Raw genomic sequence first — 56,807 nt, 5'->3', positions numbered from 1 at the left:
TCCTGGCCCTGCGCTCAGCCCAGGACCGGCTCGACGCCGCCCCGCAGCTCCGCCGGACCCTGAAGAACGCGCCGGCCCTGGCTATCGCGTGACGGGTGGGCTTTCGGGATCAGCTGCCGCTGGCACCGCGGCCTGCGGGCCGGCCCATCCGCTGCTTGGCCGTATTGGTCCCGGCCCCGACCGGGACATGAGCCGTCGCCTTGGCCAGCCCAAACTCCGGCATCCCGTTGTAGACAACCTCGATCCCGCCGGCCGGCACCTGGTACGTCTCATGCCAGACGCCGACGTCCCCTGTCCCGGAGAGTTCCTTCATAAATCGTCGCCACGGTTCCAGGTGCGGGGACTCCCGGTCCGCGGCGAACTTCCGCAGGTGCTCGGGGCTCTCCCAGTAGCTGAGCAGGATGGTGGTGCGCCCGAACCACTGCTCACAGCCGAGCATTCCTGCCGTGGGGTCGGCGGCCAGGTGCTGGAGCATCCTCGGCATGGCGGCAGCCACCTTGCCGACAGTCCCGATCTTCCACCATCGGTTCGCCCGCATGCCGATCAGGAAGACGGTGACTGATTCGCGGCCCGGGTCAGCGGTGTACCGGCCCGGAAATACTTTCTGCGCCATGGGAACTCCTTCGGTTCGCGGTTTCATGACCTTGTTTCATAACAACGTTACGAAACAAGGTTATGAAACAATGGACTCCATGGCAAGACCCGTAGTGCATAACGATTCCCTCAGGCAGGGCCTGCTGGCCGTTACGGCCGACCTGGTGGACCGCGACGGTCCCGCACGCGTGAATCTGCGGGACGTGGCAGCGGCGGCCGGAACGTCCACAACGGCCGTCTACTCGCTGTTCGGCGGAAAATCCCAGCTCCTGACGGCCGTCGTGGACGACGGATTTCGGTCCTTCCGCGACTCACAGGTCGCCGCGGCCCCTGGCGGACTTCGGGGACTCGGCGCGGCCTACCGGACCTGGGCGCTGGAGCATCGGGCACTCTACCGGCTTATGTTCGGTGGCGCGCTGGCCGCCTACGTCGATTGCCAGCCAAGCCCCGATGCTGCCGCCGATGCCATGGAGCCTCTGATGGAAGCAGTGGCCTCCGCCCAGTCCGCGGGCACTATACTGCAGGCACCCGTGGAAATGGTCGCCGTCGCAATCTGGGGGCAGGTCCACGGCCTCGTGAGCCTGGAACTGGCCCAGGTGGGCCCGCCGGACGCAGACTGGGCTGCCGCATACAACGCAGCCCTCGACGCCGTCGCCCGCGGCTGGGCCGCCTGACCCCACTGCATTCGCGAGCGCCCGTGCGGACTTTCCCGACGCGCCGATCCGCCCGCGACGCGCAAATTATCTGACGCAGGTGGATTTCCCAGTACGCCAGATAATGTGCGAGTCGATATTCGGGTGCCGGGCTCAGGAGCCCTTACGCGTAGACCTTTTCGAGGAAGCCGCTCCAGGCCTCGGCGGTCGTTGAAGAGTCACCGCTGCCGCTGAAGTCGTGCACAGTCATACCCACCGGCGCGCCGAATGCGTTGCGGCCGAAGAACCGGTACATCGCATCCGACGTCCGCAGGCCCAGGAAGTGCTTGTTGGAGAAGTCCACTTCCCCGGACAGCCACCCCACGCCGTCGAGCTCCAGCTCAACAGCGGAACCCTGCGCCGCAGAATCCACACCCATAGCTTTCTTCAGGTGGTCGAAACCGTCCGAGGTCTGCGACGCTGCCGGAGACTGGATGTCCGTAAACACGACCGGCTTGCCGTCAAAGTGCTGCAGGTACTGGCCGAGCGTGTGCAGGTAGAACGCCGTGTGCTTGCTGGCGCCGTCGTACTGCTCGTCCCAGTTGTCGGCGAAGATCCCGCTGTGGACATAGTGCAGCCGGGCGCGGCCGCCGTCGAGCGGTTCCAGGATGTGCTCCAGCTGGTTGAACCAGCCATCCGGGCCGTCCATCCGGGAGACGAGATACGTGGGATGCTCCTGCACGGTCTTGACGTCCGGCCACTGGTCCGTGGGGAACATCCACGCCGGCGTTCCACTTGTCACGGCTTCCCAGACACGCTCGGGCGTGCCGGGCAGTTCGGTGTCGTACACGATCTCAAATTCACGGTTGTCAGTCATTGTCCTGCTCCTTCGCTGAGAGGGGTTTGATGGGGGTTTTGAGAACGGGGTGAAGAGCGACGACGAGCCGGTGCTTTCGTCCGCCCCCCGCCGAAGTGCCATTTGGGGGCGAGCCGCCCGCCGGGGTGCCGCCCGGGCCGACGGCCGCGCCGCCGTCGTGATATTTGTCCACCAGGCGGGTCACGGCGACGCCGAGTTCCTCGGCAAACGCGGCCCGGTCCGCGGCCGTCCGGAAGGTGATCTCGCCGTCGATCGCGAAGGTGGCCAGCTTCTGCCTCGCGGCCGCGGCTCCCGCGATCAGCTTCCCCACCTCCTGGACCATCCGGCCCGCGAGCGCCAGCAGCCAGAAGGCCGAGAACCGGCCCGAGAACCGGTGCGGATCCGGTGCCACCGATGCGAGGGCCACCGGAGAAATCAGGTAGGAGGCCGCCGTCGCCTGGAGGACACGCTCGGTGACGTTCCCCTTGCGCCGCTCCTCCACGAGTTCTACCAGCCCGTGCCGCTCGAGGGCCTTGAGGTGGTAGTTGACCTTCTGCCGCGGCAGGCCTACCTTGGCGGCAAGCTGCGTGGCCGACCCGGGCTCCGCGAGCTCCCGGAGGATGCGGGTCCGGATCGGGTCCAGCGACGCTTCCGCCGCGGCCGGGTCCTCGATCACTTCGATGTCCAACATGCTTCCATCCTGCCAACCGACAACTTTTATTGTCAAGAACTTTTTTTCCGTCGGTGCCGAGATCGCCGGAATCGTGCTCCGATTCGATGGTTCCCTGCCCAATCGATGGGTCCAACCATCGAGTGCGCAGGGAACCGTCTAAACGGGCGCGGGCTGGGGGGCGGGCGCGGGCTGGGGGGGGCGGGGCGAGGCGAGGCCAAAGGAACCGGCAAAGTAGAATGGACCGGTGATGCAATCCCCCCTCCCCGTGCGCGAAGGCGTCAACGCCACCCGCCTGCGCCTCCCGGACGAGGGGCCGTGGACCACCGCGATGGACTACATGATGCACCGCTGGGGCCACATCGATCCGCAGGGCATCGAGGACAGGTTCGACGCCGGCGAGATCGTCGGCGAGGGCGGCGTCGCCCTGGACAGGGCCACCAGGCTCGAGGACCACACCTTCATCTGGTACTACCGCTCATTGCCGCCGGAGACCCGTATCCCGGTGGAAATCAGCATCCTGCACCAGGACGACCACCTCCTCGTGGTGGACAAGCCGCACTTCCTGCCCACCACCCCCGGCGGCACCTACATCCAGGAATCGGCCCTCGTTCGGCTCCGGAACCAGCTCAGCCTGCCGGACCTGATCCCCATGCACCGCCTGGACCGGATGACCGCCGGCGTGCTGCTGCTGTCCACCAATCCCGAAACGCGCGGAAATTACCAAGTGCTCTTCGAGAAGCGGCAGGTGCAGAAGGAATACGAGTGCGTCTCCGCCGCGGAGCCCGCCGCCGGCCACGCTGCCGTCAAATTCCCCGTGGTGGTCCGGAACCGGATGACCAAATCCCGCAGCTACCTGCTGGCCGAAGTGATCGAGGGCGAGCCGAACGCGGAGACCCGGATCGAACGGCTGGAAACGTTCGACGGCGGCACTTCAGCAGGTGCCGCTGGCACCCGCGTGCCTGGCACCCCTGCCGCTGGCACCGGCGCCGAAACCAACCCAGCCCGCCTGGCGCGCTACCGGCTGGAGCCGCACTCCGGAAAAACGCACCAGCTGAGGGTGCACATGGCCTCGCTGGGCCTGGGCATCGTGAACGACGCTTTTTATCCGGACCTGCTGGACAAGGCCCCGGACGACTACTCCAAGCCACTGCAGCTCCTGGCACGCGGCATCCGCTTTGTGGACCCCATCAGCAAGAAGCCCGTGGAGTACCGCAGCGGGCTCCACCTGAGCGAGGCTACTCAAACACCGCGCTGATCAAACACGGTCTTGAAGGCCTGCTCCATCTCGGGGCTGAACAGCACAAACTCCGCCAACTCGAGCGCGCTGGACGGATGCGAGGCACCAAACCCTGTGACGGCGTCGTACGCGGCCTCCGCCACCTGGCGCCCGTCCCAGCCGTACACTCCCCCGCCCACCGCCGGGAATCCGATGGAAGCCGCGCCCAGCGAATCCGCCAGCCGCAGGCTTTCGCTGAAGCAGGAAACCAGCAGCGCCGGGTTGGTCTGGCCGGCATGCCGGTTGGGCCCTACGGTGTGGATGACCCAGCGTGCCGGCAGCCGGAATCCAGGCGTGGCGACGGCGGCTCCGGGCGCCAGCCCGTGCGGCAGGTCCGTTTCGCGCAGTTCGCGGCAGGCGGCCAGCAGTTCCGGCCCGGCGGCCCTGTGGATGGCCCCGTCCACACCGCCGCCGCCCAGCAACGCTGAGTTGGCCGCATTCACGATCGCGTCAACGGTGCGGGTGGTGATATCGCCTTGGAGGATGGTGATCCGCATGCCGCCAGTTTCCCACCTACGGGGTGCGGCTCATAGGCCCCGCATCACGGCAGCCGAGGCACGCAACCAGGCCTCGCGGGTGGACGGAGGCGCCCTGGATGAGGCCCTGCCCAGAACCATCGCGTACGGGCACGCCTGATCTCCAGTCATCCGGGCACGGACCAGGACCAGGACCAGGACCAGGAAATCGTGGAGACGGCCGGCGATGCCGAAGAAAGCATCGGGGCTGTGCAGCGTGGGCTGGATGTGCTGAATGCCTCAGAAAGCACTGCCAGCGCGTAGCCGGCAGTTTCCTGAGCGGGTGAGTTGATGCCGGCAGGCCCTTCTTGAATGACACCCGGCGCCATGCTGATTGACCAGTATGTGGACTTATTGCCGGTATATAAACCTCAAGAATCCCTGTTACTAAATTGACTTGACATGATGCGCCCCAGTGCCACGATGGTTATCTGGGGGTATCGCGTGTTGTGTTTGCCAGCCGATTGGAGGGCGAACTTGTTGTCCTGCCCTCAAGCCAGCTGAGCGAGCTCGTGTCCGCGTTCCATCCGCACTGATCAAGCATCCGCACTGAGCGAGGAATCATCATGGATACCCTCATCGAAATCCCCGGAGACCGCACGGCGGCCAAGTTCGCCTACGCGGCCGCCGGCGTGGGCGTCGTAGGCGTGGCATCACTGGGCGCCATGTACGCCATCGAAGTGCCAAAGAACGGACCCTACGTCTTCGGCACCATCAACGATGCCACCGGCGGCGTCTTCCAGTTGGTGATCATCCCGGTGATCGTCCAGGTTCACCGGCGCCTGCGCCGCACACCCGGCTCCGAGGCCGCCAAATGGCTGGTGATCGCGGCCAGCGGCGCAGGATCAGCAAGCTCGTTTCTCCTGGTCGCGAAGAAGCTCGATTTCACGGTGTCCACTGGCATCTCGGTGGGGGCAATGATGGTCCAGGCCGGCTGGTTCCTGCTGGCCCACCGGGCACTGCTCACGAGGGGCAGCTATCCCCGGGATCTCGCGAAGCTGGGACAGTTCATTGGCGGCGCCTTGGTGGTGGCGTTGCCCCTGGCGGCGCTGACCGCGGTGGAACAGGCGCCGGCCTGGATCCGCTGGGGCATCGGCGGGGCGGGAATAGCCTTTGGCGCCACAGCGTGGGTCGCCTGGCCGTACTGGTATTTCCTCGCGGCCCGGCACCTCAGCCACGTCCCCAGGGAAGTTCCCGGCGGAGCCCCACGTCCACGCCGCCGGAACATCGGCACCGGGTACTGAGGCACTCGCTGAACCCAACGCCCGGCGAGTCCGTGCCCCCGGCCGCCTCAGGCCGTGCTGCCGCGCAAAAGTGCGGTACTTTGTGGCCATGGACTTTGGGAACGCGGACAGCTGGGGGGCGGCGATCTACTTCTGGATCATCCCCGTGGTCCTCGGCGATGCCATCTTCCCGCCCATCCCCTCAGAGATGGTGGTGATCACCGGCGGCGCCCTCTCGGCCGACGGCCGGGCCAACGTCTTCCTGGTGGGGGCACTGTCCGCGGTGGCCTCCTGGGTCGGCGATATGGTGGTATTCCAGCTCTTCAAGCGCCGGCTCAGCCACGTCCTGGACCGCTGGCGCTGGGGCCGGAAAGTCCACCACGGCATCCATGCGGCCATCGCCAAGGCCGGCCGCTCCTCCACCTACGGAACCATCATCGGCGCCCGCTTCATCCCCGGCGGGCGGTTGGCGACGTCGGCGGCTTCGGGCATCGCCGACGTTTCGGCCCGGGGTTTCAGCCTGTGCGCCGGCCTCGGCGCGGTCCTCTGGGCCAGCTGGCTGGTGGGCCTGGGCTACTTCACGGGATCGGCAACCAAGCTGCCGTTCTGGGCGAGTTCGCTGATAGGCGTGGTGCTGGGCCTGGTGATCGGCGCCGTCGTCGGCATCATTGTCACCCGCCGGCGCGGCACGCGCTCACCGGTGGACGAGCCCGCACCCGGCGAGTGAGCTAGGGCGAGTGAGCTAGACAGGCGCCCAGCGGCCGCGGTTGCGGCGGAGCACCGTCAGTGCGCCGGTGAGCGCAACGCGTTCCACGGCGTCGCGCATCATCGCTGCCGATTCGCGCGCCTGCTGGTTCTCACCGCCGTATTCGGTCGCCTCCACAAGGAATCGGAGGTTCAGTTGGGGGACGCCGGCGGAAAGTTCGATCTGGTTGGATTCCACATGGTGACGGGTCTCCAATGCCTCGACCGCGGCGGCCATCACGGCTTCCGGCGGGTTGCCAGGTTTCAGTCCGGTGATTTTCAGGCGGGTCTGGAACGAAGGCATGCGTCAACCCTAATACGGGGTGTTCCTGGTCCCTTCCCTGTAGTGGGACAGCGGGACAGCGCCAGCGGCAGGCAAAGAACCTCAAGCAGCTGCCGAGGTCCGTCAGGAATCGCACCCCCATGGTTTTCCGAGCGGGACAGGACTAGTATGTGGCCTCGGTCTCATCGTCACACCTGACAATCATCAAGAAAGAAGACTGAACATGAGACGGACCACAATGCGAGTGATTGCGGCGGTATCGGCAGGCATGTTGGCATCAATGTTAGGGATCGGCGTCGCTTCCGCCGACAGCCGGAGTGACCTGGCCAAAGTGCGACAGGCCACAGCCCAATATCACGACGTTAGTGCGGCCATTGCCGCGGGCTACCAGCCCGTGGGTGAGTGCGTTCCAGGAATGGGCTTTCACTACGTCAACTTCAGCCAGTTCGGTCAGATGGATCCATTGGTCCCGGACGCACTGACGTATGCAGCGAACAAAACGGGCCAGCTCAGACTGGTCGCAGCGGAGTGGTTTAAGGTCGACGCCGACCAGGACCTGGCGACCGACACAGACCGGCCGAGCATGTTCGGCAAGGCATTCGACGGACCCATGCTCGGGCACGCTCCCGGCATGCCGATCCACTACGACCTCCATGCATACCTGTGGCAAGGTAATCCGGACGGCGTCCTGGCAACCTACAACCCGAATGTTCACTGCCCCGAACCGTAAGAGCGATCCGTTCCGAGAGGTCAGCGGGCCGCTGGCTGTGCAACATGGGTCCTAGCCCGTGTTGCGCAGGCCTGCCGCTACGCCGTTGACAGTGATCAGCATGGCCCGCTGGAGCCGTTCGTCGATCTCGGCACCGCTGATGCTCTCGCCTTCGGCGCCCTGGGTGGCCCGGATGCGGCGAAGCAGCTCCACCTGCAGGTAGCTGATGGGGTCCAGGTACTGGTCCCGGATCTCCAGCGAACGCTTGAGCGTCGGCTGGGCGTCCAGGAGCACGTTCTCGCCGGTCAGGTTCTGGATCTCGGTGACCGTGAGTTCGTACTCTTCGCGGATGGCCCGGAAAATGTGGTGCAGGTCCTCGGGAACCAGGGTGGCCACGTAGTACCCGGCGATGTCCATGTCCGTCTTGGCCAGCGTCATCTCCACATTGGAGACAACGGACCGGAAGAAGTGCCAGTTTTGCATCATCTCCACCAGCTGGGCGGAGTTTCCGGCCTCGCGGGCAGCCTTCAGGCCCGAGCCCACACCGAACCAGCCCGGGACGATCTGCCGGGACTGGGTCCAGCCGAACACCCAGGGGATGGCACGCAGGCCGCCAAGCCCTGCCCCGGAATCCGGGCGTTTGGACGGGCGGGAGCCGATGTTCAGCGAGCCCAGCTGCTCCACCGGAGTGGAGGCCAGGAAGTACGCGGGCAGGTCAGGATGGTCGATCAGGTTCCGGTACCGGTCGAAGGCGCCGTCGGAGATGATTTCCATAACGTGCCCGTACCGTTCGCGCTGGTCGTCCGACGTGCGCGGATCCCGGTGCAGGGCCGAGCCCTGAAGCACTGCCGCGAGGGACAGCTCCAGGTTTTCCCGGGCCAGCTCCGGCAGCGAGTATTTGTCCGAGATGACCTCGCCCTGCTCAGTGAACTTGATCTCGCCTTCCAGCACGCCGTTGGGCTGGGCCATGATGGCGTCGTAAGTGGGTCCGCCGCCACGGCCCACGGAACCGCCGCGGCCGTGGAACAACCGGACTCGGACGCCATGCTTGGCCGCCACGTCGCGCAGGTTGCGCTGGGTCTTGTGGATCTCCCACTGGCTGGTCATCACGCCGGATTCCTTGTTGGAGTCCGAGTAGCCCAGCATGATTTCCTGGACGTCGCCGCGCAGCCGGACCAGGTCGCGGTAGGACGGAACGGACAGCAGCTGGTCCACGATCTCCGCCGAGGCACGCAGTTCCTCAACGGTCTCCAGCAGGGGCGCGAACCCGATCTTGGCGTAGGGAGATTCACCGAACAGGTTGATCAGGCCTGCCTCGCGGGCCAGTACGGCCGCGGCCAGGACGTCGTCCGCGCCGCGGGTCATGGAAATGATGTAGGTCTCGATGACGTCCGGACCGTACGTGCGCAGGGCGCGGCGGATCTCGCGGAAGACGTCGTACGTGCCGTCAGCGACGCCGTCGAGCTTGATCGGGTGGCCGGAGAGCGGCCGGCGTGAGGCGAGCTCCGAGCCGAGCACCTCGAAGCGTTCCTCACGGCTCAGTTCGGCATAGCGGATGCCGGGGCCGCCCAGCCGGTCCATCAGCTGGCCGACGGCGTCGTGGTGGTGGTCGGCGTGTTCGCGGATGTCCAGGGTGGCCAGGTGCAGGCCGAAGGACGCGACGGCGCGGCGGACGCGGGCCAGCGCGCCGTCGGCAGCAAGCGACGCCGAGTGGTTGCGGAGGGACAGCTCCAGCAGTTCGAGGTCGTTGAGGAGTTCCTCGGTGGAGCTGTAGTCACGGCCGTGCTCGTGCGTGGAGTCCGCGGCCACCCGCTTGCCCGTGTTGATGAGCTTGGCTTTGATGCAGGTGAGCTTGAGGCGGTAGGGCTCCTGGGCGTTGAGCTCCAGGACGCGCCGGTCCAGGCCCGGCAGCTTCTTCAGGTCCGCGTCGATGGAGTCCAGCAGGGTCTGGTCCGCACCGGACAAGGCGGTGGAGTTGGACAGGATGGAGATCAGCTCGTCCATCATCGCGATGCTGATGCGGACGGCGTGCTGGTTCTGGATCTGCAGGATTTCCCGGGTGACCGCCGCCGTGACGTTGGGATTGCCGTCCCGGTCGCCGCCGATCCAGGACCCAAACCGGATGGGTGCGTCCTGGGACGAAAGGCTGACCCCGTGCTCACCGAGCAGTTCCGAGAAATCCGAGAGCATCTCGGGCATGGCGTCGGTCAGGATGCCGCCAAGGTAGTAGATCGCGTTGCGGGCCTCGTCCACCGGGGTGGGGCGTACCTGGCGCAGTTCATCGGTCTGCCACATCTGGTCGATGACCTCCGAAAGCTGGCGGTCCTGCCGGCGGCGCGCGGAGGTGCCTTCCTTCGTGGGCTCGGCCAGGACATCAGAGAGCTTGCGGATCTTGTCCAGCACGGAACGGCGCGAAGCCTCGGTGGGGTGGGCGGTGAAGATGGGGCGGACGTCCAGCCCGTTGACCACTTCCTGCAGGACTTCGGGCCCCGCCTTGGCGGCGATTTCGGTGACAGCCTTGGCCAGCCACCCGTCCTTCTCCTGCCGGGTCCGCAGGCCGCGGACCCGATGGACCTGCTCGGCCGCGTTGGCAAGGTGGAAGTAGAACGCGAACGCTCGCACCAGGTCGGTGGCCTGCTCGATCGGCAGGGAGCCGAGCAGTTCGCGGACCTGTTCGACGACGTCGTGCGCGCTCCATGGTCCGGTGGCATCGGCACCGCCGCGGGCGGCTTCCTTGGACTCCTTGGTGAGGAGGCGGACCTGCTCCACCAGAGCAAGGAGTTCGGGGCCGTGCTGGCGGACCAGGGACTCACCCAGCAGCGTGGAGACGCGCCGGACGTCGGCCCTCAGTTCAGAGGCGAGGTCGGTTGCGGAGTTCATTGCAGTGTTAGCCATGGAAACTGTCTTTCGAGGGTTCGGACTTGGCTCGTACACTGCGCTGGATACTGTGAGCCACGTTACTAGCTATCGATGCTACCTGCACGGGATGGCGAAGGCGGAATCCGTCTCAGATATTGCGCCGGTCTCCGCCCCTGCCGCGCCGGACGTCAGCGGACGATCTTGAAATTGAAATCCGGAGTCCCCAACGCCGACCACAGGCGCAGCCACACCGGGAGCATCATCTCCGCTCCGCGAGCGGTGGTGATGTCTCCGAGGTCAATAATATCGCGGTGGCCCAGCTCCTGGAGGAGCGCCGTCACGGAGTTCTTGGCACCGGCGTCGTCGCCGGAGACAAACACCGAGTGGTCCCCGCCGCCCAGCCGTCCTGGGTCAACCATCAGCCCTGCGTTCATGGTGTTCAGGGTTTTGACCACCCGCGCCTCCGGAAACGCGTGCTGGATCCGTTCGGCGTTGCTGTCCGTGTTGACCGGGCTCAGCACCGGCGGCATGCCCTGGGAGAAGTCGAGCGGGTTGGAAACGTCCACCACCACTTTCCCCGACAGGTTGGCCGAACGCGCGGCGCTGAGGGCACTGAGTGCGCCCGCTCCGTTCGTTGCATTGACTATCAGTTCCGCCGCGGCTGCGGCCTCCGCGAACGTTTCCAGGGCTATGTGCTGGTTCGCTGCGTGCCATTCGCTGAAGGGCGGCGCGCCCATGGCGTCCGGCGCGCTGCGGGCGAGAGTCTCCCCCGGGTCGCGGGTGCCCACCACCACGTCGTGCCCCAGCGCGGACAGCGCGCCCACGAGGGTCCGGCCCGCGAAACCCGCGCCCAGGACCGCGATTTTCATGGTTCCTCCGAGGTCAGCCGTTGGGAGTCCGGAAACGAGGTTCCGTCGCCTTCGACGTTACTCTCCGCCGCCTGCAAGACAAGGTCTGCGGCAGCAACGCGGCGCTAGGTCCGTGGTGCTCCGCGGCGGTCCGTGATGGAATGGACAGCGTCTGCGCCGGGTTGTAGGCCTTGAAGTTGTAGCCGGGGAATCAGAACCCTTTGGGAGGAACCATGGACACCACCGCAACCGCGCAGCGGGAACGCTGGCAGCGTTTCCGCACGAACCGGAACAAGGCCCTCGCCACCCGCCACGGCTGGCTGACGCTCACCTCCTTCCAGTGGCTGGAATCCCGGCCCGCCGGCGTCGAACTCGCCCCCGGCCTCTGGTCCACGGACGGCACGACGGCGACACTCACCGCTGCGGCGCAGGACGGCCTGACGCTGGTGGAAACCGGCGAGCCCGTGGACGGGACCATTACGGCCGCCCTCGCCAACGAGGAATCCCTGATGTGGGTGCAGTTCGGCGGCGCGGACGGGCAGCAGGTAGTGGTGGAACTCGCCATGCGCGCGGACCGGTACGCCATCCGGACCCGCGATTCCGGCTCGCCGGTGCTGACGGAGTTCGACGGCGTTCCCACGTTCGACTACAACCCGGACCTGGTGGTTGAGGCCGCCTTCGAGGCATACCCCGAACCGGTGGCCGTCCCGATCGGAACGGCCAATCCGCTGGTGGACGGCGTGCATTATTCGGTGGGCGAGGTGGTTTTTCGGCTGCCGGGGAACGACCATCAGTACCGGCTGCACGCCGAGGAGGAAAAACTGGGCGCGCTGACCATCACGTTCCATGACGGGACCAACGGCGAATCAACTGATGAGTGGCGGAAGGTCTCCACGACTCGGCCACGCATTGACGCGGCCGGGAAGGCCACGGTGGTCCTGGACTTCAACCGCGCCATCAATTACCCCAGCGCCTTCACCCCGTTCGGTACCTGCCCCATGCCCGTGAAGAACAACAGCCTCGACGCGAAGATCGAAGCCGGCGAAAAGCAACCTCTCCTCGCTGATTGAGCGCGAAAGGACACTTAAGCCCCAGCGGAACGGGGCCTCAAGTGTCCTTTCGCGCCAGATGGTGGGTCAGACGATCGCTGAGACGCCGGTGACCGCCCGGCCCACAATGAGCGTGTTGATTTCGAACGAGCCCTCGTAGGTGTAGATGGCCTCGGCGTCGGCGAAGATTTTGGCCATCCGGTAGTCGGTCACGATGCCGTTGCCGCCCAGGATGGACCGGCCCAGCGCCACTGTCTCGCGCATCCGGGCGCTGGTGTAGGACTTGGCGAGGGCCACCTGCGGCATATCCGCCACGCCGTCATCCTGCAGCTGGGCAATACGCACCATCATCGCCATGCTCGCTACGGCGTTGCCCAGCATGGTGACCAGCTGCTGCTGGATGAGCTGGAATTTCGCCAGCGGCCGGCCGAACTGGTGGCGTTCGACGGCGTACTGCCGGGCGACGTCGAACGCCGCCAGCTGCTGCCCCACCGCCTGCCACGCCACCATGATCCGCGAGCCGCGCAGGAGCTGGTTGGTGTCCTCGAAACTGCTGATGCCGGCGAACCGGTCGGCCTCGGCGACCTGGACATCCTTAAGCACAATGTCCGCGTTCTGCACGGTCCGGAGCGCAATCTTGTTCTCGATCCGGCTCCGGCTCACACCCGGCAAGGAAGCATCAACGATGAACCCTCGGACCGCGCCATGCCCGTTGGCAGCCACGGCCTCGTCCCTGGCCCACACGAGCATGTAGTCGCAGAACGTCCCATTCCCGATCCAGCGCTTGGCGCCGTTGAGCACCCACGCGTCGCCGTCGTCGTCGGGCTCTCCCGTGGCACTGGAGATGCGCCGGGCACTCGTTTCCATCCCGCCGGCAACGTCGGAACCGTGGCCGGGTTCGGTGAGGGCGAAGGCGCCCGTGATGCGCAGGCTTGAGGCGTCCGCGAGCAGCCGCTCTTTCTGGCCGGCCGAACCGAAACCGTAGAGCGACTCCACAAACAGATCGTGGTGTACCAGGAAAAATGTGGCGATCGAGGTGTCCACGCGCGTCATCTCGGCGATGACCAGGCCGGCGAAAAGGTTGCTGTAGCCGCGCTGCGCCGGCGTGCTCAGCTCCAGCGCGGCGAGCTTGGGCAGGATGTGCGCCGGGAACTCCGCCTTGTTCCACCAGTCCGACGCGTAGGGGGCGATCTCCGTCGCCAGGAACTCTCGCAGTTCGGCCAGCTTGGCCCGCTCCTTCGAGTTGAGGAGGGACTCAAACGCGAAAAAATCGGCGGTGGGCAGTTCGTCGATCGCCGGTTCGGAGGTGCCCGGCTCGGAGGTGCCCGGCTGGCTCATTTCGGGCCCATTCGGATGGCGCCGTCGAGCCGGATGGTTTCGCCGTTGATCATCGCGTTCTGCACAATGTGGGCCACCAGACTGGCATATTCGGCCGGCTTGCCCAGGCGGGACGGGTGCGGGACCTGCTGGCCCAGCGAATCCTGCGCGTCCTGCGGGAGGGTTGCCATCATGGGTGTTTCGAAGATGCCCGGGGCGATGGTCACCACGCGCACCAGCGATCGGGCCAGTTCCCGGGCCAGCGGCAGCGTCATCGCGGCGACGGCGCCCTTGGAAGCGGCGTAGGCCGGCTGGCCGATCTGCCCGTCGAAGGCAGCCACGGAGGCGGTATTGATGATGACGCCGCGCTCGGGGCCGCCCAACTCAGTGCTGACCGGTTCGGTGGCAACCATGGCCGCTGCTGCCAGTCGCAGCACGTTGAACGTCCCGATGAGGTTGACCTGGATGACGCGGTTGAACGTGTCCAGCGGAAGGACTCCGTCCCGGCCCAGGACCTTGCCCGGGGTGGCGACGCCGGCGCAGTTCACAACAATGCGGAGCGGCCCCAGCGCCACAGCGGTGTTGACTGCGGCCTGCACCTCAGCTTCGTTGGTGACGTCCGCGGGGACAAAGGCCGCTTGTGCCCCTGAACCGCCGGCGGCGTTCAGCGCTGCGGTGTTGAGCTCGGCGGCGTAGGCCGCACCGGCAGAGGACGGCAGGTCGATCAGCACCACCGAGGCGCCGGCGTCGAACAGGCGCTTCGCTGTGGCAGCCCCCAGCCCGGACGCCCCACCCGTAATCAGCGCGACAGTACCCAAGACGTCCATACATCCTCCTTGATGCGGTCCCAACACCGGAGACCAGCGCGGAACATTAGTTAGTGCATGTTAACTGAAAATCCTGCGAGCCGCACCCACTAGGCTGAACGGATGACCATGCCGGATGCCGAACCCGCCGACTGGCAAGACCGGGCCAACGTGGCGGCCGGCTCCGTCACAGAGCTCTTCGGCCGGCGGCTGCTGTTCCTGCCGGGAACCCACCTGGCCGCCGTGCAATGGCCGTCAAAACACCTGAAGAACCTCCTCCACCCCTGGCACTACTGGTGGCAGGCGCACTACCTGGACTGCCTGGTGGACGCCGGGCGCCGCGAACTTGGCAACGGAGCCACCCCCGCGGCAAGGTTCAACGGTCCACACCACCCCAGCGCCGGCAAGCTTGCGTCCAGGCTGGTCACGGGCATCCGGCTGCGCAACGCCTTCACCTTCGTCAACGACTACTACGACGACATGGCATGGCTGGCGCTGGCGTCGCACCGCCTGCAAAGCCTGGCCGAGGAGACGCGTAAACCCGGACGCCGCCGCAGCGCCAGGGTCCGCAAGACCCTCACACTGCAGTTCGATTCTGCCTCCACCGACGACCTGGGCGGCGGGACCTTCTGGAGCAAAAAGCGCGACTTCAAAAACACCCCGGCCACCGCCCCCGTGGCGCTCTACTACGCCCGGACAGGCCAGCAAGCCAAGGCGCAGCGGTTGGTGAACTGGCTCAATGCCGTGCTGTTTGATGAGGCCCGGGGCCTCTATGTTGACGGGGCGCGGCTCAGTCCGGCCGGCGACGTTATGGTGGAGAGCACCATCTACACCTACAACCAAGGCCCCGTACTGGGAGCCTTGCTGGAGCTCGGCGGCGACGCCAACCTCGCCCGGGCCGCGGCACTGGTGAACGCGGTCGCCAACCAGCTCACCGTACCGGGGCAGCGCACCCTCCGCTGCGATGGAACGGGCGACGGCGGACTCTTCACCGGGATTCTCTGCCGGTACCTGGCACTCGCCGCCGTCGATGCCCGGCTCCCGGAGTCCGCCCGCAACACCGCGAAGGAACTCGTGACAGCTACTGCCGCAGCCTTCTGGGCGGGCCGCCGGCCGACCGGCCGCGGAGCGGCATCAGCCACGGCTGGGTGCGTCCTGTTCTCCATCCACGCGGCACAACCGGCGGACACAACCCACCCGCCAGGAGCCGCCGTCGAACTTTCCACCCAGCTGCAGGCCTGGATGGCGTTGGAGGCCGCAGCGGCCATCCACAAAAGCCGTGAATAAATTAGGGCATGCAACAGTTCCGTAATGCATGTGATCCTGCTCACTTAATGGCAATGCTGCTTGGTGTCTTAGGTATGGCTAACCTACAGTTTCACGAGTGAGCCAACCCTAACTCCGGGCTCGCCAGGACCCACGGTCCGCCAGACTTTTCCCCAGAAAGTAGCACTCAATGAAGATCCGCAACAGCGCTCTGGCCGGCATCGCACTCGCCGCCACCGCAGCCCTCGGACTGACCGCCTGTGGCGGCAGCACGTCCCCGGCAGCCACCGGCTCCTCCGCCGCAGACGGCCAGGCTTCCGGCGAGATCACGGTCTACAACGCCCAGCACGAGAGCCTGACGAAGGAATGGATCGACGCTTTCACGGCTGAGACCGGCGTCAAGGTGACCATGCGCCAGGGCTCGGACACCGAACTGTCCAACCAGATCGTCCAAGAAGGTGCAGCGTCCCCGGCTGACGTTTTCCTCACCGAAAACTCCCCCGCGATGGCTCAGGTTGAAAACGCCGGCCTCTTTGCCGACGTCGACAAGGCCACCGCCGAGCAGGTTCCCGCTGAGTTCCGCCCGAGCACCAACAAGTGGACGGGCATCGCCGCCCGCTCCACCGTCCTGGTATACGACAAGAACAAGATCAGCGAAGACAAGCTGCCCAAGTCCATGCTGGACCTGGCCAACCCGGAGTGGAAGGGCAAGTGGGCCGCTTCACCGTCCGGCGCTGACTTCCAGGCCATCGTCGCCGCGCTGCTCGAACTCAAGGGCGAAGCCGCAGCCGAGGAATGGCTCAAGGGGATGAAGGAAAACTTCACGGCCTACAAGGGCAACAGCACCGCCATGAAGGCAGTCAACGCCGGCGAAGTCGACGCCGCCCTGATCTACCACTACTACTACTACGGCGACCAGGCCAAGACCGGCGAGAACTCCAAGAACGTCACCCCGCACTACTTCAAGAACCAGGACCCGGGCGCGTTTGTATCCGTCTCCGGCGGCGGCGTGCTGAAGTCGTCTAAGAACGCTGCTGATGCACAGGCGTTCCTGAAGTTCATCACCGGCAAGAAGGGCCAGGAAGTCCTCAAGAACGGCACCTCCTTCGAATACGCCATCGCTTCCGAGGTACCGGCCAACGACAAGCTGGTTCCCATCAAGGAACTTCAGGCGCCCACAGTGGACCCGGCCAAGCTGAACTCCACGAAGGTCACCGAGCTGATGACCAAGGCAGGACTCCTGTAATTCAGTGACCACTGATCTATCGGCTCCCCCTGTAGCGGAGAGCAAGACGACGGCGGGCCGGGGCACCAGCCCCCGCCCGCCTTTCGGCGTTTCCACGGTGTCCATCCTGGCAGTGCTCATCGCATTGTTTTCGCTCGTTCCGCTGGGATACGTCGTGTACATGACGGCGGCAACCGGGTGGGACACCGCCGTCGAACTGATCTTCCGGCCGCGCGTCGGCGAACTCCTGCTCAACACGGTGCTGCTCATGGTGATCACCGTCCCGCTTAGCATCATCCTCGGCGTCGGAGGTGCCTGGCTGGTGGAACGGACCAAGCTCCGCGGCCATAAAATCTGGGCGGTTTTGCTGGCGGCGCCGCTGGCCATTCCCGCGTTTGTGAACAGCTACGCGTGGGTCTCGGCAGTCCCGTCCCTTGCCGGCTTGGGCTCGGGGGTCCTGATCGCCACGCTGTCCTATTTCCCGCTGGTGTACATCCCCGCAGCCGCCACCCTCGGCCGTCTGGACCCGGCCATCGAACAGTCCGCCGCCGCACTGGGCCTCGGCAACTGGCGGGTCTTCTTCCGCGTTGTGCTCCCCCAGCTCAGGATCGCCATGACCGGCGGCGCCCTTCTGGTGGCCCTGCACCTCTTGGCCGAATACGGTGCGTTCGCGATGATCCGATTCGACACGTTCACCACCGCGATCATGGTCCAGTACCAGTCCACGTTCAACGGGACCGCCGGCAACATGCTCGCCAGCGTTCTCGTGTTTTTCTGCCTGATCCTGCTGGTGGTGGAGGTCCGCGGCCGGGGTACTGCGCGCTACGCCCGCATTGGATCCGGCGCCCAGGCGAGGGCATTGCGCCTGCCCCTGCACGCGTACCAGGTTCCGGCCCAGCTGTCCCTGCTGGCGCTGACGGGACTGGCCTTCGGGCTGCCGGTGTTCTTCGTCCTGCGCTGGATCGTCGCGGGCGGTTCCGCGATCTGGGCGGCCGACGAGTTCGCTCCGGCCCTCCTGACCACGCTCGGCTACGGCCTGGCGGGTGCGGTGGTGACCACCGTCGTCGCATTCCCCATGGCATTCCTTGCAGTGCGGCACCCCAGCTGGTTCAGCAAGTCCTTGGAGCTCTCCAACTACGTCACCAGTTCCCTGCCCGGGATTGTGGTGGGCCTCGCGTTCGTCACCGTCAGCATCCGGCTGGTCCCCGGCGTCTACCAAACGGCCGGAGTCCTCGTGGCCGCCTACGTCCTGCTGTTCCTGCCGCGGGCGCTGGTCACCCTCCGCGCCGGCCTGTCCCAGGCCCCCAAGGAACTCGACGAAGCTGCCCAGTCCCTGGGCAAACCGCCGCTGCTGGCCTTCATCCGGGTCACGCTGCGGCTGACCGCTCCGGCGGCCGCGGGCGGCGCGGCCTTGGTGTTCCTGGCCATTGCCAACGAACTGACCGCCACGCTCCTGCTATCCCCCAACGGGACCCGCACGCTCGCCACCGAGTTCTGGAGCAAGAGCAGCGAGATCGACTACGCCGGCGCCGCCCCCTACGCCCTGCTGATGATCCTGCTCTCGGCACCCATGACCTACCTTCTCTTCCAGCAGTCCAAGAAAGTGGCCGGACAGTGACCGAACAATCCCCCTCCAGGCTTCCGGAACCGCGGATCGCGCCGTCCGTGGCACCCTCCACCAACAGCCACCTGCAGATCACCGACGTCACCAAGAACTTTGCGTCCCAGGCCGTCCTCAGGGGCGTGAACCTGTCCGTCGCCAAGGGCGGCACCACCGCCATCGTGGGGCCCTCCGGCTCCGGCAAGACCACCCTGCTGCGGCTAATCGCGGGCTTTGAACACCCCGCCACCGGTAGCATCTCGCTCAACGGCGCCAAGGTGGCCGGCGACGGCGTCTGGTTGCCTGCGCATAAGCGCCAGGTGGGGTACGTGGCCCAGGACGGGGCTCTTTTCCCGCACCTGACTGTGGGCCAGAACATCGCGTTCGGTCTGGACACGGCCAAGCTGACGGGTGGCCGCCGCGGGGCGGCGGGCCGGATCAGCGAGCTGCTGGACATGGTCTCGCTGGACACCTCCATGGCCAAGCGCCGGCCGCACCAGCTCTCCGGCGGGCAACAGCAGCGCGTGGCACTGGCCCGTGCACTGGCCCGCGAACCCGAACTGATGCTGCTGGACGAGCCCTTTTCAGCCCTCGACGCCGGCCTGCGCGTGGCAACCCGGCGGGCCGTGGCCAAGGTCCTCAACAAAGCCGGCGTCACCACCATCCTGGTCACCCACGACCAGGCCGAGGCTCTGTCCTTCGCGGACCAGGTGGCCGTGATGCGCGGCGGCAAGCTGGCCCAGATCGGCAACCCGTTTGTGGTTTACACCCGCCCTGCCGACCGCGCCACCGCAGAGTTCCTGGGCGACGCCGTCATCCTGGACGCCTGGATGGAAGGCTCGCTGGCCACGTGCTCACTGGGCGGAATTCCCGTGCGCCGCCCGCCTGCCCAGGGCCGGGTGCAGCTGATGCTGCGTCCTGAGCAGATCCGCATTGCCGAGGATGGCCCCATCCGCGGCGTGGTGGTGGATACTGACTACTTCGGCCCGGAGACCACCGTTCGCCTCAAACTCTCTGTGCCACCCGAACTGGCCGGCACCGACCACCGCTACCCCGGCGGCGGCGAAATCATCACCATCCGCCACTGGAACGCCTCCATTGCCCGGCCCGGAATGGAGCTCTGCCTGCGGGTGGTTGGCGAAGCCGTCGCCTTCCCGCTGGACGACTAACCCCAACTGAGTAGCAGTAACTGTCGTTATGAGCCCTCAAACGACACTTACAGCTACTTAGTTGGGTGGGGCGGCGGGTCGGCAGGCTTCTTCTTCTGCGGGTACGGCGCCTCACCCCGGGCCAGCATCTCCACAAATCCGGAGATTTTCCGTTCCCGCGTGGACGCCTGCTTCACGGAATTCGTCCGGTAAATCAAGGCATACCGGTTCACGGACGTGAGGACGTCGAACATGGCCTGGGCTTCGGGGACGGCGGAAATCGCGGCGGCCAGGTCCGGCGGGACCTCAGCCGTCGCCTGCCCCACATAGGCTGCTTCCCAGCGCCCGTCCGCTTTGGCGGCGTCGACGGCCGCGCGGCCCGCCGCAGTCATCCTGCCGGCAGCCTCGAGCTTCCCGATGCGGTCCACATTCCGCGCCGACCAGACACTCTTCGGTCCGCGGCGGGTCATCCGCTGGAAGGAGCTGTCGTCGTCGCGCCTTTTGCCCTGACCGTCGATCCAGCCAAAGCACAGCGCCTCCTGCAACGCTGCTTCGTAGTCCAGTTCAGTGGTGTTACCGCCCTTCTTATGCAGCACCAGCCACACGCCAGGGCTGGTGGCATGGTGCTGTTCCAGCCACAGCCGCCACTCCGCCGCGTCCGCTACCAGCAGTTCCTTGAGTTCAATGGCCATGGCCCTATTCTGCCCGCCTTCTGCTGGAAGTGGCATGATGGCGGTAGCCGACCTGTCCTGGTTTCGAGGAGGAACCCATGCTGCGTGTCAGACCCGTCCATTTCACCTCCCGGCCAGACAGTTGGGAACAGCTCCTGACTGCCCTGGGCCTGGCCAAGACCGTTGATGACGGCCCATGGCGGGAGTTCGACGCCGGTTCAGGCAGGCTGGCCCTGCATGTGGCCGACGCTGGCGCCACGGACGACGGCACCACTGCCTTGGGCGTGGAGGTGGGCGATCTGGCGGAATTCGCGCGGCGCACCGCCCTGGCCGCGGAGGAATCCGGGAACACGGTCGCCGAGCTCATCGCCGCTGACCACGGCGAGTCCTGCCGCATCACCGGCCGGGACGGCTTCAGCTTCCTGGCGGACAAAGGGGCCCGGGCGCTGAACGCGGCTGACGCTGATCCGGCCCTGACCGTCGTCGGGGTCTGGTTTACGGAGGATCCCGGCGCCGCCGCCGTGACGCTGCAGGACATTGGCGCCAGGTTCCGCCCCGTCCCGGACGCCGACGAAACCGCCGACTTTACCGCCAAGAACGGCGGCGTGCTGATGGTGCGCCCCGCGTCCGGCCCGGCCCGGTCCGGCCTGGGATTTGAGTACGACGGCGATCTGGGCGCCTTGCGGGACCGGCTCACCGCCGCCGGGCTGGACGTCAGCGAAACCGAGGAAGCCTTCGGCCGGACCCTGCACGTGGCCAACCCCGACGCCGCAGGCAGCGCAGGAAGTTCCGGAACCGCCGGTGCTGCCGCAGCCACAACCGCCCCGCATGTCCCGCCCACTCTCTGGATCTCGCAGCGCCTCGCCGCAGAGTGATCCGGCCCGGGCACGGATGCCCTGGGGCGAACCGTGGCGGACCGACCGAGGGGTGAGATTCCGGCGCTTTGGGCGACGCTTTACGCTGATAGCTCACCCCTCAGCGGTCCGCGGCCGTCCGATGGGGTAGAACTTAACCATGAACGTTCGCACTCCTGACCCCAATCCCGGCTGGCTCTCCGAAGAAGACCTCTTTGAGGCCCGCGGGAGGCTCCCCATGATCTATGTGGAGGCCGTGCCGGTAAGGCTGGATCCGCTGGGTTTTGTGAACGAGGTTGGCACGCTGCTGCAGGCCGACGAGGACGGGAACATGATCCGGTCGCTGGTATCGGGCCGTGTGATCTACCGCGAGACCATCCGCGCCGCACTGCTGCGCCATATGGAAAAGGACTTGGGGCCGCTCGCCTTTCCGCAGCTCCCCATCAGCCCGGTCCCCTTCACGGTGGCCGAATACTTCCCGGCCCCGTCCCAGACCGGCTTCACCGACGACCGCCAACACGCCGTGTCCCTGGCGTACGTCATCCCCGTGACAGGCGAATGCGAACCCCGCCAGGACGCCCTGGAACTGACCTGGATGACTCCGGCGGAAGTGCTCAGCGCCGACGTCCAGCTCGAATTCAGCGGCGGCCGCGGCTCCCTGGTCCGCCAGGCGCTGGCCTTTGCGGGAGTGGGTAACTGACGCCTGCGGGTTCCCCGGCGTCCCCGACTTCCAGGGCCCCGCTTTGTAGACTGTAGGGCGGACCACAAGAGAACTTAAGGACTCCCATGACCGAAAACCCAGCCGCCAGGCACTACAGCGAACAGCAGGCTGGATCTCTGACCACCGGCGATCAGCTCCTCCTCCCCGACGGTCAACGCACCGCCGAAATCCAGCATGTGGAGTTTGAACCGGACGATTTCGGGACCCCTGCGGTAGTCCTGGCAAACCTCACCGGCGGCGGCACGCTCCGCATCGCAGCCGGCTCCACCGTAAAGATCCTGGACACAACAGTCCGGGTCATCACGGTTCCGGACACCCCCGTTCAGGACACAACGCCCGACGCCGTCACGCAGATTCCGGTCGCGGCGCAACCCCCTGCCGAACAACCCCAGCAGACCGGCGAAGCGGGGGTGGCCCCGGCGGCTCCCGCCGTCGTCGTACCTCCCCTGCCGGCCATCCCGCCCGCGATGAGCGGCCCGTCCGCGGAAGAACTGGCGCGGATTCCGTCGCCGCAGGGCACACCCGAAGCGGTGGTGGAGGCTGCCGCCGAAGCCCACCCGGACGCCGTTGGGGTGCTGCTGCTGGCGGACAAGCTGGCCAAGGGCATCAACTTCAAGTCCGGCAGTTGCCTCAAGGACCTCAGCGACCTGGCCCACGAACTGTTCATCACGCTCAAGGATCCGGACGGGGCGCTCACAGTGGCGGACCTGCTCAACGTCCTCCCGTTCGACGGCAACCCGGGCCGGTGGGCGTCCGTGGAGGCGTCGCTGGCGTTGTCCAGCTTCGTCTGCCGCCAGGACCGGCAGGAGGAGCGCGCCGAAGTCTATGAAAAGCTGCTGCGTTTGCCGGAAAACCAGGAAACGGACCCGTTCAAGGCGCGGATGAACGCCAAAGTGCGCCAGCGTTCGCTGAACGAACCCAACCTGTACGACAAAGAGATCTTCCGCTCGATCGACAACTCCAACCATGAGGCCGAGCGGGAGTGGCGGCTGCTGCGTCTCGAATCCCTGCTGTTCCTCCGGGCACACGGCGGGTCTGAGACGATCGGGGTAGGCGAACTCCAGCGCCGGATCAGCAACGAACTCGAGGCCGTCCGGGCCTAAGCCGTCGGGGTGGGGGAATTGCCCCCTACCCGGGGCTGCGCCCGCGTTGTAGATTCGGGCTATGACGAACAATCTGAGCGTGGTGATAAATGCTGATGCGCCGCAGGTCTGGACCATGCTGCGTGAACCGGCCAAAGTTGCCCAGTGGCATGGCTGGGAGGCCGATGAACTGGCTGATGAGATAGACAAGATCTACTTCAGCAGAAACGTCGTTGAAGCCCCGGACCACACCAGCCTGACCACCAACGGCGGCGACGTCTTTGACCTGAAACCGGTGTCCGCCGGCACTTTGGTCAGTGTCACGCGGGCAGCCCTGGACCACAACTCGGAATGGGCGGCCTGGGACGAGGACATCACCCAAGGCTGGCTGACGTTCCTGCAGCAACTCCGCTTCGCGCTGGAACACCACCCGCACGGCAAACGGCACACGATGTTCTTCGAATTTCCCGGCGAGCCGGCTTCCGCCATCGAAAAGCTGGGCTTGTCGGACGTGCCTGCGCCGGGTGAGACATACGGGCTGACGCTGTCCACCGGGGAAGAGATCACCGGGAAGGTCTGGTTCCGCAGCAACCACCAGGTGGGGCTCACCGTCCACAGCTATGCGGAGCACGGCGACGGCCTGCTGATCGTGGCGGACCAGCCCGTCATTGAAGGTGTGAGGCCCCACGGCGGCGCCACGGTGATCGCCTCGACGTTCGATCTGGGTGCCCACAAAATGGAGTCCATCCATTCGCTCTGGGACAGTTGGCGGGCTGAGAACTACCCCACATCGGAAACGGCCCACTGAGGGATCGGCGGCGTTTGCTGGCACACTGGAACCGTGCCAGCCAACCCCGCCCCCGCGCCATCCGTCTCCGTTTCGGCCGTCTCAGCTGATCCCGTCGCAGCGGCGGCCGGCTCCGCCGCTCCAGCCGACCAGTCGCAGTTCTCCTTCACCGTTGGCACCCGCCTTGCTGACAGGTCTGCGCCGTCGTCTGCTCAGGTATCTGCCAACGGCGGCGAATTCCTGGGCCGCACGGGGACCATCACCACCCCGCATGGCGAGATCCGCACCCCAGCGTTCATCGCCGTCGGGACCAAAGCCACAGTCAAATCCGTGCTGCCGGAGTCCATCGCCGAACTCGGCGCGCAGGCAGTGCTGGCCAACGCCTACCACCTGTACCTGCAGCCGGGCGCGGACATCCTGGACGAGGCCGGCGGGCTGGGCTCGTTTATGAACTGGTCCGGGCCGACGTTCACGGACTCCGGCGGGTTCCAGGTGATGAGCCTGGGGTCCGGGTTCAAGAAGGTCATCGACATGAAATCGGTGGACACTTCCGGGCCGGACGATGCCGTGGCTCCGGGCAAGGAACGCCTGGCCCACATCGACGACGACGGTGTCTGGTTCAAATCGCATCTCAACGGCGACCGCCACCGCTTCTCCCCCGAAATTTCCATGCAGGTCCAGCACCAGATCGGTGCGGACATCATGTTCGCCTTCGACGAGCTGACCACGCTGCAGAACTCCCGCGGCTACCAGGAGGAATCGCTGGAGCGCACGCGGCTGTGGGCCCTGCGCTGCCTGGAGGAGCATTTCCGGCTGACCACGTCCCGTGTGGGGAAGCCGTACCAGGCGCTATTCGGCGTGATCCAGGGTGCCCAGTATGAGGACCTCCGCCGGAAGGCCTGCCGGGACCTCGGCGCCATGGACTTCGACGGCTACGGCATCGGCGGGGCACTGGAGAAGGAAAACCTGGGCACAATTGTGCGCTGGTGCAACGAGGAACTGCCGGAGGACAAGCCGCGCCACCTGCTGGGCATCTCCGAGCCGGACGATATCTTCACTGCCATCGAGAACGGTGCGGACACCTTCGACTGCGTCTCCCCCACGCGCGTGGCCCGCAACTCCGCCTTCTACACGCCTGCCGGCCGCTTCAACCTCTCCGGCGCCAAGTACAAGCGCGACTTCGGGCCGCTCCAGGAGGGCTGTGACTGCTACGCATGTGCCAACTATTCGCGCGCGTACATCCACCACCTGTTCAAGGCCAAGGAAATGCTCTCCGCCACGCTGATCTCCATCCACAATGAGCGCTTTGTGGTGAAAATGGTGGACGACGCCCGGCTGGCCATCGAAGCCGGGACCTTCTTCGAGTTCAAGGCCGAGACCCTGGCGCAGTACTACTCCTAAGCGCGTGCCCGGCTCGCTGCCCGCCCGCCTTCCCTGCGTCCCGCCGTCGTCCTCCGCGCCGTTTCGATGGTTCCCTGCCCACTCGATGACTGCGAACATCGTCTGCGCAGGGAACCGTCGAAATGGCGGCCCGGGGATGGCCGCTCAGACCCCGTAGCTCGGTTCGCGTTTCTTGATCCAGCCGATTACCAGGGAGGTCAGCGGCACAAACAGGAACTCCACGAGCGTCTTGTAGACAAAGCCCACCACCACGTAATTCAGGAACGTGCCGAAGTCCGTGATGCCTATGACGGAGGCCGCGATGCTGCAGAAAATCAGGGTGTCCACGAACTCGCCTGCGCCGGAGGAACCCATCAGCCGCGCCCAGAGGGACTTCTCCCCCGAGCGGGCCTTCATCTTCACCAGGATCCACGAGTTGATGGTCTGGCCGGCCAGGAATGCCAGCAGCGAGGCCAGCACAATCTGCGGCACCGGACCGAGGGCCCCCTCAAGGGCGGTCTGCTTGGACGTGCCGAAGTCATCATCAAAGCCCGGCAGGGCGATGATCACCCAGTAGCACACCGAGGCGAAGACGGACAGGGCGAACGTGGTGAAAATGGCTTTGCGCGCCACCCTGAAACCGTAGACCTCGCTGATGACGTCGCCCAGGATGTAGGCGAGCGGGAAGAGGAAGAAGCCGCCGTCGGTGATGATCGGGCCGATCGCGACGCCCTTGGACGCCCCGATGTTGGACAGGATCAGCACTACGGCCATAAACGCCAGCATGATGCCAAAGTACGGCGAGCCGATTGATGCGAATTTCGGCGACGTCCGGGCGGAGTCGGCGATGGGCAGGGCGTCTGGGCCCGAGGGGGAAGGCATGGGATATTCCATTCGTAGTGGTTCGCTCGGCGTACTGTTCCCGCAACGAAAGTTGCGCGGGACGCCGGCTGTATTAGCACTGTCACGCCATTCTCCCACTGAACAATAGGGCCCGACGCCGGATGGCAGGATAGTGCCATGACTTTAGCCTCAGCTGCCCTCCAGTCCCCCGTGTCCGCTCCCGCCGTCGTCCTGACCATCGCGGGATCTGAAGCCACGGGTGGCGCCGGAGCCCAGGCCGACCTGAAGACGTTCCAGGAGCTCGGCGTGTTTGGCATCGCCAACCTGACCTGCATCGTGTCCTTCGATCCGAGCGACAACTGGAACCACCGCTTTGTTCCGGTGGACCAGCAGGTCATTGCGGACCAGTTGGAAGCCACGACGGCGGCCTACGGTCCGGCGCCAGGCGCCGCCTTCGAGAGTGCGTCGGGAGAGCCGTCGGCTCCAGGCCGGCCGGTCCTGGACACCGTGAAAATCGGCATGCTGGGCAGCCCGGCCACCATCAGTACGGTCGCCGCGGCGCTGGAAACGGGCCGGTTCCGCAACGTGGTGCTGGATCCGGTGCTGATCTGCAAGGGCCAGGAGCCGGGCCACGCACTGGACACGGACCAGGCCCTGAAGGCGCAGATCCTGCCGCTGGCCACATTTGTCACACCCAACCATTTCGAAGCCGAATCGCTGTCCGGCCTGGCGATCACCGACGTCGAATCCCTGAAAGCCGCAGCAGTCCGCATCCACGAGCTCAGCGGCGCCGCGGTCCTGGCCAAGGGCGGCGTGCGGCTGGCAGGCCCGGACGCCGTCGACGTTTACTACGACGGCGAGACCCTCGAAGTCCTCAGCGCTCCCAAGGTGGGCGAAGTGGCCGTATCCGGCGCCGGCTGCTCCCTCGCCGCGGCGGTGACGGCCGAGCTGGCGAAGGGCGCCACGCCGCTGGAGGCTGCCCGGGCCGCCAAGGACTTTGTCACCGCCGGAATCCGCAACCGGGTAGCCTCCGGCGCGCCGTTCGACGCCCTCTGGCAGGGCGGCCCGCGCTAGCTTCTTGAGTCTTCCAGCCGCGCCCTTTCCAGCCGGGCCCCTTCCAGCGGCGCCTTTTCCAGCCGGGCCTCTTCAAGCAAGTCGTCGGCTACCAGCGTGGCCGTCCGCACGATAAAGGCCCGACGGCGGTCCAGGCGGTCCGGAGCGGAACCCGCCAAAAGTGCGTCGATCTGGGGCAGCACCGTCCAGCCGTCGCACAGGGTCACGATGGTGAGGACCAGGTCGGCCGCATCCGTGCGGTCGATTCCGGGCAGAACTGTCAGCATCTGGTCCACTTTTGCGGCGCAGTGGTCCGCGCGTGTGGCCCGGTCCACGGTATTTCTCCCGCGCTCCAGGCCTTCCCAGAACAGGAGCCGGGCCAAGGCACCGTCTTTCGTGTGACGGTCAAAAAGCCTTCCGGCGTACTCTCCGATGGACGCCGCGCCATGCCCTTCGATGGGGACCTCGGACATCACCCGCACCAGTTCAGCGGCCAGGACGGCGTCGAACAGCTCATCCTTCTTGCCGAAGTACTGGTAGATGCGTTCCTTGTTCACGCCCGCCGCCGCCGCAATGCGATCCACCCGCGCGCCGGCAAGGCCCTTGTCGCTGAACTCCTCGGTGGCGGCAGTCAGCAGCAGTGCTTTGGTGCGGTCAGTATTCCAGGCCATGTCACGATTCTACCCGTTTCCAACTAAGTAGTTGCACTTTTGTGGAGCCCGTACTAGTCTCGCTTTTATCAAAAGCAACTAACTAGTTGGAGTTCGTCATGAATAGCACCCTCAGCCCCACGGCAACTGCTCCCGCGTCAGCCGCGCCTGTCGCTGTTCACGGACCGGTGCCGCAGGCGCCGTCCATCCACGTCCGCGCCGTCATCACGTGGCTGGCCATCTTTCCGCTGGTGGCCGTGGGCATGCTGCTTGTGGCACCGCTGACCGAGGGCTGGCACTCTGCGCTCCGCTCCTTGGTCCTGACGCTCGTAGTGGTTCCGGTTGCTGTCTACCTCGTGGTGCCGCGGCTCTTTGCCGGCTACGGCGCCCTGCTGCGCCGCCGCAATTCCCGCAAGACCAGTTAGTTAGGCTCAGCCCGGGGAAGCCACGGTCACGAGCGGGGGTCGGCCACCGTTCCCATGAACAGCGGCATGCCGGTTTCAACATGCACAATCTGGTAGTGGAACGGCCGGTCGAAGCTGATGGACCGTTCAGGCTGCGGCGGAGCGCTGGTGACAGCTCCGTTTATCTGGGTGACAGCTGCGGCGATGGTGCCTTTTTCGGCGACCGTGATGTTGGCGGCCTGCGCGGCCTGGGTGATCGCCATTTTGGGCTGGATGTTGTTGAAGTCCTCGGTGGTGTCGAGCGTCTTCTTGAGTCCCAGGGACTCAAAAACCTTCCGCAGGTCAAAGCTGGACTTGTGGTCCCAGCGTGGCAATTGGATCTGCACGGTCTCAAGCGCTGCCGTATCGAAGGCCTCCACGATTTCCGTCAGCTTATCCGCGCCGAAGGCTGCGGAGGCGGGCCGCGAACCGGCGTCGACTCCGGCCCCCGGCAGGACCAGCCGCATGACGAAACCGTCGGCGTAGGGAACGTCCACGCCCTGCCAACCTGCGCCTTCCGCGTACTTCATCTTGAGCTCGTTGTGCATGGCAGGCGCGTCGATTTCCTCGCCGGCAGCTGTTGTGAAGGGGAGGTCCGAAGTGGCATTCGGGTCAAACGGCGCGCTCCAGGCGGAGGCAAAATACAGGGAATTGAGGAGGCTGAAGGTGTTCCTGGGATCGTACTTGGCCGGCGCTTCCTTGATCCGGCCACCCGTGTTCCTGTTGACCCACGCATCGATGGCGGGCTTCGTGGCACCCTCATCGCTAAAGTCCACGGGATACACACCGGCTCCGTAGTGCCGGGCAAGAGTGTCCAGGAAGGACTCGCCGGTGGGCACACCCTTGTCCACGAACAGCCCGTTGGCGGCGTGCATGACCGGTTTCCGCGGCGGGTTGTCCTCATCCACTGCGCCGGGGTCGCCGTCGAACTTCCCAAGTGAGCTGAGGACCGCGTTCATGGCCTCGTCGCGATTCTCTGCGGGGAGTCCCAGGACACTGTCCATCTCCGCCGCGGTCTCGCCCGACGCGCCGGAGCGAAGCATCGCGAGGGCAATCAACAGGCTCCCGGGCGAGGACACGACGTTCCCGTTGGCGCCGTCGCCGCCGTCCGCCAGCAGCGCCTCGCCGAGGCCCAGGGCGGAAGCACGGAAGGAGCGCAGTTCAGCGGCATAAGCCGCGCGGTCCACCGAAACCCGCTCCACGCCGTCGGCCGTCAGGAGCTCCGGAGGCGCCGGGGCCGGGGCCGCACATGCTGCCAGTCCCAGCACCGCACCCAAGGCCACCGCCCGCTGAAAACGAAACACCACTGTCGCCTCCCCCGGCACACAAGGGCGGGAATCCGCCTGCTCCCAGTGAACCAGCGACGGCGGCGCGAGACGATGCCTGAACGGTCACGCTTTGCACTCATTTTGGTCTCATCCAAACGCTCTCTCACTTAACGCAAGAAAACCCGGGACGCTCTCTCACTTTCCACAAGAAAGTGAGAGAGCGTCCCGGGTTTTGCCGCATTATCTGAGAGAGCGTCCGGGGTGCGGGGGCGGCGCGGGTGGTGGGCGTACGACGGCGGGTGGCCACCCGCCGTCGTACGCCCACGGGAGCTGCCCAGAGCGCTAGGCGTTGATGAGGTCCTTGTCCTTGTCGTCGTCCTTGGCCGGGCGGTTCCAGGCGTCGCCCTGTTCGCGGTCCAAGTGGGTGGTCTTCTTGTTCTTCAGGGCGAAGATGTAGACCACCAGCGAGATGGCGATGGCCACGGTGACGTAGGTGAAGAACAGGTCCACGCGCTCGGCCTTCTGGAACGCCGCACCAAGCAGCGGGACGGTGCCGCCGAAGAGCGAGTTGGCGATCGCGTATCCCAGGCCAACGCCGAGGGCGCGGATGGAGGCGGGGAACAGCTCAGCCTTCACCAGGGCGTTGATGGAGGTGTAGCCGCCAACGATCAGCAGGCCACCCATCATGAGCAGGAACGCGGTGAACGGGTCCTTGGTGTTGGACAGTGTGGAGAGCAGCGGCCAGGTGAACAACACACCGGTGATGCCGAACCACAGCAGCAGCGGCCGGCGCCCGACCTTGTCCGAGATGATCCCGTAGACCGGCTGGAGCAGCATGAAGATGAACAGCGCCCAGAAGTTGATCACGGAGGTGTCGGTCTTGGCGATCCCGGAGGTATCGTTCATGAACTTCAGAATGAAGTTGGTGTATGTGTAGAACGCCACGGTGCCGCCGAGGGTGACGCCGATGCAGATCAGCAGCGGCTTCCAGTGCTGGGTGAACAGCAACTTCATGGTGCCGGGTTGGGCAACGCCGGCCACGGCCGGAACCTTGGCGGCCTCGACCTGCTCGGCGGACACGGTTTCTTCCATCGAGCGCCGCAGCCACAGGACCACGAGCGCGGCGACGCCGCCGATCGCGAAGGGGATGCGCCAGCCCCACTCAGTCAGGGCGCCCTTGTCCATGGTGTTCTGCAGGATGACGAGCACCAGCAGGGCCAGCATCTGGCCGCCGATCAGCGTGACGTACTGGAAGCTGGAGAAGAAGCCACGGCGTTTGGACGTGGCGGCCTCGGACATGTAGGTGGCGCTGGTGCCGTATTCGCCGCCCACGGAGAAGCCCTGGACCAGCCGCACAAGGATCAGCAGAATCAGCGCCCAGACGCCTATCTGCTGGGTCGTCGGCAGGATGGCGATGGCGAAGGAACCGGCGGACATGATCGTCACGCTGAGCGTCAGGGCCGCCTTGCGGCCCTTGCGGTCGGCATAGCGGCCGAAGAACCAGGCGCCCACCGGGCGCATCAGGAACGACGTCGAGAAGACTGCCATCGCCTCGAGCCCGGCCTGCAGGTCGTCCGTGGAGTTGAAGAAGTGGGACTGGAAGTAGGCGGCAAAGACGGTATAGACGTAGAGGTCGTACCACTCCACGAGGTTGCCCGCTGAACCCTTAAGGATGTTGCTCACGGCACGGCGGGTCTGTGCTGCTTCACTTTGGACTTCGGCCTGCTGGGTGCTCATCGTTGAACCTCCCCGGGCTGCGGCGATTCCTGGCTTGCTTTCATGCTGTCCATGGCTACGTTGCCCATGGTTCCTCCTCGACGTTGACGGTCCCCCTCAAACGCCGAGGGCCTCATCCAAGTTATGCGTGATCCAAGGCACATCCAACGGGGGAGGGCATTTCCTAACACTTCCTTAGGTTTCGCCGGGAGAAGGGGTAATCTCCAAAGCGGGCAGATTGACGTTGCCCGCTCAGCGAATAAGGGAACCAGGCCATGGAGTTGCTCATCGTCGAGGACGACGACGCCATGGCGTCCGCCCTCGCCGCCGCCGTCGCGACCGCGGGGCACAACCCCACCCGGGTTGCCCGCGGAGCCGACGCCCTGCTGGTCCACCGGAAGTTCGAAGTGATCCTGCTGGATCTGGGCCTTCCGGATATGGATGGACTGGAGGTGCTGCGGAAACTGCGCCAGGTCACGCCGGTGCCCATCCTGATTCTCACCGCGCGCGACGACGAACGCAGTGTGGTGCTCGGCCTGCGGTCCGGAGCGGACGACTACCTCGTTAAGCCTGTGAAGCTCGTGGAACTTCTTGCCCGCATCGAAGCCGTCACGCGGCGTGCCGGCCGCCATAGCGGCACGCGGCAGCGGAGTGTGGTGCTGGGTGATCTTGAGATCGACCTCGAGCGGCGCGTGGCGGCCCTCCGTTCCGAGGTGCTCCCGCTGACGGCCACCGAGTTTGACCTGCTGGCCCTGCTGGCCAGCCACGCCGGTTCGGTGGTCACCCGCGAACAGATCCTGGACGCGCTGTGGGGCGACGCCTTCGTGGCCTCTTCCCGGTCCCTTGACGTGCACCTGACGGGACTGCGGGCGAAGCTCCAGTTGCCGGGCTTCATCATCAACGTCCGCGGCGTCGGCTACCGGGTCGAGGCGGACCCGGCGTGAAACTGCGCGTCCTGGGCATCCTGAGTGTGCTGGCCGTGCTTATCGTCATCATCGCCTCCAACGCCATCCTGACGTCCGCCGGCCGGGAACTGACCCAGGAACTCCAGATCAACCGTGCCGCGTCGCTCAACCGCCTGGCACAAGTGGCGTTCGACGCCGCCTCTGCCGGCGAAACCGCTCAATTGCAGACGGAGATGGACCGGTATTCCGAACTCTACGGGGAGGGAATCCTGATCCGTCTTCAGCAGGGAACCCTGCGCTCCGGTGGCCTGAGCGACGACCGGGCGGACGTCCGGGACGCGGTGGGCAGGGCGAGCCTGAACCTCAACGACACCACGCTGACCCCGCTGCAGCCGTTCGGGCCCTCGTCCGAGGTGATCTCCCGGTCCTTCGGCAGCGCGAGCCAGGTCCTGGGCGAGGCCGTCCTCGAGGTCAACCTGGACGCGGCCCGGCAGAAACTGCGGGAGAGGTGGCTCATCGTGGCATTGGCGGCGGCGGCCCTGGCTGCGGTGCTTCTCCTGGGTGCGGCCCGCGTGACCGAGTGGGTGCTGCGCCCCGTGCATAGGCTGAATGCGGCCGTCACGGAGCTTGAGGCAACAGGCCGGACCGGTCAGCTTCCGGAGGCCGGGCCGCCGGAACTTCGGGAACTGAGCCGTTCCTTCACCACCATGGCGCACACCGTCAGCCACAGCCTCGATTCCCAACGGCAACTGATAGCGGACACGTCGCACGAACTGCGCAATCCGGTGGGGGCGCTGCGGCTCAGGATCGATTTGCTGCAGCTGGAACTGAAGACCGCCCGGGAACACAACGCTGCGGCAGGGGTGCTTGCCGAGCTCGAACGCGTGGAGGAGATCCTCGATGGCGTACTTCGGCTGGCGGCCGCCGAGCACAGGGCCTCTGAGGACTCCGCCCGGGGCCCGCTTGGAACCCCGTCACGTGGGGCGCAAGCCCCCGTTGACCCGTACCCGGTCCTGCAGGAAGAAACTGAACGGGCGGGCCCTGCCGCCCAGCGCAGCGGAGCATCCATCCTGCTGCAAGATCCGCTTGCCCCCGCCGTGCACATCGCCTGCAACTCCGCGGAACTGGCCCAGATGGTCGGCGAACTTCTGAACAATTCCATCAAATACGCTCCCGGCGCCCACATCTCGGTGGCTGCCCGCGCGCGCCAAGGAACGGTTTCCATCGAAGTGTCCGACGACGGCCCCGGGCTTTCCGCCGACGAACGGACAGCGGCCACCAGCCGCTTCTGGCGGTCCCCGGCGCACCGGACGATCCGCGGCACCGGGCTGGGCATGACCATCGTGGACAAGCTGGCAGCCGCCAACGGGGGCCGACTGGTGCTTGCCGAGGCCTCGCCGCATGGCCTGATCGCGCGCCTCGAGTTTCCGCGTGCCGGGGATGTGCCAGGGCCTTTTGCCGGGCCGGAGCAGGCCGGGCCGGAGCAGGCGGCTCCGCGTGGCTGACCTGTTCGGGGGGCGCCTGACCGGAGCACGGGCCCTGCCCCCGAGTCCCCAGCTTCCCCCACGGCGAACCGTCCTCAAGGCCGGACTCGCGGCCGGTTTATCCGGGCTGCTGCTGCCGGGCCTGAGTGCATGCACGCCCACGGACCGCCCGGGCACCGTGACTGTGGCCGGTGGCGAGCCCGGAGGCTTCTATCTGGAGTTCGCCGAGCTGCTGGCGGCGTCCCTCCAGCGTCACGGGGTTGCCGGCCAAGCCACGGCGCTGACTACCGGCGGCAGCCTGGACAACCTCGAACATCTGCTGACCGGCAAAGCCACGTTCGCCGTCGCGCTCGCGGATTCGGCTGCCCAAAGCACAGCGGCGGGTGAGCCGCCCGCCGTCGGACTCTCCGCCGTTGGAAAAGTGTATGAAAACTACGTTCATTGCGTCATCCGGCAAAACAGCGGGATCCGGGACATTAGCGGGCTTGCCGGCCGGACCGTGGCTGTCGGCGAGCCCGGCTCGGGGACGTCGCTGACCACTCCGCGGCTGCTCGAGGCTGCCGGGCTGAGCTCCACGGCCGGCACCGCCGGCGGCGTCACGGTGCTGAGCCTCGGCCTCAACGAGGGCCTCGCGGCACTGCGGGACGGAACGGTGGACGCGCTGTTCTGGTCAGGCGGCGTGCCTACCGCGGCCATTGCCGCCGTGAACGACGACGTCGGGCTGGGTTTCCTGGATCTGTCGCCGCTGCTGCCGGCACTGCGGGCGAAATACGGCGTCTTCTACGACCGGGTGCTGATCCCGGCGGGCGCCTACGCGGGCATTCCGGCCGTGTGGACCGTGGGCGTGGCGAACCTGCTGCTGTGCCGGAGCGATCTTGATGACCGAACCGTCAAACGGACCGTCGAACTGCTGGTGGGCCATGCCGAGGAACTGATCCCGCGCTCCAGCCTGGGCGTCCAGTTCCTGAGTCCGGAATCCTTGATCAACACCGCGGGTTTGCCCCTGCACCCAGGCGCCGTAGCGGCGTACCGGGAGCTCCACGGCTGAGGGTGGTCCGGCCAACTTCGTCCCTTGGCCCTCTACCGTGTCACGCACAGCATGCTTTTAGCGGGCTTCGTCCACGGCACGTGACTGCATTTCGCGGATTACCGGGGATTTACAGCCCTCAGCTCTCTGGCGGGGAACTGAAAACATGCTCTGCGTGACGCCTGCGGGTCAGCTCCCCGAGTGCGCAGCCAGGAACGAGTAGACCTCGGTCTCGTCCACGCCGGGGAACGCGCCGGGCGGCATGGCGGCCAGCAAGTGCGTGTTGGCCCGCGCCGCCGGCCAGGCGTTTCCGGCCCACTCGGAGGCCAGTGCTGCCGGGGGCCGCTTGCAGCAGTTCGGGTCGGGGCACGTGGACTTTTCGCGCGCCGTGGTTTCCCGGCCGCGGAACCACTTCACGTGCTGGTACGGCACCCCGATGCTCAGGGAGAACTCGCCGCTGGCCGATCGCTCCGTCCGGGCCGTGCACCAATACGTGCCGGACGGAGTATCCGTGTACTGGCTGTACGCGCTGAACTTGTCCGGCACATCAAACACCGCCCGCGAGGTCCAGGCCTTGCACGACGGCTGGCCCTCGATGGCGCCGGTGTGGTCCATCGGGAACGTCACGCCGTCGTTCTCGTAGGCCTTGTAGATGATCCCGCTCTTGTGGGTCTTCTGGAAGTGGGTGGTGACGCCCAGGTGCTTCGTGGCCAGGTTGGTGAAGCGGTGCGCGGCGGTCTCGTAGGAGACGGCAAAGGCGTCACGGATGTCCTCAACCGCGATTTCCTTGGCAGCCTTGGCCTTCTGCAGGAAGTCCACGGTGGCCTGCTCGGGCAGCAAGAGCGCGGCCGCGAAGTAGTTGGTGGCCACCCGCTGGCCAAGGAAGTCGCCGTAGTTTTTCGGCGTCTCGTGCCCCAGGACGTAGTGCCCCAGCGCCTGCAGCAGCACCGAGCGGGGGTCGTGGTCCTGCCGCTGGCTCTGCGTCAGGTAAATTCTGTGATTCTTCAAATCCGTCACTGAACGGGTGGAATGCGGCAGGTCGCTCACGTGATGGAGGGTGAATCCGAGCTTCTCGGCGATGTCGGCGATGACGTGCTGGCTCAGCGGCCCGGCCGTGTAACCCACTAGCCCCAGGACCTTCTGCGCCTCGGCCTCATACTCCGGGAAGTAGTTGCCGCGCTCACGCATCATGGCACGCAGCTCACCGTTCGCGCGGCGGGCCTCCTCCGGCGTCGCCACCTGCTCGTTCAGCTTGCGTTCGAGCTCGTGCAGCAGCCCCACCTGCGCCTCCAACACATCGACCGGAAGCCGCGAGCTGATGCGGATTTTGGGCAGATTAAGGGACTCGTACAGGGGCCCGCGCTGGTAGCGTTCCAGCTCAATTTCCAGGGCCGCGCGGCGGCTCGGCGGCTCGGAGCCAAGCAGCTGGTCAATGCTCACGTTCAGGGCCGCGGCCAGTCCCTGCAGCAGGGAAAGTTTGGGCTCCCGCTTGCCGTTTTCGATCAGGCTCAACTGGCTGGGGGCGGTCCCGACGGCGGCGCTCAGGTCATCGAGCGTGTACCCGGCTTGCTTGCGCAGATGCCGCACGCGGCGGCCCAGGCTGATGACGTCCAGTTCCGAGGAGGCGGCGGACGACGGCGGCGGTGTGACTTCGCGGTTCCAGCTTCCAGGCGTCATTTCTTGAGGATACGCGAAGAAGTGCATTTCTTTCCAGGGTTTTCCCCTAGAGAAGTGTTGTGAAGTGCTGAAAAGTAGTGATCACGGAAAGAAACACCGCACCGGGGTAGCCGGCCGGAACTGCAAGGAAGCAGCTCCGGCCGGCAGATAACTACCCGGAGCTCAATCAAGGAGACAACGATGACTGCAGCATTTGAGCCCACCCAGCAGACGCCCGAAGAGCAGGCCGCCGCCCTGGAGCTTGAGTGGGCCGCCAACCCCCGCTGGGAAGGTGTGACCCGTGACTACAAGGCCACGGACGTCGTCAAGCTCCGCGGCCGGGTCTCCGAAGAGCACACGCTGGCCCGCCGCGGTTCCGAGAAGCTCTGGAAGCAGCTCACCGAAGAGCACAAGACCGGCGGCTACACCAACGCCCTCGGCGCCCTGACCGGCAACCAGGCCGTGCAGCAGGTCAAGGCCGGCCTGCGCGCCATCTACCTCTCGGGCTGGCAGGTCGCCGCCGACGCCAACAACTCCGGCCACACCTACCCGGACCAGTCCCTCTACCCGGCCAACTCGGTTCCCACCGTGGTCCGCCGCATCAACAACGCACTCCTCCGCGCCGACCAGATCGAATTCTCCGAAGGCATCCAGACCGTTGAGGACTGGATGGTCCCGATCGTTGCCGACGCCGAGGCCGGCTTCGGCGGCCCGCTGAACGCCTACGAACTCATGAAATCCATGATCCAGGCCGGCGCGTCAGGTGTGCACTGGGAAGACCAGCTCGCCTCGGAGAAGAAGTGCGGCCACCTCGGCGGCAAGGTCCTCATCCCCACCCAGCAGCACGTCCGCACACTGAACGCCGCCCGCCTGGCGGCCGACGTCGCCGGCACCCCCTCGGTGGTCATCGCCCGCACCGACGCCGAGGCAGCCACGCTGATCACCTCCGACGTCGATCCCCGCGACCAGGAATTCGTCACCGGCGAGCGCACCCCGGAAGGCTTCTACAAGGTCCGCAACGGCATCGAACCCTGCATCGCCCGCGCCAAGGCCTATGCCCCGTACTCTGACCTCATCTGGATGGAGACGGGCACCCCGGACCTGGAACTGGCCCGCAAGTTCGCCGAGGCCGTCAAGGCCGACTTCCCGGACCAGATGCTCTCCTACAACTGCTCGCCGTCGTTCAACTGGCGCAAGCACCTGGACGACGCCACCATCGCCAAGTTCCAGCGTGAACTCGGCGCCATGGGCTTCACGTTCCAGTTCATCACCCTGGCCGGCTTCCACGCCCTGAACTACTCGATGTTCGATCTCGCCCACGGTTACGCCCGTGAAGGCATGAGCGCCTACGTCGAGCTGCAGGAGAAGGAATTCGCTTCCGAATCCCGCGGCTACACCGCGACCAAGCACCAGCGCGAAGTCGGCACCGGCTACTTCGACGACATTGCAACTGCGCTCAACCCGAACGCATCAACCCTGGCACTGGTGGGATCCACCGAAGAAGGCCAGTTCCACTAAATTTTCCCCAAGTAAGTAGCAGTAAGTGTCGTTTTGGAGGCTCAAAACGACACTTACTGCTACCCAGCTGGGCCCTGCACCAGGAGACAGAAATGAACACCTTCACAGACAGCTTCACCATCAACGGGATCACTTTGACCGCGCAGCCTATTTGCCGGCAGGACGAGGTTCTTACTCCGGATGCTCTGGAGTTTGTCGCCAAGCTGCACCGGGCTACGGCTGAGCGCCGGCAGGAACTGCTGCAGGCACGCCGGACCCGCCGGGCGGACATCGCCGCCGGCCAGGATCCGAGGTTCCTCCGCGAAACCGAGGACATCCGCAATGACCCGTCGTGGCGCGTCGCTCCCCCGGCACCTGGCCTGGAGGACCGCAGGGTGGAGATCACCGGACCGGTGGACAAGAAAATGACCATCAACGCGCTGAACTCCGGGGCGAAGGTCTGGCTCGCGGACATGGAGGACTCCTCTACCCCCACGTGGCGGAACGTCATCAAGGGCCAGCTGAACCTCACCGATGCGCTGGAACGCCGGATCGATTTCACGTCCCCCGAGGGCAAGGAATACAAGCTCCGCCCGGCCGGTGAGCTGCCCACCATCGTGGTCCGCCCCCGGGGCTGGCACCTTCCTGAAAAGCACATGATCATCGACGGCGCTCCCGTGGCCGGCGGCATCGTGGACTTCGGCCTGTACTTCTTCCACAACGCCCGGCGCCTCCTGGCCCAGGGCAAGGGCCCGTACTTCTACCTGCCCAAGATCGAGAACCACCTCGAGGCACGCCTCTGGAACGACATCTTCATCCTCGCCCAGGACCTGCTGGGCATCCCGCAGGGCACCATCCGCGCCACCGTGTTGATCGAGACCATCACCGCGGCATTCGAAATGGAGGAAATCCTCTACGAACTGCGTGATCACGCGTCAGGCCTGAACGCCGGCCGCTGGGACTACATCTTCTCCCTGATCAAGAACTTCCGCACCCGCGGCCCCCGGTTCGTCCTGCCGGACCGCGCCCAGGTGACCATGACCCAGCCGTTCATGCGCGCCTACACCGAACAGCTGGTCCGTGCCTGCCACAAGCGCGGCGCCATGGCCATCGGTGGAATGGCCGCCGCCGTCCCCAACCGCAAGGACGAGGCTGCCAACACCAACGCGTTCGAGAAGGTCCGCGCCGACAAGACCCGCGAGGCCAACGACGGCTTCGATGGTTCCTGGGTGGCCCACCCGGACCTCGTGCCAGTATGCCGCGAAGTGTTCGACGCCACCCTCGGCGAACGCCCCAACCAGCTGGACCGCACCCGCGAGGACGTCATCCCCGACGACCGCGCACTCATCAACGTGGCCGCCACCGAAGGCACCATCACCGAGCAGGGAATCCGGAACAACATCGAGGTAGGCATCCGCTACATCGAGTCCTGGCTCCGCGGGAACGGCGCCGTCGCCATCCACAACCTCATGGAAGACGCCGCCACCGCGGAAATCTCCCGCTCCCAGATCTGGCAGTGGATGTTCGCGTCCGCCATCACCGACCGCGGCGAAATCATCACCCACCAGTGGATCGAGGAACTGCTCGACGAAGAGTTCGCACGCCTGGAACGCTTCGACGGCGACCGCTTCGAAGACTCCCGCGACATCTTCGAAGAAGTCACCCTCAGCCAGGACTTCCCGTCCTTCCTGACCCTCCCCGCCTACGCCCGATACCTCACCGAGGCCCGCGAAAAGGCAACCAAAGAGGAGCTCGCCGCGGCCTAGCGCTGCAGCAGGCAACTGAATAGATTTCCGTCCGCCGGGCAGGCACGCCCTTCGCAACAGGCACCCCCGAGATCCGGGACGCCGGCCCGGCGACGGAACACCCCGTGTGAACCGCGGACGCTCTCTCACTATCCACAAGATAGTGAGAGAGCGTCAGTCGTTAAGCTGCGTTAAGTGAGAGAGCGTTGGTAAATCATGCAGGGGGACAAGGGAATGTACGACGGCGGGACGCGTCAGCGTCCTTTCGGCACCAACCGCACGGCCAGGGTTGTGCAGACGAAGAACATCAACACCGAGCCCAGGATCACCAGCAGCGCCGGGGTCCAGGAACCCGAGGTGTCGTGCACGAACCCCACCAGCGGCGGGGCCACCGCACCGAAGCAGTAACCGAGCCCTTGGACCGTGGCGGACATCCGGCCCGCGGACGCCTGGTCCCTGGCCAGTTTGATGATGGCGATGAAGATCAGCGTGATCCCGCCGCCCTGCGCGATGCCGCCGAAGGTGGACCACAACCACCAAAGCTCCGGCGCCAGCAGCAGCCCGGCCGGCACGGCCGTCCACAACAATCCCACGGTGACTGCCGTCGTCGTCGTCGTACTGAAATACTTGGCCGCGAACGGCACTCCCAAGCCGCCAACAATGGCGAAGATCTGGAACAGCGATGAGCCTGCCCCGGCCGCCGAGGCGGACATGCCAAGTTCGTCGTTGAGGTAGCTCGGCAGCCATGCTGTCACCGCATAGTAGGAAAACGCCTGCCCGGCGAAGCCTGCGGTGAGCCCAGCGGTAATCCAGCCGGACCCCTTGACGGCCGGGTGTTCCTGCCCGCCGGCCACCACGGTGCGGGAGGGCACAAACGCAGTGCGGCTACCCACGGCCAGGGTCCAGAAAACGATGGCAATCACAGCCAGGATGCCCACGGCGGCCAGGGCCACCCGCCAACCGGCCAGTTCGGCCAGGGGCGCCGTGACCATGGATGTCAGGAATGATCCGATGTTCAGAGCCGCCGTGTACACACCCATGGCGGTCCCTTGGCGCATCGGGGAGAAGTCGCGGCGGATAATCAACGGCACTGCGATGTTGCCCACCGTGATGGCCAGGCCGATCATCACCGTGCCCACCACCACCGGGCCCGGGCCGCCCGCCGAGCGCACAATCACGCCTGCCAGGACGCCCAGGATGGTGAGGGAGACAGCGAACTCCGCGCCGAGTTTCCGTGTGGTCAGTGACGCCAGCGACGCGGCGAGCGCGAAGCACAGCACCGGGATGCTGGTCAGCAGGCCCAACATCACGGGGGTAAATCCGAGGTCGGCCTGCATCAGGTCAACCACCGGGGCAACGGCAACGAAGGGCCCGCGGAGGTTCAGCGCCAGCAGTCCGATACAGGCCAGGAGGATCCAGCCCTTGGGAACTTTGGTCAGGAACTGTCCGCTCATGAGGATTCCGCGGTGGCTAAATAGGATTTCATCACTTCCATTGCTATCACGGCGCATTGCCCCGGATGCCCCAGTCAACGTCATGGCGCCCTGGCATACGATGAAGCTCACACCGGCCGGCCAACGTGCGGGCTGCTAAGCCGCGCACCTCGGACGAAGGAACAGACATGCAGCAACGGCTTGCCATCCTCGATGACTACCAGGACGTGGCGCACGGTTTCGCCGACTGGTCCTCCCTGGAACAGGCCGGCGTCGCAACGTCCGTCTTCCGCGAGCCCTTCCAGTCCGAGGACGCCCTGGCAGCGGCGCTCGCCAACTACCAGATCGTCATTGCGATGCGTGAGCGAACCCCGTTCCCCCGCACCGTGCTGGAACGTCTCCCGGGGCTGAAGCTGCTCGTGACCACCGGCATGGCCAACGCCGCCATCGACGTGGCCGCAGCGGCGGAACTCGGCATTACCGTGTGCGGCACGCCCGGGTCCCCCACCGCTGCGCCCGAACTGACCTGGGCGTTGCTGCTCGCGATCGCCCGCAACCTTCCGGCCGAGGAGAACTCGCTGCGCGCGGGCACGTGGCAGACCTCGGTGGGGATGGAGCTGTCCGGCAAGACCCTAGGCATTGTGGGCCTGGGCAAGATCGGGCGGCGGATCGCGGCGTACGGGCAGGCGTTCGGCATGGACGTGCTCGCCTGGAGCCAGAACCTGACCGATGAGGCCGCCGCGGATGCCGGTGTCCAGAAGGTCAGCAAGGAGGACCTCTTCAGGAATTCCGACGTCGTCTCCCTCCACCTGCGGCTGTCTCCCCGTTCAGAGGACATCGTGGGTGAGCAGGAACTGCGGCTCCTGGGGCCGGAAGGCATCCTGGTTAACACCTCGCGGGGTCCGCTGGTGAACCAGGATTCCCTGGTGCGGGCTTTGAATGAGGGCTGGATTCGGGGCGCGGCCCTGGACGTTTTTGACCAGGAACCACTTCCCGCGGGCCACCCGCTGCTCAGCGCCCCCAACACTGTGCTGTCCCCGCACCTCGGCTACGTGACAGCGGAGAGCTACCGGCAGTTGTATGGTGGCGCGTTCGAGGACGTCAGGGCCTGGCTTGTGGGTTCGCCGGTGCGCGTGCTTACAGCAGGGTGATGACTGCCGAAAAGCCGCCTAACCGGCCGCCTGAAGCGTTGCCTCAATTGCTGCAGGCGACAAGACGTATTGCGTGACCATCTGGCTGGCACCGAGAATCGCGGCCTGGTCCCCAGCCACGGAAAGAGCGATCCGCAGGTGGCTGGTTGCCAGCGGCAAGGACCGCCGGTAGACCACTTCGCGGACGCCAGCCATCAGGTGTTCCCCTGCCTGGCCAAGGCTTCCGCCGATGACAATGACTGACGGGTTGAGCAGGTTCACCACGGTGGCCAGCACGTCGCCCACATCCCGGCCCGCCTGGCGCAGCGCCTGGATCGCCTGCAAGTTGCCTTCGCCCACCAGGCGCAGCACGTCGCTGCCCTTGGCTGCAGGCACACCCTGCCTGCTAAGGTCCGCAGCCACGGCCGGCCCCGACGCCAGCGCCTCGAGGCAGCCGTAGTTTCCGCACCGGCACAACACTTCGTCGCCGCGCGGGACGCGCACGTGGCCTAGGTCGCCGGCTGTTCCGTTGGCGCCGCGCTGCAGTTGGCCGTTGCTGATAATGCCGGAGCCGATGCCGGTGGCCACCTTGATCAGCAGGAAGTTGTCTTCATCCGGCCAGTAGGCGGTCCGTTCGCCCAGTGCCATAATGTTCACGTCGTTGTCCACCAGGACGGGCACCGGCATGGAGCGCTGCACGTAGCGGACCACGTCGAACCCGTCCCAGCCGGGCATGATGGGCGGTTTGACCGGCCGTCCGGTGGCATGTTCCACCGGGCCTGGGAGTCCGATCCCCACTCCCGAGAGGTCGTTTGCACTCCTGCCGGCCTTGCCGAGCAGGGAACGGCCTTCTTCCACCACGCGGTGCAGGACAGCTTCGGGGCCGTCGGCAACATCCTGGACGAGCCGCTGCTCGGCCAGGACGTTGCCGCCCAGGTCAGTGACGGCAACAATCACGTGGGTGGCGCCGACGTCGACGGCCAGCACCGCGCGCGCCGCCGGGTTGAAGGCAAAGCGCGACGGCGGCCTGCCGCCACTGGAGTTCGCCTCCCCCGCCGGGCCCACGAGTCCTGAATGGATCAGTGCGTCGATCCGCGACGCCACGGTGGAACGGGCAAGCCCCGTACTCAACGCAAGTTCCGCGCGGGTCCGTGCCTTGCCGTCCCGAAGCAACTGGAAGAGATCGCCGGCGCGGGAGAGACTGCCGCCATTGTCAGGGGCGACGGCGTCAGTAACGGGCGTTGAGCTCATGAGTCAGTGATAGCACATGGAGCTTCTGCATGTCACACCACAAAAGAATGTCATCAACTTAGCAACTTTTGCTTGACGTTCGACAAAAGTCCCTCTAGCTTGAGTGTGAGCCGGCTCACCCCACCGTGGGTTTCCAGGACTGGCCCGGTTTCTCTATTCGCGACTACAAAGAGGTAAGAGCTTGTCGAGCCAATCCCAGGCAGCACCCGCCGTCCTCGGCGTCGGAATACTCGGCGCCGGCCCGGTAACGCAGGCTATCCACCTGCCATCCCTTGCCCGGCTGCAGGACATCCTCGAAGTCCGTCACATCATGGACGTTGACCCCGCAGTTGCGGAGTCCGTGGCGAACCGGGTGGGAGCAGCCTTCAGCACCAGCATGGGGGAACTGCTCGCGGACCCTTCGGTGGACGTGGTGGCCATCTGCAGCCCGCACCAGTTCCATGCCGCCCAGGTCATCGCGGCCTGCCGTGCAGGCAAAAAGGCAGTGCTGTGCGAGAAGCCGTTTGCCATGAGCGGCGACGAGGCCGCCAGCATCTCGGCCGTCTCTGCTGAAACCAGGATCCCCATCATCGTCGGAGCAATGCACACCTTCGATCCGGGCTGGCTCGCGGCTGAGGCCGCGTGGGGCGACCTCCCGGAACAGGTTCACACCATCAGGTCCTCCATCGTCCTGCCGCCCAATCCCCGGTTCGAGGACTTCGCCACCGAGATCGTGGGGCGCACCCCCATGCCGGCACGTGACAGCACCGATCCGGAGGTCATCAAGGCGATGCTCACCGGCGGAGTGATGGGCCTGGCTATCCATGACCTGCCCCTGGTGCGGCGGTTCACCCCCGATTTCGCGGCCGTGGAAGTGCTCTACGCCGAGATCGTCAAGCCCTTCGGCTACGTGATCTCCCTCCGGGCAGGCCACGTCACCATCGAACTGCGGGCGGCCATGAACGCCACGTGGGAGCCGGCCTGGGAGTTCGAAGCCATCGGTGACGACGCCGCCCTCAAGATCAACTTCACCCCCTCCTACGTGCACGCCGGCTCGGCAACGGCCCAGCTGCGCCAAGCAGGGAAAACCACTGTCCTTGGCCCGTTCGGCCACAACGGCTACGAAGGTGAATGGCGCGCCCTGGCAGACCTGGCCAGGGGTAACGGCCAGGCCCCTTCCGGTGAGACCCTCATCCACGACCTCGAGTTCGCCCTGGCCATAGCCGAGGCGGCTGCCGCCCGGGTGGACGTCCAAGCAGCAACCCGCCCGGGGGCCACAGTATGACCGCCCAGCTGTCAGTCCAGGCAGACGCCGACGCCGAAGCGGCAGGCGCCGTCGCCGCCGTCGTCTCTTCCCTCCCCGTTTCCCTCAAGCCCGCCGATGCTGCTGCCGACCTCGTCGCCATTGCGGGCTCAGCAGGCTGGACCGGACGTGCGGACGCCGCTATCCGCCACGGCGCCAAGGGGGTCGTAGTAGTCAACCCGCAGGCTGAGGATCCTGCTGCGCTGGCCGCCGTCGCAAAGGAGCACGGCGCGGCAGTGATCCTTGACCAGCAGTGGGCAGGAAATCCGGTACTGGCAGAGACGCAAAAAGACGTCCGGGTCCTCTTGGCGAAGAATCTGGCCGACGCCGTCCTGGTGGACTCCGTGGCACAAGCCGCGGCTGGAAGCGATGCCGCAGCGCTGTTGACCGAGCACCTGGCCGCGATCCACGCCTGCGGGGTTGAGGTGTCCGGATGGACGCCAGTGCAACGCACCCCGCACGGCTACGTGGTGGCCGGCAAGCTTTCCAACGGTGCGCCCCTGGTATTGCACGGCGTCCTGACGTCCGCAGCGCCGGCCACCGCAAGAGTGTCCATCCTGACAGCCTCCGGGCGTGCCGACGTCGTACTTCCCGATCCATCCGCCGCCTGGCCCGCGGAAGTACGCACCGTCACCGCAGGCGGCGCCACGACCCTTCCCTCGCTTTACGAATCCACCCACCGGCACAGCTGGACGCGGCTCCGCGACCAGCTGCTGTCCGGCACACCGGGCAGCGATCTTGAGCAGTTCGCCGCCCTGACCTCCACAGTCCGCCAGCTCACCGTCTGACCGCAGTACCAGCACTTCCTCTTTATGCAGTAGCTCCTTCAACACTCAGTGACGAGAAGGACCGGCCAGCTCAACGGACCGGCTCCCGAAAGGAAAACCATGTTCAACAAATCCTCCGCAGCATCTTCCGCACTCTCCCGCCGAGGCTTCCTCGGCCTGACCGCCGCAGCCGCATCGGTTCCGCTCCTGGCAGCCTGTGGCGGCGGCTCCGCATCGCAGGGCGGCGGCGCCAGCGGCGTCATCAAGCTCTGGGACATGCCCTGGGCCACGCCCGCCTATAACGACGCCGCAAAGAAGATCGCGGAAGGCTATGCCCCCGCGTCGGGCAATCTCAAAGCAAGCTATCAGACCATCCAGTGGAACAACTTCTACCAGACGTTCTCCTCGGCCATCGCCTCCAAGACCGGACCAGCGGTGTCCACCGGTGGTGGCTTCCAGGCCTTCCAGTTCGAGAAGCAGGGCCAGATCGCGTACGCGGACAAGGTCATTGACCAGCTCAAGAGCAACGGCCAGTTCGACGACTTCCTGCCGGGCGTCCTCGAACCGTTCAAGTCGGACAAGGGCTACGTGGCCGTTCCGTGGCAGCTGGACATGCGGGTGATGTGGTACCGGAAGTCGCTGTTCGAGCAGGCCGGCGTGGAGGTGCCAAAGGACTGGGCTTCCCTCCTTGAGGCAGGCAAGAAGCTCAAGACCATCGGCGCCTTCGGCTTCGCAACCGGCTCCGGCGCCGGCAACAACATCGGCAACCACTCCATGATCATGATGATGGTCAACAACGGCGGCGGAGTGTTCAGCAAGGACGGCGAACTGGACGTCATGAACGACCGCAACGTCGAAGCCATCGAGTTCCTCCTCGAACTGGTGTCCAACGGAATCATCGACCCGGCGTCGGTGAGCTACACGACCGAAAACCTCAACGCCATGTGGAAGGACAAGAAGGCAGCCTTCGGCCCCTACGTTCTGGGCGTGCCCCAGCGGGTGGGCGACACCTCCGGAGACATTGTGGTGGCCAGCCCCATCGCCGGACCGCACGGCGACAAGGGCGGACTTGTGTTCCCGAACAACATCATGATGTACACGAACACTCCGTCGCAGGAATCCTCCGAAGCCTTCCTGGTCCACTACATGAGCCAGCTGAAGGAACTGTGGAAGCAGAAGCTCATGAACGCCCTGCCGGTCTTCAAATCCATCACCGAACTCCCCGAGTTCTCGAGCGATCCGAACAACGTAAAGATCGTCAAGGAATGGCAGCCCATCGCCAAGACCTTCGCATCCCAGGGAACCGTACTCAACGACAACCTCGCAGTACTCGACGGCGGCCAGGCCCTGAACCAGTTCACCCAGACCGTCCTCACCGGCAAGACCGACGCGAAGTCCGCACTGCAGGCGTTCGAGTCCGGCCTTAAATCCGTCATCAAGAAATAAGCGGCCCTTTCCATGGCACTGACAACAGCAAAATCCGGCCTCAGCCGGGCCCGCCGGGGAATTGCTCCCGGCGGGCCCGGGGGCACCGCAAACCGCAAAAGCAAACTCAGCGCGCAGACCAGCCGGACGTTCTTCTGGCTCCTGCTGCCTTCGATCATCCTGCTCGTGCTCATCCACGGCTACCCCTTGGTTGAGGCAGGCGTGCAGGCCACCCATGACGGCTCGCTGATCGAGACGGGCAACTTCGTCGGCGGCGAGAACTTCGCCAACGTCCTCAGCTCCGACGCCTTCTGGCGTGCAGCCCGATTCACCCTGCTGTTCACCATCGTCGGAGTCTTCGGCTCCTGGCTCGTGGGCCTGGGGCTCGCACTCCTGCTCCGCACGAAGATTCCCGCGGGCAGCACCTTCAAGGTCCTGCTGCTCCTGCCCTGGGTGGTCCCGATCGTGGTGTCCTCCACTGCCTGGAACTGGCTCGTCGCAACGCCCGGCAGCCTGGTTCCCTCCCTGTTCCGGAACCTCGGCCTCGGCACCCCGCTCTTCCTCGCCGACCCCACCCTCGCCGCCGTCACCGTCATGGTGTTCAAAGTATGGATCAGCTTCCCCTTCATGATGATGATGATTTCGGCGGCCTTGGCCTCCGTGGACAGCACCGTCTACGAGGCGGCAAGCATGGACGGCGCCACCCCCTGGCAGCAGTTCAGCCAGATCACTCTGCCACTGATCGCCCGGTCCACATACATCAGCTGGATCCTGATGACCATCTTCTGCGTCAACGATTTCCCCACCATCTATCTGCTCACCGGCGGCGGCCCGGTGGACGCCACCACGTCCCTCGTTGTCCTGGCCTACCGCAGCGTCTTCCAGGACTTCCAGACCGGACCCGGCGTCGCCATCGCTTTCCTCATGACCATGACCCTGGTGGTCGTCTCCGTACTCCTGTACCGCCAGATCCGAAAGTCGAGCGTCGAATAATGAGCGCAGTAGTCCACGCCCATCCCGAGTCCGGCCCTCTCCTCGGCGTCGCCGGCCCAACCAATAACCGCCGCGTCCTCTCTGAGGCCGGCCACACCGGTCAGTGGTGGCGGTTCGTCCTGATCCTGGCCATCACCGTGATTGTCCTCGTGCCCATCATGGTCACGGTGGTGCTCGCCTTCACGCCCGGCCCCACCAGCACCTCCACCGGCTTCACGCTGGAGAACTTTGGCTCGGTCTTCTCAGAAACGCTGGCCTCCACCTGGCTGCAGAACAGCCTCATCACCACCCTCAGCACGGTGGCCGTGTCCGTGGCTGTCGCAGCGCCCGCCGGGTACGTCCTTTCCCGCGGCCGCAGCAAGGCCGTCTCCGGCTACTCGCTGCTGCTGTTTGTTATGCAGTCCCTGCCTATCATCACCTCGGTGGTGCCACTGTTCATCCTGTTCGCAGGGATGGGCCTCGTGGACAACCTGATGGGCCTGACCATCATCTACGTCGGCTCCACCATGACAGTGGCCACCTGGATGATGGCCGCCTACTTCGACTCCATCCCGATGAGCCTGGAAGAAGCCGCCTGGATCGACGGCTGCTCCGTTTTCGGCTCCTTCACCAAGGTAGTGTTGCGGAACTCGCTGCCGGGCATCCTCTCGACGGCGATCTTCGCCTTCCTGCTGGCCTGGAACGACTACCTCGTTGCCATCGTGTTCCTGCGCTCCACCGAGATCTTCACACTGCCCATGGGCGTGCAGTCCTTCTTCCAGCAGAACCAGACGGACTGGACCTCAGTCATGGCCCTCGCCGTGGTCATGATGCTCCCGCCGGTCATCGTCTTCGCCGCGCTGAACAAGTACTTCAGCGTGGGCGGTATCGGCGGATCCCTCGCCGGCCGCTAGCCTCAAAACCAACTTGTCTTCCAGAACCGACAACTCCCGTAAAGGAAACACGATGTCCTACTCGATCCAGCTTTACACCCTGCGCAACGCCATCCAGGAGGATCTGCCCGGCACCATCCGCAAGGTCGCGGAGATCGGCTTCACCCAGGTTGAGCCCTACAACTTCGTGGCCACGGCCAAGGAACTCGGCGCCGCGCTGAAGGAAAACGGCCTCACCGCCCCGTCCGGACACGCACCCCTCCTCAGCCAGGACCAGGACGAAATCTTCGCGGCAGCCAAAGAACTGGGCATCACCACCGTGATCGACCCCTACCTTCCAGCCGAGCACTGGCAGTCCGCCGAGGACATCCAGGCCACCGCAGCCAAACTCAATGCAGCGGCCAAGAAGGGTGCCGAGCACGGCATCCGCGTGGGTTACCACAACCACGCGTGGGAACTTGAATCAACCATCGAGGGCCGCACGGCGCTGGAGTACTTCGCGGACCTCCTGGACCCCGAACTGGTCCTCGAAGTGGACACCTACTGGGTTGCCGTGGGCGGCCAGGACCCGGTGGACATCCTCACCAAGCTGGGCAGCCGGGTCAAGCTGATCCACATCAAGGACGGCCCGCTGAACACGGACACCAAGGCCCAGCAGCCCGCGGGCAAGGGCAACGTCCCGGTTCTGGACGTCATCGCCGCAGCAAAATCCCTGGAAGTGGGCGTGGTGGAGTTCGACGACTACGCAGGCGACATCTTCGAAGGCATCGCGGAGAGCCTCGCCTACCTTAATGCCGCACAGGGCACCGGCACAGCCGGAGCACGCGCATGAGCCACGCAGCATCGACCCGCCGCGGCCCGGTGGGAGTTGCCGTCATCGGCGCCGGGAACATCAGCAAGCAGTACCTGGACAACCTCACCGTCTTCCCGGACCTCAAAGTCCATGTGATCGCGGACCTCTTTGAGGAAGCCGCCGAAGCCCGCGCCAAGGAATACGGCATCGCGGAGTGGGGCGGCGTGGACGCGGCACTGAACCACCCCGACGTCGAAATCATCGTCAACCTCACCATCCCCGCAGCGCACGTGGAGGTGGCCACCGCCGCCGTCAATGCCGGCAAACATGTCTGGACGGAGAAGCCCTTCTCCCTGGACCGCGCCTCAGGGCTCGGCCTGCTCAAAACCGCGGACGCCGCCGGCATCCGCCTCGGCTGCGCCCCGGACACGTTCCTGGGCGCCGGGCTGCAGACCGCTTTGCGGCTCATCGAACGCGGCGACATCGGCACGCCATTGACCGCCATGACCACGTTCCAGACTCCCGGTCCGGAATCCTGGCACCCCAACCCGGCTTTCCTTTTCCAGCACGGCGCGGGCCCGCTCTTCGACATGGGCCCGTACTACCTCACCACCTTGATCCAGGCGTTCGGCTCCATCCGCAAGGTGGCCGCCGTCGGCTCCAAGGCCAAGGAAGTCCGGGTCATTGGTTCAGGGCCCAAGGCCGGCGAGGAGTTCACCGTCGAGGTGCCCACGCATGTGTCGGCCATGGCGCAGTTCGAGAGCGGCGCGTCCTCGCACAGCGTCTTCTCCTTCGAATCCCCCCGTGTGCGGATGGGCTTCGTGGAAATCACTGGCACGGAAGCCACGCTGTCCCTGCCGGACCCCAACTATTTCGACGGCGACATCCGCCTGTGGCGTGCCGGTGACGAGGACTGGACCACCGTCCCGGCCACGGGACCCGCCAACGGCCGTGGCATGGGCGTCCTGGACATGGCGCGCTCCATCCGCGCCGGGGTGCCACACCGCGCCACGGGCGACCTGGCCTACCACGTCCTGGACTCCATGGTCTCAATCACCGAATCCATGGAATCCGGAACTTTCGTGGACGTCGAAAGCTCTGCTCCGGCATCCCCAGCCCTCCCTGAGGACTGGGCGCCGGAAACCGCTACCCTCTAGGAGACCCACCATGACCTCACACGAACCAGCGAACAATCCGCGCCCGGAGCTCAAAAAACTGGGTGTGGCGATGATCGGTTATGCGTTCATGGGCAAAGCCCACTCGAACGCGTGGCGGAACGTCGCCAGCTACTTCGATGTCCCGGCGTTTGAGCAGAAGGTCCTGGTGGGCCGGGACGCCGCCGGGGTTGCCGAGGCCGCCGGGAAGTACGGCTGGGCTGAAACGTCCACCGACTGGCGGACGGTCATCGAACGCGATGACATCGACATCGTTGACATTTGCGCCCCGGGCTGGCTGCACGCCGAGATCGCAATCGCCGCCCTCGAGGCGGGCAAGCACGTGCTTCTGGAGAAGCCGCTGGCCAACACCCTGGCTGAGGCCGAGGCCATGACGGCAGCGGCGCAGACTGCCCGGGCAGCAGGAGTGCAGTCCATGGTGGGGTTCAACTACCGGCGCGTCCCGGCCCTGGCCCTCGCGAAGGAGCTGATTGCGGAGGGCAGGCTGGGGACCGTCCGGCACGTCCGTGCCGCCTACTTCCAGGACTGGCTCGCTGATGACAGTGCACCCATGACGTGGCGGCTCAAAAAGGAGACCGCGGGCTCAGGGGCGCTCGGGGACATCGCCTCCCACGCGATCGACCAGGTGCTGTTCCTGCTCGGGGACCAGGTCACCGACGTGTCCGGCCGGACCCACACGTTCACCACGCAGCGTCCCGGAGCTGCCGGACTGGAGGACGTGACGGTCGACGATGCCGCTTGGGCAACACTGTCCCTCTCCTCCGGAGCAATCGCCTCCGTGGAGGTCTCCCGGGTAGCCACCGGCCGGAAGAACTCGCTGAAACTGGAGATCTACGGGGAAAAAGGCGCCATTCTTTTCGATCTGGAGAACCTGAACGAACTGGGATTCCTGGACGCCACCGGGCCCGCCCGCGAGCAGGGCTTCCGCCGGATCCTGGTCAATGAACCAGAGCATCCGTACCTTGCAGCATGGTGGCCGCAGGGCCACATCATCGGCTGGGAGCACACGTTCACGCACGAGGTCCGCGATTTCCTGTTGGCGGTCGACGCTGGGACCGAACCCTTGCCGTCGTTCGAGGACGGCCTCACCGTCCAGCGGATCCTGAACGCCATTGAAGAATCCGCCGCCGCGAAAAGTTCCATCATCCAACTGGCCGGCGCCCCGGCCGGCACGCCGACAGCCCTGACCGCTACTTCTGAAGGAGCCTGACATGCCCCGCCCCTATACCCTGTTCACCGGCCAGTGGGCCGACCTCCCCTTCGAGGAAGTCGCCCGCCTGGCCTCCGGCTGGGGCTATGACGGCCTCGAAATCGCCGTCTCCGGGGACCACCTGGACGCCTGGCGCTGGGACGAACCCGGTTATGTCGAGTCCAAGCTCGCCGTCCTGGACAAGTACAACCTCAAGGTCTGGGCCATCTCCAACCACCTCAAGGGCCAGGCCGTGTGTGATGACCCCATCGACTTCCGCCACGAAGCGATCGTGGGCGCGAAAGTCTGGGGCGACGGAGATCCCGAGGGCGTCCGCACCCGCGCCGCCGAGGAGATGAAACACACCGCCCGGCTGGCCAAGGCACTCGGCGTGGACACCGTCGTCGGATTTACCGGCTCCTCGATCTGGCAGTACGTGGCCATGTTCCCGCCCGTCCCCGCCGCCGTGATCGAGGCCGGGTACCAGGACTTCGCCGACCGCTGGAACCCCATCCTGGACGTCTTCGACGAATGCGGCGTCCGGTTCGCCCACGAAGTCCACCCTTCCGAAATCGCCTACGACTACTGGACCACCGTCCGCACCCTCGAAGCGATCGGCCACCGGCCCGCGTTCGGCCTGAACTGGGACCCCTCCCACTTCATGTGGCAGGGCATCGACCCCGTCTCGTTCATCTGGGACTTCAAGGACCGGATCTACCACGTCGACTGCAAGGACACGAAGCTCCGCCCCACCGGCCGGAACACCGTCATGGGCTCCCACCTGCCGTGGGGCGACCCTCGCCGGGGCTGGGACTTCGTCTCCGCTGGCCGCGGCGACGTGCCCTGGGAATCGTCCTTCCGCGCCCTGACCGCCATCGGCTACAACGGCCCCATCAGCATCGAATGGGAAGACGCCGGCATGGACCGCCTGCACGGCGCCCCAGAAGCCCTCGCAGCGCTGAAGAAGTTCGACTTCCCCGCCTCCCAGACCAGCTTCGACGCCGCTTTCAGCACGAAGCCCTAGGAAGCGCACGTAGAATCCCGGCATGACCCACACGATTCGAAAGGCAACAACGGACGACGGCGGCCCGCTCGCCGAACTGGCGGCCGTCACCTTCCCGCTGGCGTGCCCGCCGTCGTCGTCACCGGAGGACATTGCCGCGCACGTGGCCAACACGCTCAGCGAACGGCACTTCGGGGAGTATCTGGCGGATCCTGATGTCACAGTCCTGGTCATCGACGCCGACGGCGGGCTCCGCGGCTACAGCCTGCTCGTCAACCGGCCAGCGAAGGATCCGGATGTCGCGTCGGCGCTGAAGGTCCTGCCCTCCATGGAGCTCAGCAAATGCTACGTCCACCCCGACCACCACGGCCTGGGCGCGGCCGCCGGACTGATGCACGCCAGCCTCCATGCAGCGGCAGAAGCGGGCGCGGCCGGGGTGTGGCTTGGTGTCAACAGCCAGAACGCGCGGGCCATCCGTTTCTACGAAAAGTCCGGCTTCCACAAGGTGGGCAGCAAGTCCTTCCGGCTGGGGACCACCGTGGAGCACGACTTCGTCCTTGAGCGGGCCCTGCCCTAAGCGCTCCCCGAGAAACCTGCCGCTAGTCGCCGGCCCGTCCGCCCAGGCGCTCGTCGAGGGGCGGACGCGGTTCCTTCAGCAGCCAGCCGCACTGGGAGGCCGTCGATGCGGCCCTCCCTCCCGCGCGCGCTGATGGCCACACGCGAAGTCCCCAGCAGGACGTTCTCGGCCCTGAAGTCCCCGATTTCGGATGGGAGAATCGGTGCCAGATGCACCACGTTGCGGGTAAAGTCCGGGTCGAATCGCAGCAGGATCCGTGCAAGCTGGATGGGAGCTGCAGCGGCCCAGGCCTGGGGCGAGCATGCCGTGGGATAAGGCACGGGACCATGGAATTCAGACCGGTCGAACCCGCAGAACAGCTCCGGCAGCCGGCCGTCGAAGTGTTCGGCGGCGTCCAGGATCCCGCTGGCGATCTTCATGGCCTCGTCAACGAATCCATAGCGCATCAGCCCTGTAGCCACGAGCGCCGTATCGTGCGGCCACACCGATCCGTTGTGATAGCTGACAGGGTTGTAGGCGCCCATGTCCGAAGCCAGGGTCCGGATCCCCCAGCCGGTGAACAGTTCGGGGGACATCAGGCGCTCCGCCACTGAAGGAGCCTTTTCCTCGTCCACGATGCCCACCCACAGGCAGTGGCCCATATTGGATGTGCATGCGTCAACCGGAGTCTTGTCCTTGTCCAGCGCGATCGCGAAGTAACCCCTGTCCGGCAGCCAGAACTTCTCGTTGAAGGCTTCCTTCAGGGCGATTGCCCGCTCGGCCCAGTGGTGCTCTGTCTCAGCATCCCTGGCCCAGCGCGCCAGCAGGGATCGGCCCACATAGGCGGAGTAGACGTAGCCCTGGACCTCGCACAGGGCAGTGGGTGGTTCGGCCATCCGCCCGTCGGCAAAGTTGATCCCGTCCCAGGAGTCCTTCCAGCCCTGGTTAAGGAGACCGTGCGGGTTGGGGCGAAGGTATTCCACAAAGCCGTCGCCGTCACGGTCGCCGTATTTTTCAATCCAGTCGAGGGCCCGGTCGGCGTGGGGAATCAGCGAATCGATGATGTCCTCGGACAGTCCCCAGCGGCTCAGTTCGCCCAGGAGACTGACAAAGAGCGGGGTGGCATCCGCTGTGCCGTAGTACGCGGTTCCGCCCAGCGACAGCCCCGCAGTCACGCCCAGCCGCACCTCGTGCGGGAGGCGGCCCGGCTCTTCCTCGGAGTCTGGGTCCACTTTCGAACCCTGGAGGGTTGCCAGCGTCTGGAGGGTTCCGGCCGCCAACGTGGGGTCAACCAGCAAGGACATGTAGGAGGACAGGAGCGAATCCCGGCCAAACAGTGCCATGAACCAGGGCGCCCCCGCAGCCACCGCCGCGCGGTCCGGGTGCTCGGCGTCGAAAATCCGCAAGGAGCCCAAATCGCTTTGGCTCCGGCGCAGGGTTGCCTCGATATTGCCGTTCGCGACGCTGATGCGGGGAATATGTTCTTCCCACGCCAAGTGCCGCTGCACGCCTACGCGGCCGCGCGGTTGCCCTTCTTCCGTGAACGGCGCCGCGGGTCCCACACCGTTGATGAGCGGGACCACTATGACGCTGGTTGACCACTCGCCACGCGCCGGAATGATTGCGTGGAAGCGAAGCATCTCGGTGGAGATTTCGGCGCCGGCTGCGCGGATGGCGGAGCCGCGCCTCTGACCGTTACGGAGGGCCTCGATCAGCAGCCCGCCGTCGCTGACAGTTCGGCTCACCCGCGCGCCCTGCGGAGTCCGCCCGCCCTTGACGTCGAAAAGGTCGGCCTGATCGGCGTCAACCAACAGTTCGATATCGCAGTCCACGGCTTCCGCTGAGTAGTTTTCCAGTGTGATGTCGTCCTGCAGCCCGGGTCCGATATGACGGACCTGGCGGACTACCAGTGGACTGTCGAACCTGCCGCCGGGCCACTGGGCGCGGCCCACGAACGTGGCCTCGTAGGTGTTCGGCCGTTGCGCCACCAGCGGCTCACGGATCGCGCCGTTGACCCGCAGGATCCACCGGGACACAATCCGGGTGTCCTGGTAGAACGCGCCATTCGTTTCACCGTCGGCACTGATGTCGCCGCTCCGGGAAGAGATACAGAAGGAAGACCCTTCCACCACCGTTATGGCCTCAGCACCGCCAACATCAGCCTCAGTGTCGGCATTCCATGCAGTCATGGATGCGCTCCTCCCTCATGAACGCCTGCTAGAGACCGGGCCCGGTTCCAACGCCCCGATATCTGCTCTCCCTACTTGATTCTGGCCCACATGGGAAGCATCCGGAACCCCGGGAAACCGACTCGTTTCCAACAGTTTTGTATAGAGGTCCAGGTGGTTGCCCACCATCCTTTCGGTGCTGAACAGCTTGAGGGCCCGGTCCCGGCAATGCGCCCTGTCCAGCTGTGCCGCAAGGGGCAGGAAGGTGTGCAGGCTGTCCGTGGGCCCAAGGTAGCCCGTCTTTCCATGGTCCACAATCTCCGGTGCGGATCCGATCGGAGTTCCCACCACCGGAGTGCCGGTTGAAAGGGATTCAATCATCACCAGCCCAAACGGCTCGGACCATTGGATGGGGTTCAGGAACGCCATCGCCTCACCCATGAGCTGAAACTTGTCGGTGTCCCCCAGCTCGCCCAGGAAATCCTCATTGGAGCCCAGGAGCGGCTCAATGACGGAGCGGAAGTACGCGATCTCGTCCGGCTCGCGCATCTTGGCCGCGATCCGCAGCCGAATGCCGGCCCTGCGCGCGATGTGGATGGCTTCGAGAACGCCTTTATCCGGGCAAATCCTGCCGACAAAGCAGACGTACCCGCCTGCGCCGGAACCGACCGGGACGGCAGAGACGTCCATTCCGTGATGGATCACGCGGGTGATCGGAACATCCGGCACACGGGAAGCCTGGTCACGTGAGATTCCGATGATGGCTGTGTCGGCAGCCATCGCGCGGTACAAATCGGCCGACGCCGGGGTGAGGGGGCCGTGAATGGTGGTCACCACGGGGGCGCGGGACCTTCGCCGGGCCACCAGCGGCCCAGCCAGCGTGTGGTCGTGGATTATGTCCACGTCCCCCAGGCCTTCATAAGCCCTGATGACATGGCTGAGCTCTGAAAGTGTGAACCCCAATGCAGCCGGCTCGGATGGCCGCATCCCCGGCACCAGCGGCGCCGGACACGTGCTGTCCGACGCTGCAGCCAACAACACCTCGTGCCCTGCGGCGATGAGTCCCCGGGCCAGGGAGTCAACAACCCGTTCGACGCCCCCATACCCGGCCGGGGGAACCGGAATCCATGGTGCCGCGACAAGTCCTATCCGCATACTGTGCCTCCGGGAGGATCGCAGTCCGAGTCCCCCGACCGACTGATGTGTTCAGAATGGCCTCTGCTTAACCGTTGCTTCGACTATCGCCCCGCGCGGGGAGCCATTTCAAGGCCCAATGTGACAAATCCGACACGGCCCGCGGGGAATGGGTGTCTGACCTGCACAGTTGTGGCAAGCATGAAGATTGAGATCTGGTCAGACGTCGCG

The 56,807-nt window shown here is 65.8% G+C and carries 53 protein-coding genes and 1 pseudogene (2 of these 54 running past the window's edge); 35 read left to right on the top strand and 19 right to left on the bottom strand.

Annotated features, from left to right (window positions below; translation table 11 throughout):
- A protein-coding gene (gene yczR, locus NG701_RS09945) for a MocR-like transcription factor YczR (protein WP_252567016.1) crosses the window boundary here: on the top strand, positions 1–92 show its 3' end. 1,447 nt of this gene lie to the left of the window's left edge; only the last 92 of its 1,539 coding nucleotides appear in the window; its start codon lies off the left edge, out of view; its stop codon occupies positions 90–92.
- A gap of 17 nt (positions 93–109) precedes the next feature.
- Here yczR and NG701_RS09940 read toward each other — a convergent pair whose 3' ends face one another.
- Entirely contained in the window at positions 110–613 is a 504-nt protein-coding gene (locus tag NG701_RS09940; RefSeq protein ID WP_252567014.1) for a DUF4188 domain-containing protein, read from the bottom strand.
- A gap of 79 nt (positions 614–692) precedes the next feature.
- On the opposite strand from NG701_RS09940, the gene NG701_RS09935 reads away from it, so the two are divergent.
- Complete coding sequence (locus tag NG701_RS09935) at positions 693–1,268, top strand: TetR-like C-terminal domain-containing protein (RefSeq protein ID WP_252567013.1); 576 nt, start codon at positions 693–695, stop codon at positions 1,266–1,268.
- A gap of 142 nt (positions 1,269–1,410) precedes the next feature.
- Here NG701_RS09935 and NG701_RS09930 read toward each other — a convergent pair whose 3' ends face one another.
- Positions 1,411–2,103 (bottom strand): SRPBCC family protein, encoded by a 693-nt coding sequence (locus NG701_RS09930; protein ID WP_252567011.1) that lies wholly within the window; start codon positions 2,101–2,103, stop codon positions 1,411–1,413.
- Positions 2,096–2,773 carry a winged helix-turn-helix domain-containing protein gene (locus tag NG701_RS09925; RefSeq protein WP_252567009.1) on the bottom strand — a complete coding sequence of 226 codons (678 nt, stop codon included), beginning with the start codon at positions 2,771–2,773 and terminating at the stop codon, positions 2,096–2,098. Before NG701_RS09925 ends, NG701_RS09930 begins: the two co-directional genes overlap by 8 nt.
- Positions 2,774–3,002: 229 nt before the next feature.
- Here NG701_RS09925 and NG701_RS09920 point away from each other — a divergent pair, with 229 nt between their 5' ends.
- Positions 3,003–4,010 carry an RluA family pseudouridine synthase gene (locus NG701_RS09920; RefSeq protein WP_252567181.1) on the top strand — a complete coding sequence of 336 codons (1,008 nt, stop codon included), beginning with the start codon at positions 3,003–3,005 and terminating at the stop codon, positions 4,008–4,010.
- Here NG701_RS09920 and NG701_RS09915 read toward each other — a convergent pair.
- Positions 3,995–4,528, bottom strand: coding sequence for an O-acetyl-ADP-ribose deacetylase (locus NG701_RS09915; protein WP_252567007.1), 534 nt, complete (start codon positions 4,526–4,528; stop codon positions 3,995–3,997). The two genes, NG701_RS09920 and NG701_RS09915, sit on opposite strands and share 16 nt — an antisense overlap.
- Positions 4,529–5,112: 584 nt before the next feature.
- Here NG701_RS09915 and NG701_RS09910 point away from each other — a divergent pair.
- Entirely contained in the window at positions 5,113–5,790 is a 678-nt protein-coding gene (locus NG701_RS09910; RefSeq protein ID WP_252567006.1) for a hypothetical protein, read from the top strand.
- 88 nt (positions 5,791–5,878) lie between these two features.
- On the top strand, positions 5,879–6,496 hold the full coding sequence (locus NG701_RS09905; protein ID WP_252567004.1) for a DedA family protein: 618 nt from the start codon (positions 5,879–5,881) through the stop codon (positions 6,494–6,496).
- A 15-nt stretch (positions 6,497–6,511) separates the two neighbouring features.
- On the opposite strand, the gene NG701_RS09900 is transcribed toward NG701_RS09905, so the two are convergent.
- Positions 6,512–6,817, bottom strand: coding sequence for a hypothetical protein (locus NG701_RS09900; RefSeq protein WP_252567002.1), 306 nt, complete (start codon positions 6,815–6,817; stop codon positions 6,512–6,514).
- Positions 6,818–7,019: 202 nt separating this feature from the next.
- Here NG701_RS09900 and NG701_RS09895 point away from each other — a divergent pair, with 202 nt between their 5' ends.
- Positions 7,020–7,526 (top strand): hypothetical protein, encoded by a 507-nt coding sequence (locus NG701_RS09895; protein ID WP_252567000.1) that lies wholly within the window; start codon positions 7,020–7,022, stop codon positions 7,524–7,526.
- Positions 7,527–7,577: 51 nt separating this feature from the next.
- Here NG701_RS09895 and ppc read toward each other — a convergent pair whose 3' ends face one another.
- On the bottom strand, positions 7,578–10,400 hold the full coding sequence (ppc, locus tag NG701_RS09890) for a phosphoenolpyruvate carboxylase (protein ID WP_252566998.1): 2,823 nt from the start codon (positions 10,398–10,400) through the stop codon (positions 7,578–7,580).
- A gap of 152 nt (positions 10,401–10,552) precedes the next feature.
- On the bottom strand, positions 10,553–11,233 hold the full coding sequence (locus NG701_RS09885) for an NADPH-dependent F420 reductase (RefSeq protein WP_252566997.1): 681 nt from the start codon (positions 11,231–11,233) through the stop codon (positions 10,553–10,555).
- Positions 11,234–11,445: 212 nt separating this feature from the next.
- Between NG701_RS09885 and NG701_RS09880 the strand changes: the two genes are divergently transcribed.
- On the top strand, positions 11,446–12,282 hold the full coding sequence (locus tag NG701_RS09880; protein ID WP_252566995.1) for a DUF1684 domain-containing protein: 837 nt from the start codon (positions 11,446–11,448) through the stop codon (positions 12,280–12,282).
- A 66-nt stretch (positions 12,283–12,348) separates the two neighbouring features.
- Here NG701_RS09880 and NG701_RS09875 read toward each other — a convergent pair whose 3' ends face one another.
- Both NG701_RS09875 and NG701_RS09870 read right to left on the bottom strand, forming a co-directional pair.
- The gene (locus tag NG701_RS09875) at positions 12,349–13,599 is read right to left on the bottom strand and encodes an acyl-CoA dehydrogenase family protein (protein ID WP_252566994.1); all 1,251 of its coding nucleotides are present in this window, start codon (positions 13,597–13,599) and stop codon (positions 12,349–12,351) included.
- A complete protein-coding gene (locus tag NG701_RS09870) occupies positions 13,596–14,405 on the bottom strand; it encodes an SDR family NAD(P)-dependent oxidoreductase (protein WP_252566992.1) in 810 nt (269 codons plus the stop codon). Before NG701_RS09870 ends, NG701_RS09875 begins: the two co-directional genes overlap by 4 nt.
- Before the next feature lie 102 nt (positions 14,406–14,507).
- On the opposite strand from NG701_RS09870, the gene NG701_RS09865 reads away from it, so the two are divergent.
- The 4 genes from NG701_RS09865 to NG701_RS09850 all read left to right on the top strand — a co-directional run bounded on the left by NG701_RS09865 (position 14,508) and on the right by NG701_RS09850 (position 19,644).
- Positions 14,508–15,671: a glycoside hydrolase family 76 protein gene (locus tag NG701_RS09865; protein WP_252566990.1), complete on the top strand. Its 1,164-nt coding sequence runs from the start codon at positions 14,508–14,510 to the stop codon at positions 15,669–15,671.
- Between the two features lie 169 nt (positions 15,672–15,840).
- Entirely contained in the window at positions 15,841–16,896 is a 1,056-nt protein-coding gene (locus NG701_RS09860) for an iron ABC transporter substrate-binding protein (protein ID WP_252566988.1), read from the top strand.
- Between the two features lie 4 nt (positions 16,897–16,900).
- Positions 16,901–18,493, top strand: a complete 1,593-nt coding sequence (locus tag NG701_RS09855) for an ABC transporter permease (RefSeq protein WP_252566986.1) — start codon at positions 16,901–16,903, stop codon at positions 18,491–18,493.
- Positions 18,490–19,644: an ABC transporter ATP-binding protein gene (locus NG701_RS09850; protein ID WP_252566984.1), complete on the top strand. Its 1,155-nt coding sequence runs from the start codon at positions 18,490–18,492 to the stop codon at positions 19,642–19,644. Before NG701_RS09855 ends, NG701_RS09850 begins: the two co-directional genes overlap by 4 nt.
- A 53-nt stretch (positions 19,645–19,697) precedes the next feature.
- On the opposite strand, the gene NG701_RS09845 is transcribed toward NG701_RS09850, so the two are convergent.
- Positions 19,698–20,315 carry a YdeI/OmpD-associated family protein gene (locus tag NG701_RS09845; RefSeq protein WP_252566982.1) on the bottom strand — a complete coding sequence of 206 codons (618 nt, stop codon included), beginning with the start codon at positions 20,313–20,315 and terminating at the stop codon, positions 19,698–19,700.
- A 77-nt stretch (positions 20,316–20,392) separates the two neighbouring features.
- On the opposite strand from NG701_RS09845, the gene NG701_RS09840 reads away from it, so the two are divergent.
- The 5 genes from NG701_RS09840 (at position 20,393) to tgt (ending at position 25,139) form a co-directional block, all read left to right on the top strand.
- A complete protein-coding gene (locus NG701_RS09840) occupies positions 20,393–21,169 on the top strand; it encodes a VOC family protein (RefSeq protein ID WP_252566981.1) in 777 nt (258 codons plus the stop codon).
- A 139-nt stretch (positions 21,170–21,308) separates the two neighbouring features.
- A complete protein-coding gene (locus NG701_RS09835) occupies positions 21,309–21,848 on the top strand; it encodes an NUDIX hydrolase family protein (RefSeq protein ID WP_252566979.1) in 540 nt (179 codons plus the stop codon).
- Between the two features lie 86 nt (positions 21,849–21,934).
- A complete protein-coding gene (locus NG701_RS09830; protein ID WP_252566977.1) occupies positions 21,935–22,972 on the top strand; it encodes a DUF6707 family protein in 1,038 nt (345 codons plus the stop codon).
- Between the two features lie 61 nt (positions 22,973–23,033).
- Complete coding sequence (locus tag NG701_RS09825) at positions 23,034–23,759, top strand: SRPBCC family protein (protein WP_252566975.1); 726 nt, start codon at positions 23,034–23,036, stop codon at positions 23,757–23,759.
- Between the two features lie 33 nt (positions 23,760–23,792).
- Positions 23,793–25,139 (top strand): tRNA guanosine(34) transglycosylase Tgt, encoded by a 1,347-nt coding sequence (tgt, locus tag NG701_RS09820; protein WP_252566973.1) that lies wholly within the window; start codon positions 23,793–23,795, stop codon positions 25,137–25,139.
- 144 nt (positions 25,140–25,283) lie between these two features.
- On the opposite strand, the gene NG701_RS09815 is transcribed toward tgt, so the two are convergent.
- Entirely contained in the window at positions 25,284–26,000 is a 717-nt protein-coding gene (locus tag NG701_RS09815) for a queuosine precursor transporter (RefSeq protein ID WP_252566971.1), read from the bottom strand.
- 138 nt (positions 26,001–26,138) lie between these two features.
- On the opposite strand from NG701_RS09815, the gene NG701_RS09810 reads away from it, so the two are divergent.
- The gene (locus tag NG701_RS09810; protein WP_252566970.1) at positions 26,139–27,035 is read left to right on the top strand and encodes a hydroxymethylpyrimidine/phosphomethylpyrimidine kinase; all 897 of its coding nucleotides are present in this window, start codon (positions 26,139–26,141) and stop codon (positions 27,033–27,035) included.
- Here the strand turns inward: NG701_RS09810 and NG701_RS09805 are convergent.
- Entirely contained in the window at positions 27,032–27,685 is a 654-nt protein-coding gene (locus tag NG701_RS09805; RefSeq protein ID WP_252566968.1) for a TetR/AcrR family transcriptional regulator, read from the bottom strand. The two genes, NG701_RS09810 and NG701_RS09805, sit on opposite strands and share 4 nt — an antisense overlap.
- A gap of 98 nt (positions 27,686–27,783) precedes the next feature.
- Here NG701_RS09805 and NG701_RS09800 point away from each other — a divergent pair, with 98 nt between their 5' ends.
- Positions 27,784–28,089, top strand: a complete 306-nt coding sequence (locus tag NG701_RS09800; RefSeq protein WP_252566966.1) for a putative antibiotic biosynthesis monooxygenase — start codon at positions 27,784–27,786, stop codon at positions 28,087–28,089.
- A gap of 26 nt (positions 28,090–28,115) precedes the next feature.
- Here NG701_RS09800 and NG701_RS09795 read toward each other — a convergent pair whose 3' ends face one another.
- Both NG701_RS09795 and NG701_RS09790 read right to left on the bottom strand, forming a co-directional pair.
- On the bottom strand, positions 28,116–29,414 hold the full coding sequence (locus NG701_RS09795; RefSeq protein WP_252566964.1) for a serpin family protein: 1,299 nt from the start codon (positions 29,412–29,414) through the stop codon (positions 28,116–28,118).
- 303 nt (positions 29,415–29,717) lie between these two features.
- Positions 29,718–31,112, bottom strand: a complete 1,395-nt coding sequence (locus tag NG701_RS09790) for an MFS transporter (protein ID WP_252566962.1) — start codon at positions 31,110–31,112, stop codon at positions 29,718–29,720.
- 254 nt (positions 31,113–31,366) lie between these two features.
- On the opposite strand from NG701_RS09790, the gene NG701_RS09785 reads away from it, so the two are divergent.
- The 3 genes from NG701_RS09785 to NG701_RS09775 are packed head-to-tail and all read left to right on the top strand — an operon-like array spanning position 31,367 to position 34,528.
- Entirely contained in the window at positions 31,367–32,035 is a 669-nt protein-coding gene (locus NG701_RS09785; protein ID WP_252566960.1) for a response regulator transcription factor, read from the top strand.
- Entirely contained in the window at positions 32,032–33,501 is a 1,470-nt protein-coding gene (locus NG701_RS09780) for a sensor histidine kinase (RefSeq protein ID WP_252566958.1), read from the top strand. The genes NG701_RS09785 and NG701_RS09780 overlap by 4 nt, the downstream gene beginning before the upstream one ends.
- 1 nt (position 33,502) lies before the next feature.
- Positions 33,503–34,528 (top strand): TAXI family TRAP transporter solute-binding subunit, encoded by a 1,026-nt coding sequence (locus NG701_RS09775; RefSeq protein WP_252567179.1) that lies wholly within the window; start codon positions 33,503–33,505, stop codon positions 34,526–34,528.
- A gap of 168 nt (positions 34,529–34,696) precedes the next feature.
- Here NG701_RS09775 and NG701_RS09770 read toward each other — a convergent pair whose 3' ends face one another.
- Positions 34,697–36,211 carry an XRE family transcriptional regulator gene (locus NG701_RS09770; RefSeq protein ID WP_252566956.1) on the bottom strand — a complete coding sequence of 505 codons (1,515 nt, stop codon included), beginning with the start codon at positions 36,209–36,211 and terminating at the stop codon, positions 34,697–34,699.
- Between the two features lie 153 nt (positions 36,212–36,364).
- On the opposite strand from NG701_RS09770, the gene aceA reads away from it, so the two are divergent.
- Complete coding sequence (gene aceA / locus NG701_RS09765; protein ID WP_252566954.1) at positions 36,365–37,681, top strand: isocitrate lyase; 1,317 nt, start codon at positions 36,365–36,367, stop codon at positions 37,679–37,681.
- Between the two features lie 92 nt (positions 37,682–37,773).
- Entirely contained in the window at positions 37,774–39,426 is a 1,653-nt protein-coding gene (gene aceB / locus NG701_RS09760; protein ID WP_252566952.1) for a malate synthase A, read from the top strand.
- 233 nt (positions 39,427–39,659) lie between these two features.
- Here aceB and NG701_RS09755 read toward each other — a convergent pair whose 3' ends face one another.
- Complete coding sequence (locus tag NG701_RS09755; RefSeq protein ID WP_252566950.1) at positions 39,660–40,859, bottom strand: MFS transporter; 1,200 nt, start codon at positions 40,857–40,859, stop codon at positions 39,660–39,662.
- A gap of 167 nt (positions 40,860–41,026) precedes the next feature.
- On the opposite strand from NG701_RS09755, the gene NG701_RS09750 reads away from it, so the two are divergent.
- A complete protein-coding gene (locus NG701_RS09750) occupies positions 41,027–41,989 on the top strand; it encodes a D-2-hydroxyacid dehydrogenase family protein (RefSeq protein WP_252566948.1) in 963 nt (320 codons plus the stop codon).
- An 18-nt stretch (positions 41,990–42,007) separates the two neighbouring features.
- Here NG701_RS09750 and NG701_RS09745 read toward each other — a convergent pair whose 3' ends face one another.
- Positions 42,008–43,219, bottom strand: a complete 1,212-nt coding sequence (locus NG701_RS09745) for an ROK family transcriptional regulator (protein WP_252566946.1) — start codon at positions 43,217–43,219, stop codon at positions 42,008–42,010.
- Between the two features lie 181 nt (positions 43,220–43,400).
- Here NG701_RS09745 and NG701_RS09740 point away from each other — a divergent pair, with 181 nt between their 5' ends.
- From NG701_RS09740 to NG701_RS09695, 10 genes are all read left to right on the top strand, one after another.
- Positions 43,401–44,483: a Gfo/Idh/MocA family protein gene (locus NG701_RS09740; RefSeq protein WP_252566944.1), complete on the top strand. Its 1,083-nt coding sequence runs from the start codon at positions 43,401–43,403 to the stop codon at positions 44,481–44,483.
- Positions 44,480–45,289 carry a hypothetical protein gene (locus NG701_RS09735; protein ID WP_252566942.1) on the top strand — a complete coding sequence of 270 codons (810 nt, stop codon included), beginning with the start codon at positions 44,480–44,482 and terminating at the stop codon, positions 45,287–45,289. The genes NG701_RS09740 and NG701_RS09735 overlap by 4 nt, the downstream gene beginning before the upstream one ends.
- Before the next feature lie 99 nt (positions 45,290–45,388).
- Positions 45,389–46,714 (top strand): ABC transporter substrate-binding protein, encoded by a 1,326-nt coding sequence (locus NG701_RS09730; protein WP_252566940.1) that lies wholly within the window; start codon positions 45,389–45,391, stop codon positions 46,712–46,714.
- A 12-nt stretch (positions 46,715–46,726) separates the two neighbouring features.
- The gene (locus NG701_RS09725) at positions 46,727–47,686 is read left to right on the top strand and encodes a carbohydrate ABC transporter permease (protein ID WP_252566938.1); all 960 of its coding nucleotides are present in this window, start codon (positions 46,727–46,729) and stop codon (positions 47,684–47,686) included.
- On the top strand, positions 47,686–48,579 hold the full coding sequence (locus NG701_RS09720) for a carbohydrate ABC transporter permease (RefSeq protein WP_252566937.1): 894 nt from the start codon (positions 47,686–47,688) through the stop codon (positions 48,577–48,579). Before NG701_RS09725 ends, NG701_RS09720 begins: the two co-directional genes overlap by 1 nt.
- 52 nt (positions 48,580–48,631) lie before the next feature.
- A complete protein-coding gene (locus tag NG701_RS09715; protein ID WP_252566935.1) occupies positions 48,632–49,390 on the top strand; it encodes a sugar phosphate isomerase/epimerase family protein in 759 nt (252 codons plus the stop codon).
- Positions 49,387–50,508 (top strand): Gfo/Idh/MocA family protein, encoded by a 1,122-nt coding sequence (locus NG701_RS09710; RefSeq protein ID WP_252566933.1) that lies wholly within the window; start codon positions 49,387–49,389, stop codon positions 50,506–50,508. Before NG701_RS09715 ends, NG701_RS09710 begins: the two co-directional genes overlap by 4 nt.
- A 10-nt stretch (positions 50,509–50,518) precedes the next feature.
- Complete coding sequence (locus tag NG701_RS09705; RefSeq protein WP_252566931.1) at positions 50,519–51,736, top strand: Gfo/Idh/MocA family protein; 1,218 nt, start codon at positions 50,519–50,521, stop codon at positions 51,734–51,736.
- A gap of 1 nt (position 51,737) precedes the next feature.
- Positions 51,738–52,739, top strand: a complete 1,002-nt coding sequence (locus NG701_RS09700; protein WP_252566929.1) for a sugar phosphate isomerase/epimerase family protein — start codon at positions 51,738–51,740, stop codon at positions 52,737–52,739.
- A gap of 22 nt (positions 52,740–52,761) precedes the next feature.
- Positions 52,762–53,295, top strand: a complete 534-nt coding sequence (locus NG701_RS09695; protein WP_252566927.1) for a GNAT family N-acetyltransferase — start codon at positions 52,762–52,764, stop codon at positions 53,293–53,295.
- 22 nt (positions 53,296–53,317) lie between these two features.
- Here the strand turns inward: NG701_RS09695 and NG701_RS09690 are convergent.
- Positions 53,318–55,463: pseudogene (locus NG701_RS09690) on the bottom strand (amylo-alpha-1,6-glucosidase).
- 15 nt (positions 55,464–55,478) lie between these two features.
- A complete protein-coding gene (locus NG701_RS09685) occupies positions 55,479–56,597 on the bottom strand; it encodes a glycosyltransferase family 4 protein (RefSeq protein WP_252566923.1) in 1,119 nt (372 codons plus the stop codon).
- A gap of 180 nt (positions 56,598–56,777) precedes the next feature.
- Between NG701_RS09685 and NG701_RS09680 the strand changes: the two genes are divergently transcribed.
- On the top strand, positions 56,778–56,807 hold the 5' end (the start) of the coding sequence (locus tag NG701_RS09680) for a DsbA family oxidoreductase (RefSeq protein WP_252566921.1). It continues 678 nt past the right edge of the window; 30 of the gene's 708 nt are visible here — the first part of the coding sequence; its start codon is at positions 56,778–56,780; the stop codon falls past the right edge of the window.

It is taken from the genome of Pseudarthrobacter cellobiosi, assembly GCF_023913815.1.
Classification (GTDB): Bacteria; Actinomycetota; Actinomycetes; order Actinomycetales; family Micrococcaceae; genus Arthrobacter; species Arthrobacter cellobiosi.
Note: the sequence above shows the minus strand (reverse complement) of the source record. Positions and strands in the feature narration are given on the sequence as shown.

Coding starts and splice junctions, on each gene's coding strand:
- NG701_RS09940 (WP_252567014.1), bottom strand. CDS start 613: ATGGCGCAGAAAGTATTTCCGGGCCGGTACACCGCTGACCCGGGCCGC.
- NG701_RS09935 (WP_252567013.1), top strand. CDS start 693: ATGGCAAGACCCGTAGTGCATAACGATTCCCTCAGGCAGGGCCTGCTG.
- NG701_RS09930 (WP_252567011.1), bottom strand. CDS start 2,103: ATGACTGACAACCGTGAATTTGAGATCGTGTACGACACCGAACTGCCC.
- NG701_RS09925 (WP_252567009.1), bottom strand. CDS start 2,773: ATGTTGGACATCGAAGTGATCGAGGACCCGGCCGCGGCGGAAGCGTCG.
- NG701_RS09920 (WP_252567181.1), top strand. CDS start 3,003: ATGCAATCCCCCCTCCCCGTGCGCGAAGGCGTCAACGCCACCCGCCTG.
- NG701_RS09915 (WP_252567007.1), bottom strand. CDS start 4,528: ATGCGGATCACCATCCTCCAAGGCGATATCACCACCCGCACCGTTGAC.
- NG701_RS09910 (WP_252567006.1), top strand. CDS start 5,113: ATGGATACCCTCATCGAAATCCCCGGAGACCGCACGGCGGCCAAGTTC.
- NG701_RS09905 (WP_252567004.1), top strand. CDS start 5,879: ATGGACTTTGGGAACGCGGACAGCTGGGGGGCGGCGATCTACTTCTGG.
- NG701_RS09900 (WP_252567002.1), bottom strand. CDS start 6,817: ATGCCTTCGTTCCAGACCCGCCTGAAAATCACCGGACTGAAACCTGGC.
- NG701_RS09895 (WP_252567000.1), top strand. CDS start 7,020: ATGAGACGGACCACAATGCGAGTGATTGCGGCGGTATCGGCAGGCATG.
- ppc (WP_252566998.1), bottom strand. CDS start 10,400: ATGGCTAACACTGCAATGAACTCCGCAACCGACCTCGCCTCTGAACTG.
- NG701_RS09885 (WP_252566997.1), bottom strand. CDS start 11,233: ATGAAAATCGCGGTCCTGGGCGCGGGTTTCGCGGGCCGGACCCTCGTG.
- NG701_RS09880 (WP_252566995.1), top strand. CDS start 11,446: ATGGACACCACCGCAACCGCGCAGCGGGAACGCTGGCAGCGTTTCCGC.
- NG701_RS09875 (WP_252566994.1), bottom strand. CDS start 13,599: ATGAGCCAGCCGGGCACCTCCGAGCCGGGCACCTCCGAACCGGCGATC.
- NG701_RS09870 (WP_252566992.1), bottom strand. CDS start 14,405: ATGGACGTCTTGGGTACTGTCGCGCTGATTACGGGTGGGGCGTCCGGG.
- NG701_RS09865 (WP_252566990.1), top strand. CDS start 14,508: ATGACCATGCCGGATGCCGAACCCGCCGACTGGCAAGACCGGGCCAAC.
- NG701_RS09860 (WP_252566988.1), top strand. CDS start 15,841: ATGAAGATCCGCAACAGCGCTCTGGCCGGCATCGCACTCGCCGCCACC.
- NG701_RS09845 (WP_252566982.1), bottom strand. CDS start 20,315: ATGGCCATTGAACTCAAGGAACTGCTGGTAGCGGACGCGGCGGAGTGG.
- NG701_RS09840 (WP_252566981.1), top strand. CDS start 20,393: ATGCTGCGTGTCAGACCCGTCCATTTCACCTCCCGGCCAGACAGTTGG.
- NG701_RS09835 (WP_252566979.1), top strand. CDS start 21,309: ATGAACGTTCGCACTCCTGACCCCAATCCCGGCTGGCTCTCCGAAGAA.
- NG701_RS09830 (WP_252566977.1), top strand. CDS start 21,935: ATGACCGAAAACCCAGCCGCCAGGCACTACAGCGAACAGCAGGCTGGA.
- NG701_RS09825 (WP_252566975.1), top strand. CDS start 23,034: ATGACGAACAATCTGAGCGTGGTGATAAATGCTGATGCGCCGCAGGTC.
- NG701_RS09815 (WP_252566971.1), bottom strand. CDS start 26,000: ATGCCTTCCCCCTCGGGCCCAGACGCCCTGCCCATCGCCGACTCCGCC.
- NG701_RS09810 (WP_252566970.1), top strand. CDS start 26,139: ATGACTTTAGCCTCAGCTGCCCTCCAGTCCCCCGTGTCCGCTCCCGCC.
- NG701_RS09805 (WP_252566968.1), bottom strand. CDS start 27,685: ATGGCCTGGAATACTGACCGCACCAAAGCACTGCTGCTGACTGCCGCC.
- NG701_RS09800 (WP_252566966.1), top strand. CDS start 27,784: ATGAATAGCACCCTCAGCCCCACGGCAACTGCTCCCGCGTCAGCCGCG.
- NG701_RS09790 (WP_252566962.1), bottom strand. CDS start 31,112: ATGAGCACCCAGCAGGCCGAAGTCCAAAGTGAAGCAGCACAGACCCGC.
- NG701_RS09785 (WP_252566960.1), top strand. CDS start 31,367: ATGGAGTTGCTCATCGTCGAGGACGACGACGCCATGGCGTCCGCCCTC.
- NG701_RS09770 (WP_252566956.1), bottom strand. CDS start 36,211: ATGCACTTCTTCGCGTATCCTCAAGAAATGACGCCTGGAAGCTGGAAC.
- aceA (WP_252566954.1), top strand. CDS start 36,365: ATGACTGCAGCATTTGAGCCCACCCAGCAGACGCCCGAAGAGCAGGCC.
- aceB (WP_252566952.1), top strand. CDS start 37,774: ATGAACACCTTCACAGACAGCTTCACCATCAACGGGATCACTTTGACC.
- NG701_RS09755 (WP_252566950.1), bottom strand. CDS start 40,859: ATGAGCGGACAGTTCCTGACCAAAGTTCCCAAGGGCTGGATCCTCCTG.
- NG701_RS09750 (WP_252566948.1), top strand. CDS start 41,027: ATGCAGCAACGGCTTGCCATCCTCGATGACTACCAGGACGTGGCGCAC.
- NG701_RS09745 (WP_252566946.1), bottom strand. CDS start 43,219: ATGAGCTCAACGCCCGTTACTGACGCCGTCGCCCCTGACAATGGCGGC.
- NG701_RS09735 (WP_252566942.1), top strand. CDS start 44,480: ATGACCGCCCAGCTGTCAGTCCAGGCAGACGCCGACGCCGAAGCGGCA.
- NG701_RS09730 (WP_252566940.1), top strand. CDS start 45,389: ATGTTCAACAAATCCTCCGCAGCATCTTCCGCACTCTCCCGCCGAGGC.
- NG701_RS09725 (WP_252566938.1), top strand. CDS start 46,727: ATGGCACTGACAACAGCAAAATCCGGCCTCAGCCGGGCCCGCCGGGGA.
- NG701_RS09720 (WP_252566937.1), top strand. CDS start 47,686: ATGAGCGCAGTAGTCCACGCCCATCCCGAGTCCGGCCCTCTCCTCGGC.
- NG701_RS09715 (WP_252566935.1), top strand. CDS start 48,632: ATGTCCTACTCGATCCAGCTTTACACCCTGCGCAACGCCATCCAGGAG.
- NG701_RS09710 (WP_252566933.1), top strand. CDS start 49,387: ATGAGCCACGCAGCATCGACCCGCCGCGGCCCGGTGGGAGTTGCCGTC.
- NG701_RS09705 (WP_252566931.1), top strand. CDS start 50,519: ATGACCTCACACGAACCAGCGAACAATCCGCGCCCGGAGCTCAAAAAA.
- NG701_RS09700 (WP_252566929.1), top strand. CDS start 51,738: ATGCCCCGCCCCTATACCCTGTTCACCGGCCAGTGGGCCGACCTCCCC.
- NG701_RS09695 (WP_252566927.1), top strand. CDS start 52,762: ATGACCCACACGATTCGAAAGGCAACAACGGACGACGGCGGCCCGCTC.
- NG701_RS09685 (WP_252566923.1), bottom strand. CDS start 56,597: ATGCGGATAGGACTTGTCGCGGCACCATGGATTCCGGTTCCCCCGGCC.